Here is a 42,856-nt window from a genome sequence, read left to right on the forward strand (position 1 = left end):
TATGATAGATCGCGATTAACATGGTATGGGCTACTGCAATTAAAGCCCTTTTCCCACCTCTGCGCGCGGCAATTCTTTGATAACGGGAGTAGAGATAACTTTGCTTGTTTCGTATTCCAGCACGAGCACATTCCACCAGCGTTGCTTTCAAATATTTATTTCCTTTCCGTATTCGTGTACTCATCTTTTTTCCGGCGCTTTCCTTACACTCAGGCACAAGCCCCGCCCATGAGCTGAAACGGGATTCATTTTGAAAGTGCTCCATTTCCACACCAGTTTCCGCTAAAATTCGTTCTGCACTTTTTCTTCCAATCCCAGGCATATCATCCAAAGCTTCGATTGCCCAATTTATGGATTCTGTTTTTTTTTAATATCTGCATCTAAATCCATAATTAAAGCGGTCAGGCTTTCAATATGCCCAAGTTGATGTTTCAACATTTTTTGCTGATGTTCTGATATCCGTCCTTGTAGGGATTTCTGCATTTCTGGAATTTTATCTCTGGCTCTTCCTTCAGCAAGTTCACTTAAAACAACCGGATCTGTTTCTCCAGATACAATTGCCTTTAAAATTGTCATACCGCTTTTTCCGCTGATATCGGTAATTACACTGCTCAATTTAACATTGCAGCCTTCTAACACAGCCTGGATTCGATTTAATTCACGAGCACGTTCTTCAATTACCTCCTGGCGGTAACGGGTTATTTCTCGCAGTTCTCTTTGATCCCTATTTGGTATGTAACTTGCTTTTACTAATCCATGGCGTACCAGATCGGCAATCCACTCTGCATCTTTTACATCCGTCTTACGTCCGGGAACTCCTTTGATATGCTGCGCATTCACAACCATGATCGGTATCTGTTCTTCTTCAAATATATTATATACAGGTTTCCAATAAGAGCCCGTACTTTCCATGGCAGCCATCTCACAATCTGTTTCTTTCAGCCACGAAACTAATTGGAGAATATCTTCCGTTATTGTTGAAAACTGACGGATTTCTTTTTTTCTGACACTCGTAAAAATACAGGCTACCATCATATTTTTATGAATGTCAATCCCACAACACCGCTTATACAATACTTCCATAAAGCAAACCTCCTTCGCATAAGCCGATGCAGCTCCTTGCTTAATTGTTGGCTGTCCTGCGTCCTCATCAAAACCCGATGGAAACAAAAAGTGGTACACCTAAGGAGCTGAAAATCAGTCTGTCGGACGGGCTTGTAAGCACCAATCCCCTTCCGATCTTATTCGGCACCTTAAGTATACCACTACATAACGTATAGCTAGTATCCAGTTTTCATTTATTGTGGTGAGATTTTCTCATGATTGTCTGTCGGGAAATAGACAGTTCTAAGAGAGGGAGGGTGTGACTCATATAAACACAATTAACAAAATGAAATCAAAAATGTAGTGGGATTTGAGGAATCAAAACGACTTCCAGATGGATCGTTCTTGATTCCTTTTTCTTTACAAATCGGTTACGTTCGCAGTACTGAAATTAGTGTATAATTGTAATAGTAAAAATCACGCACAATAAAGAAATAATCGGGTTTGTGTAAAATGAAAGGAACATTATTATGAAAGCAAGAATACTGGTGATAGAAGATGAAATGGCAATCAATGATCTGCTTTGTATGAATCTGGAAGCTGCTGGCTATGAAACAGTAGGTTATCTGGATGGAAATGATGCAAGTGAAGGCGTCGTACAGGACCATGAATTTCAGTGCGCACTTGTGGATATTATGCTTCCGGGAAAGGATGGTTATACCCTTTTACCGGAATTAAAAAAGTTTGGTATTCCGGTTATATTTCTTACGGCAAAGGCTGATGTTACAAGTAAAGTAAAAGGGTTAAAAGACGGAGCCGAGGACTATATAGTAAAGCCTTTTGAAATGCTGGAGGTAATGGTGCGTTTGGAAAAAGTGTTAGATCGTTATGGAACGGCACCGAAACAGATTCAGATAGACGATGTCATAATTGATACCGTAAGTCACATAGTTACGAAAAATGGAGAAGAAATATATTTAAAACCTATGGAATATAACTGCCTTATGGTGTTCGTAAAAAACCCAAATAAAGCACTTACCAGAAGCCAGATCTTGCAGGAACTGTGGAAGGAGGAATTCTGCGGAGAAACAAGAACTGTGGATGCACACGTTGGACGCATCAGAAAAAAACTAAGCTGGCAAGATAAAATCAAACCATTCCCAGAATTGGTTATCGACTTGAGGTGGATTTATGAAGCTATTTACAAAAATTTTTTTACAGGTAATCTGCATGGTGCTTCTGCTGTCATCTGGAATTTTTTTCTATACAACTTACAGGTGGAAAAATCAGAGCATAGAAAATATCAACAGTTATGAAAATAGCAGGTTTCAAACAAATATTTCTAAGTTTGAAAACATGTTAATGCGGATTAAAAGCAAAACACAGGACTCTGATGATAAAATCTGGGAAAAAATGATTATTTATGCTTTTCGTCAGGTATTCCACGACAGCGCCGTTTTATATCAGGATGGAAAAGAACAATATAATGGGACAAAATATGAGTTTGATCTGCAAAATATCAGAAACCTAACAAAAAACAAACATGATGGATTCGAAAATGACATCTATTGTGATAAACCACTGATCAGCAAAACAAATGGCAACGTATTTTTGCTCTTTTATTCTTCCAGCTACAGTTCTACAGACATGAACTATCAGATCGTCACCTACAAAGATATTACCAGTGTACAAAAACAGAGTCAGACACTGTTTTATCAGGCAGGAGGGTTTACCTTGTTTCTGGTTCTGTTTGTTGGCTTTTTCCTGTTTTTGACTTTGCGGAAAATTATGGAACCGCTCACAAGGCTAAAAGAAGCGGCTGTTTCTGTGGCAAATGGAAATTATGAGATAAAAGTGCCATCAGAGGGAAAGACGGAACTGGCACAGGTTGGGAAAAGCTTTAATCTTATGACAGGTAAAGTAAGGGAGCAGATTGAAAAGCTTTCTTCCGTAAACCAGGCACAGAGACAGCTGCTTGGAAGTTTGGCCCATGAATTAAAGACACCGATGACTGCAATCATAGGATATGCAGATACACTTCTAACGGTACGCCTATCTCCCAAGAGGCAGGAGATAGCGCTTGATTATATTAGAAATGAATGCCGAAGGCTTTCCAGGCTTTCAGTGAAAATGCTGGAACTTACCGGATTATATGAAACAGGTGAAGCAGAATTTGTTCCAGTGGAAGTTCAGATGAATCAATTTCTGGAAGATGTAAAAAAACTTGTTACTTACAGGCTTCAGGAGAAAAAAATTTGTCTTGAAATACATTGTAATCCAGAGGAGCTTAGAAAAACATTTGATCCGGACCTTATGATGAGTGCAGTGACAAATTTTATTGATAATGCAGTCAAGGCTTCCGATGAGAATTCAAAAATCGTACTGGAGGCAACCCAAAATCATTTATCCGTTCAGGATTATGGGAAGGGAATTCCAGAGGAGGATCTGAAAAGAGTAACAGAAGCTTTTTATATGGTCGATAAATCACGTTCCAGAGTAAAGGGAAGTGTTGGGCTTGGTCTTGCGCTATGCCAGAAAATTGCAGATATACATGGATTTCAGCTGGAAATTACAAGCCATCTGGGAAAAGGAACAATCGTATCTGTTTTATGGTAAATAATTGGAATTTACAGAACAGTTACAACTTGCGGAAGATTTGGTGCAATGAAAGATGCTATACTTGTGGACATAAACAGGAAGGAGAATTTATTCAACATGAGAAAAAACATAAATAAAATTGTAGGATTAACACTTTGTATAGGAATGCTCACAGGATGTGCCCAGACCCCGGAATCTTCCCTTGTAAAACCAAAAGGGAGCAAGGTAGAAAATGCTTATACAGAAACTGAAGGCGTAGATATGGTGAACGAGGACTCTTCTGAAAATACAAAGGATAAGAACACAGCGGTAAGAACAACTATTCGAGACCTGCTCAATGCTCCGGAAACCTATAAAAGTCAGACTACAGATGACAGTGCAAAACTTGTAGTGAACACGGATGCCACTGTAGAAATACCGGATGTAGAAAAGATATCCGCAATTTCTGTCACGCCTGCAGAAGTTACACAGGATCTTCTTGACCGTATTACAGATGCCTTTTTCTCAGAGGCAAAGCTGTATACATCGGATAGCTATTATACCCAGACAAAGGATGAAATCAAAAAAACGTTGGATGAACTAAAAGAAGATGTAGCAAACGGAAATCTGGATCCCTATAATTGGGGTACGGATGAAGATGGTAACCTTTACTATAATATTTATGATGATATTGAATACTGGGAAGAGCAGTATCAATCAGCCCCGGAGACGAAGACCCTGGCAGAAGGAAGACCTGTTGCAGGCTCCCAGGAGACAGAAAATGGTACTGCGGAAAATGAATTCTCCGGTGTTGCACAGATGCCGGATGGATCAGAATATTTTTACATGACATCTTCCTACGGATCCGATACCTTATCTGTCAAAATCAGAAAATTGGCAAAATCTGGCGGGGAAAAGCTGCCTGTGGACACGACCTGGTCTGATTATACTTCTTCCAGTGAAGGGGAAAAACCTACTGAGGAGTCCATTGGGATTTCATTAGATGAAGCAAAAAAAATGGTACAGGAAAAAGTAGATAAAATGGGGATTACAGATCTGCAGTTTTCAGACTGGAGTTATGCATTGTGCAATAATCTTGAAAAGGATAATAGTTTAAGTAATCTTGGAAGCGGATATGCGATTTATTACACACGTACTATAAACGGTGTTCCGATTACTCGGACAATGGCAGATGGCGGTGCTTTGGAAGATATGGACAGCACTATGGAAACCTGGTCTTATGAAAGTCTTTATTTCTTTGTCGATAAAGATGGAATTGAAAGCATGTATTATTCAAACCCTTATACCATAGGAGAGACAAAAACAGAAAATTTAAACCTTCTTCCATTTTCTGAGATTATGAAAACATATGAAAAAATGATGGTAGTGACCAATGCAGATAATATGGAATATGAAAAATCAAGAGTTTATGATGTTGACCGGATTGTTCTGGGCTATGCAAGAATTTATGAACCATCCACAGATCCGCATACAGGTCTTCTGGTTCCCGTTTGGGATTTCTTTGGAAGCAGAAAAGTGGAAGGTGACTATGATGGGAATAGTTACTCGGACATCACAGACTATCCAAACTGGAGCTTCCTTACCATTAACGCCGTGGATGGCAGTATTATAGACAGGGATCTGGGCTACTGATATGAAGCAGGTACTTGGAATTGTACATTACAATTTCTTTGGCTATTTTCGAAATCCCAAAGTCATTTTTACCTTCCTTCTGGAATTTGTACTTAGCTTTCTTCTCACTGGAAGAATCATGGTTGTTATGGAAAACTATGATACACCGGTACAGGCTGTAGAGCCATTTCTTTGGACCTTTGGGGATGGAACAGCAGTACTGCTCAGTTCTCTTCTGTTGCTTCTGCTGTTCTCAGACCTGCCAAAGATGACACCAGTTACTCCATATCAGTTAATTCGAACAACAAAGAAAAAATGGCTTTTGGGACAGTTTATTTATATTATTTTTGTGACTGCTCTTTATACAGTATTGATGCTGCTATTTACATCTGTACTGTGTATGAAGGACAGTTATCCGGGCAACCTGTGGAGCGAGACTGCTGCCATGCTCGGATATTCTGAACTGGGGAAAAACTTGCAGGTCCCCTCTACAGTAAGAGTCATGGAGAGTATCTCTCCGTATGGCTGTATGCTGCAGGTTTTTCTCCTGTTATTCTGCTATTCCCTGACACTTGGTTTTGTGATCCTTGTTGGAAATCTTTATAAAGGAAAAACAAAAGGCATGGTGTTTGGACTACTTTATAGTGTATTTGGATTTTTACTGGAACCCAGTGTGGTAGCCGCAATTTTGCATAAGGAAAAATATGAAATGTATCAGGTGAATGTACTGATCTGCTGGATCAGTCCTTTGAACCAGGCTGTATATGGAAAACATAACTTTGGCTATGATCCATTACTTCCGACCATCTGGCAGTCCTGTATGTTCTTCGCAGGTATTTTATTTGTTCTTATGGTTCTGGCACTTCGCAGGATGAAAAAATATCCCTTTGAATTTCTGGGAGAAAAAACATAATCAAAAGGGGAAATATCTATGCGGGTAGAAACAAAACGTATGCTTCTTGGCAGGAGTTTCCTGGCGGCATGGCTGATTGCCTGCTTTTCTATCGCAGCAGGTCAGACTTATCCAAGTTTGAAAAAAGCATTAACATGTGGAACTTTTATCAGCCTGCTGGATGGTTCATTGAAAAGTCAGATGGTATCTTTTGCCATCCCTGTAGCTGCGGTACTGCCGTGGAGTGATTCTTTTTTACAGGAGTATAAAAGTGGATTTTTAAAAGCTGCATTTCCCAGGACAAACCGCAGGCTATATGTGGAAGGAAAAGTCTTTTCTGTTATGACATCTGGATTTTTAGTCTGGATATTTGCTATAAGCACCATACTTCTTGTTAATTTTGTTATATTTTATCCTATGGAAATAAAAGGCAGCTTTCCAAAGGAACAGTTTCTGGAGCTGCTTATGAAAGCTCTTAGGATGGGACTGATCGGAAGTATTCTAAGCACTTTTGGTGGAATCTGTGGTACCTTATGGAATTCAGCTTATATGGCATATGGGATTCCTTTTGTCAGCTATTATTTTGGAATTATACTTCATGACCGCTATTTCAAAGACCAGATCTGGTTTTACCCAGTGGAATGGATTCTGGCAGATGGAAACTGGGGAACGGATAAAGCGGGATTGTGGTTATTTCTGCTATTATTTTTATTGGTGTTAATGGGAATTTTTGGAGGTGTTTTAAATGGAAAAGTGGAAGAAATCTGAATTTCAAAATACCTGTGTGAAAATAGAACACGTAACCAAAAGGTTCGGGGAAGATCTGGTATTAAAAGAAGTAAATCTTACCTTAAAGGTGGGACAGGTTTACGGCGTTGTAGGAAATAATGGCTCTGGCAAAACAGTACTTATGAAATGTATCTGCGGATTCCTTCCTGTTACCACAGGCACCATCCGTGTTTTCGGAAAAGAAATTGGTCGTGATGTAGATTTTCCAGAAAGCCTTGGTGTCATCATTGAGACGCCTGGATTTCTTACCCAGTATACCGGTGTAAAGAACCTGGAAATACTGGCAGATATGAAAAGAATGATTTCAAAGGCAGATATCCGCCTGATCCTAAAAAAAGTAGGACTGGATCCGGATATGAAAAAGCCGGTTGGAAAGTACTCTCTTGGAATGCGGCAACGCCTTGGGATTGCACAGGCCATTATGGAAGATCCTCGCTTCCTGATTCTGGATGAACCATTTAACGGTCTGGATAAACACGGCGTGGCAGAGATCAGGGAACTTTTGCTTGATTTAAAGGCAGCTGGAAAAACCATTTTATTGGCAAGCCATAATGATGAGGATATCCGGATTTTATGTGATCACGTATATGAGATGGATGGCGGAGTTTTAAGAGAAAGGACAGCCTGAAAATGGGAAAAAAATTTGTGAAAACCACATTCGCAATATTAAGTTTCATGATGCTTCTGCCGACATCTGTTTTTGCAGAAGATGCAGGGAATATGGAAGCTGCTTTTGTGGGAGAGTCTGTTTTGGAAGCAGATCAATCAGCTTCTTATAGTGATGCAGACAGTACATTGCCTTTTGAAGAGGAAAAAAACAATCCTACAGATGAGAAGATTCCGGAAACTGAGGAACAGACTCCTGAAAAAACGGATTCGGAAAATCAAAATTCTGACCTGGATGGATTTATATCAGGAGACGCTTCTGCTGAGGACGAAAAGAAGACAATCCATGTCATAATAGAAAATGGAAATACTGATACAGATAACGGAACACAGATCACAGATCCTGTTATAGATAGTGGGGATTATTCTGCTGGAGAGTATAGTGGAGGCGGTTCTTCTGCCAGCTCGTCTGGTGAGAAAATACTACATAAACCGCAGGTTCTTTTAGAGGATAACAATCTTTCCGGACAAAATCTAAAAGCAGGCTCTGTCACAGAAATGTCACTGACATTCCGGAATAAAAGCCGTAGCCAGAATGTATTTGGTCTAAAGATTTCTATTTCTGCGGATACAAAGGGAATTGAATTTGAGAGAAACTCTTTTTATGTTCAGAGACTGACTCCAGGAGAAGCAATTACCCTGAAGCAAAAGGTCACTATAGCAGAGGACTGTACTCCAGGTCAGGCAACAGTTTCTTTTTCTCTGGATTACGAAGATTCAAAAGCGTCGGGAGCGACAGGTACAGAAACGCTGTCCTTTCAGATCACTCAGCCGGCGCGTGCAAAACTGGAAGCTTCTGATATTCCTTCCGTTTTATATACCATGGATACGGTAGAAATTCCGGTGAAAGCAATGAATCTTGGAAGGGATAAGATATATAATGCAAGTGTCCGGCTGGAAGCAGACGGATTGAACCCAAAAGAGTCCGCTTTTTTAGGAACATTAGAAGCTGGAACCGCAGTACAGGGAAGTCTCCGTGTGTATGTAAAAGGAAAATCAGAAGAAGATGACGGTTCTTTTCCTGGCAGGATTACCGGAAAACTGATTCTTACTTATGAGGATGCAGCCGGCAATTCCTATGAGGAAAGTACAGAGTTTGAGTCTGAGATTAAAGAAGCTAAAATCCAGTCTTTAAAAATAGAGGATGACCAGGAAGAAACAAACAGCTGGTGGTATTCCGTTATTGCAGTTATTGCAGTACTGCTTGTTTCTGTGATTCTACTTCTTTTGGGTAAGCTTCATAAGAAAAACATACTTCTGGAAGAAACCAGAAAGGTGGATGCCCATTGAAAAAGAATAGAATAGATAGTTTTACCTGTTTTGTAGGTTTTCTTCTGATATTGGCATTATTTTTCTCTATAAAGCTTTTTGCAGGAATACAGGATGGGAAAAAACAATACTTGGCACTGGTTTCCCTTGGAGACCTTACTTATGATGATGATTTTTTGAAAAAGGCAAAAAAAATAGAAGGGATAAAAGAGATATGGCCCGTTGTGGAAATTCCAGTAACCATCAAGATTGAAGATTATACGGAAACAGCCACCTTTTTAGGAATCGATCTGAATGCGTTTGGAGAAAATCCAGAGCAGAATGATTTAGGAAATACACCGGTGTTGTTGCTTGGAAGTAAAGCATTGCAAAACATGAAAGACTCAAATAATCATTCCATTTCAAAAAAACAACAGGAAAAATTCCTGCAAATGGGAGAAAATCTAACCATTTCTTATGCACTTGCTGGAAATACAAAAGAGCTTTCTGGCGCGGCAGATCATCTGGTATCCTTGACTGGGCACGAAGAAAATGAACAGCAAACTGTTTATCTTCCATGTAAAGTAACTGCCGTAACGGAAAATGAAGATATCTATATTCCTTTATCACAGGCGCAGGAGCTTTGCAGTGAGATGGGTGAGCCGCTTAAAATTACAAAAATTTATTTGAAAGTGAATGGAAAAATGAATCTGGAGAAGGCAAAAAAATTATTTGAATAAGGTATTCTTGCAAAATTAATTTGTATCAATCTCTGGTATTCATTTGACTAACTATTGTATTTTGTGCATGTTTTATGTAATTTTATCCATGTACTTATTTAAAAGAAAAGTATATACTTTATTCTTGTAAATAAAAGTATTTTATTCCCCTAAGGCTTGCTCCATTGTCTGCATGACAGGCAATGGAGGCCTTCTTCCAACGTATTAATCATAATAAATTGGTATTTTTGTAAATTGTACCATATAATGGAAAACTGTTAGATTGTGATCTTTTAGATACAATTTAGCAGTTTTTTATATGATGGAAATCCAATACAAAAAACCACTTTTTCATGCTATACTTCATTTATGAATTATAGCAAGATCAACACCAATAAAAAGGTCTGGGCAGTCTTGCTTAATTTGATATTGTAGGGAAGTCAAATGCAATGCGGTACTTCCGTATTTGCCACTCTGAAAACCTTTGAGCCCTCGCTCCGTCATATAATTAAACAATTCGCCTTGCTGTATTTTCTGCAAAGTTCGTTGTAGGTAATACGATTTTTTTATTCAAAAACAATACCCACTCTTGTTTCCGTTTTGGGAAAGAATGTAATTTATAGTAAATGAATAGAAATTGCGATCGTTTTTTGGTACAATATATTGATTAGTAGTGAAATAGCTGGCGGGATTTATGCGTAAAAGTGAAACTTTTATCCTGCCTTAGCCGAAGATATCCCAGACTTTGTTCGGGAAAAGGGTGTGAATATATGGTAAAAATTATTTCAGACAGTACCTGCGACCTTTCACAGGAATTATTGCGAAAATATGAGATTGACATTCTTCCGCTTCATATTCTTCTGGGTGATAAAGAATATGAAGATGGAAAAAACATTACTCCGGATCAGATCTATGCCTGGTCTGATGCAAACAAGACAACACCTAAAACTTCTGCACCTGCCCTGGCAGATGCCATGGAGCTTTTTCGCCCCTATGCAGAGGCTGGAAGGGAAATTGTCTGCTTTTCTATTTCAGCAGGTATGTCCACTTCTGGAAATGTGATGCGCCTTGCTGCTGAAGAACTGGGGGCTTCTGACCGAATAAAAGTAATCGATTCTGCAAACCTTTCTACCGGTATCGGCCTTCTTGTAGTAGAAGCTGCAATTATGGCAAAGAATAACCGGACAGCTTCCCAGATTGTTTCTGAGATAGAGAAGTTAAAACCAAATGTGAGAGCAAGCTTTGTGGTAGATACCCTTACTTATTTATACCGAGGCGGACGCTGCAATGCAGTAGCGGCTATGGCCGGAGGTGTTTTAAAACTGCATCCCAGGATTGTAGTGGAAGATGGTGCAATGAATGCATCTAAGAAATACCGTGGAAAAATTGCTTCTGTTGTCATGAACTATGTAAAAGATATGGAAAAAGATTTAAAAAAAGCGAGACCTGAACGCGTATTTATAACACATTCTGGCTGTGAACAGGAAACTGTAGAAAAAGTGAGGGCTTATCTGAAAGAACTTGACATTTTTGATGAGATACTGGAAACCAGGGCTGGCGGTGTTGTATCAAGTCATTGCGGACCTGGTATGCTAGGTGTTTTGTATATTGCAAAATAAAGAATGCATTGCGATATCTGCCATATGCTTCATTACTATAAACCCGCAGTAACACGAATATATTTCGTATTTACAGAAGCACTGGAAGAAAATGGTATTCTGACTCAGAAATAATAAAAAACAGGACAGCAAAGGAGAACAAGCCTATGTCAACATTAACAATCATTATATCACTCATTATTTTAGCAGTTTACATTTTCTTATTGGTTGCAAAGCAAAGTAATCCAAAAACAAATGGAATGCTGATGGTTGTACAGGGAGCTTTATGGACTGTGATCGCAGTAAGCAACTGGGCTGAGAATACGGTTGTAAACCGGAGTGGTTACATTATAGTAATTGTTTTATCGTTTATCTGTGGAATCCGGGAGCTTATTAAGCAGCAGTAAAAAATGAGAATGGCTAAAACTGTTCCTTTAGGTGGAGATGTTAAAAATGATTCATGATTTAATGTACATTGAACTTAAAACGGGATATTCAGATGATGGTCCGGCATGGATCGGATATGTGAAAACTTCAAAGAGTAAGAAAACAATCTATTTTAATAACCATGCCTTTCAAAAATATAATGGCAATTATTCCAATTATATAGATATTGAGAATGGCGACGAATATTGGATTTCCGGGTTGAAGAAGAAAGAGAGTAATCGTCATTGGGATGGGCATGGAAAAATCATGATCGACCGCAGAGCTGTTAAGGAATATCTTTCTCTAATTGGGGAAAAATCGCTACCGTTAAATTTATTTGAAGTGACTGATATTGAAGATAAATTCCCGATTGAAAGGGTAAATCGGATGTTGAACCCAAAGATTGATAATTTTCAATGTCCATAAAGCAGCTTTTGATGTTGAAAGTATCTTTGAATATCGTAGACATACAATGTCTGGTTGAAAATTCGTGGATTCTCATTTTATGTCGTGGTAATTTTGTTACATATTGGTAAACTGTAAGTGGAAGAGAGGTAGAGACATGGACACAAAAAAGATCGGAGCTTTTTTAAAGCAATGTCGTAAGGAAAAAAATCTGACACAAGAGCAGCTTGCTGAGAAATTCAGAGTGTCTGCAAGAACAGTTTCCAGATGGGAAACAGGAGTTTCCCATAGTTAAAGATACCACACCAAATATGATGAACCCACGCTTATACACTACCAGCTATAATAAACCGCAAGGACAGCAATTTGATACTGCTGTCCTTTTTTTTATAAAATTGCAGTACACAGAAAAAAGCTGTAAAATGATAAATATATTTGTCCTTGTAACAATTCTCGGACATTTGCCTGTTATACTATTTGCAAAAAGAAAAGGAAGTGAGGATATGAAGCAGATTTTAATTGTCGAGGACGACAGTTTTTTGAATAAGATGTTGGCCTATAACCTGACCGCAGACGGCTACGGCGTGACTTCTGCCCTAAATGCCAGAACCGCAGCCGACGCCATCCGCCAGCGGGAATTTGATCTGGTGCTGCTGGACATCAACCTGCCGGACGGGAATGGGTTTGAGCTGTGCAAGCTGATAAAGCCCCAGTACCCGGACACCATCGTAATTTTCCTGACCGCCAACGATCAGGAGAGTGACCAGATACGGGGCTATGAGGTGGGCGCGGTGGACTACATCACAAAGCCCTTTGTGATCGGGGCCTTGCAGCGGAAAATCAAAGCCATGTTCGCCATGCTGGAACATCACAAACCGGCCAAGGACATTTACGACGACGGGCGGCTGTTTCTGGACTTCTCGGAGCAGACGGCTTCCTTAAACGGCAAGCCCCTGACCCTATCCCTGATGGAATATAAAATGCTGAATCTGTTCCGTAAAAATCCCCGGCAAGTGCTGACCCGTGGGCAGCTTTTGGAAAAGCTGTGGGATATAGACGAAAGGTTTGTAGACGAACACACCCTGACAACCTCCATTAGCCGAATTCGCAGCAAGATCGAATCCGACGGCGGCGCGCCCTACATCAAGACCGTTTACGGCATGGGTTATCAATGGACGGGAGGCGAGGCAAAATGAAGTTTCAAAACCTATCGGTAAAGCGGCTGTTTAGCCGGGTGGCAATAGGACTTGTCCTTTCCATGTCCGGGATCACCATAGCCCTGTTTCTTGTTACAAAACAGACGGCGGTGCTGCTGACTGGCGGGGCGCTGCTACTGTGCGCCCTTGTGGGGATTTTTGTACTGACGCAGGCGTTTGGAAAGCGGCTGTCGCAGTTTACCGCTAACCTGTGCCAGACTTTAGACCATATGATCGCCGGAAATGAAGCACCCCAGCGGCCAGAGGACAGCGAAACCCAGCTTGCCAGAATCGGACACCGGTTGGCAAGGCTTTACCAGATCATGCAGGAGAACCGCCGCCGGGTGGACGAGGAACGGCAGGAGTTGCAGACCCTTGTATCGGATATTTCCCATCAAGTGAAAACGCCGGTAAGCAATCTGAAAATGGCGACGGACACCCTGCTGGAAAAGCCTATGACCGAGGCGGAGCGCACCGACTTTATCCGGGGAATCCGCAGCCAGACGGATAAGCTGGACTTTCTCTTTCAGGCCCTTGTGAAAACCTCCCGTCTGGAAACAGGCGTGATCCAGTTGGACAAGAAACCGGGTCGCCTCTTTGATACCGTGGCGCAGGCCATGAGTGGGATCGTGTATGCAGCGGAGAAAAAGGAAATCGCCGTGTCTGTGGACTGCCCGGAGGATTTGACCGTTTCCCATGACAGCAAGTGGACATCCGAAGCCCTCTTTAACCTGCTGGACAATGCGGTGAAGTACACCCCGGCGGGAGGGAAAATCGCTGTGTCGGTGGTGCTGTGGGAAATGTATGTGGAGATCAAAGTGACCGACACCGGCAAGGGCATTTCCGAAAGCAATCAGGCTGCCATCTTCCGGCGCTTCTATCGTGAGGAAGAAGTACACGAACAGCAGGGCGTGGGCATTGGCCTGTATCTGGCCCGCGAGATCGTAACGCGACAGGGCGGCTATATCAAAGTGGTTTCGGAGCCGGGCAAGGGTTCGGAATTTTCCATTATGCTGCCTACAAAATAGAACGCGGCGGACGGCCATTCCCGGCTGCCCGCCGTAAATTTTTTTGAAATGTCCGAGCGTTGTAACATTTCACCCCGATTTTCAATGAAATTTTTTGGCCGCTGTAACATTTCGCGGACATTTGGGTTTTATAATACCTTTATCAACAGGCAAGAAGCCTTGAAAGGAGTTTTGAATATGAGCGTTTTACAGACTATTGACCTGAAAAAGTATTATGGCACAAAGCCGAACATTACCCGTGCCCTTGACGGTGTGAACTTCTCCGTGGAGGACGGCGAGTTTGTGGCTGTTGTGGGAACATCTGGCAGCGGCAAATCCACCTTACTTCACATGATGGGAGGGCTGGACACACCTACTTCCGGCAATGTGATTGTCCGGGACAAAGAACTGTCAAAAATGAACGATGAACAGCTTACCATCTTCCGCCGCCGTAACATCGGCTTTATCTTCCAGAACTATAACCTTGTTCCGATCCTGAATGTGTATGAGAACATCGTCCTGCCGGTGGAACTGGACGGGGACACGGTAGATAAAAAGTTTTTGAATGAGATTGTTCATCTGCTGGGGCTGGAAGATAAACTGAAAAATATGCCAAATAATCTATCCGGCGGTCAGCAACAGCGAGTAGCGATTGCTCGTGCCTTGATTACCAAACCGGCTATCGTGTTGGCCGACGAACCGACCGGCAACCTTGACAGCAAGACCAGTGCAGAGGTGCTGGGGCTAATCAAGCGCACCAGTGCAGAGTTCCGACAAACCGTAGTGATGATTACACACAACAACGACATTGCCCGCCTTGCAGATCGGATTATCCGCATTGAGGACGGCAAGATTGTGGAATAAGGAGGTGGCAGACTATGACATGGCCTTTTGAGAATGATACAAGTGCCATTGTAAAAAAATTGGCAGGTAGGAGTATGCAAGCGGATAAGAGAAACAAGGCATTTCTGCTTTTGACAATCGCCATCTCTGTCTGTATGGTTTTTTCGATTCTCCTAATATCAACAGGTACACAAGAGAAATTCAAGAACACACAGAGGAATAAAGCGCAGATTGGCATTTTGGGAGTTACGGACGAACAAACGGCTCAGCTGCATCAAAACGAAAATATTACATGGGTTGGCGAATATTCCGCTCTAGGTGTGTTTTATGTTGAAAATAAAACAATCACTGTTGCTTATGGAAATGAAGATTATTTTTTACATCAGGAAGAAAAAACTTTTCAGGGAAGTGTGCCGCAGAAAGCGGATGAGATTATGCTCCCCCAGAACTACCTTGATTTTTTAGGAAAATCCTATCAGACTGGCGATACAATTTCTATTGACCTGACTGGAACAGGACAGAAAGCAGAATATACAATTTCAGGTGTTTTGAATAATACGAAAGAAAGCAACGGATATTTTATTTATGTTAGTAAAGAGCTTGCCCAAGATTTGGCAAAAGATTCTTTTCAGGTTACAGCATATACGCGGTTGAACACAGACGCCATAAGTTCCACGGCTATTCTTGATTTGCCGGCAAAGCAATACAAAATACAGGCATTGTCGAGGAACAGGTAATGCTTACAGAATATTCTGCTGTTATGTCGGGTGTGATAACATCGGGTATTCCGATTCCAGTACCACTACTGGCGGCGTTGACGGCTATTTTGGCGGCAACGATTGTCTATGGTGTTTTTTACACAAAGATTGTAAAAAATGTTCAGATGTTTGGGCAACTGCGGACAGTTGGCATGACAAAAAGACAGATTAAACGGATGGCAAGTAAAGAGGGACGTTTATATGCCTTAGCTGGTATTCCTTTTGGGCTTGTCATTGGTGTACTGATTGGATTTATTGGCTGTCCTGATGGATTCCGGCTAAAAACAACAGTTATTTATGCTGTACTGATTGCTGCAGTAGCCTTTGTAACAGTGAATATTGCCATTTTTAAGCCTGTCCGAGTAGCAATGAATACTTCCCCGGTAGAGGGTGCTAAATACCTTGCGTATGCTGGAAAGGCAAAAAGCAGCTCAAAACTGCATCGGAAACTTACGCCGTTTAATCTGGCGAAAATAAATATACAAAGAAACAAACAAAAAGCAGTTCTGACGCTTTTAATGCTTGGAGTAAGCGGGGCTCTTTTACTGGTTACTTCTACGGTTGCTGGTTCTATTGATCCGGCAAAACAGGCAAGTTTCAAATATTATCCTGCCGGTAACATTATTATACAAATAAGAAATACAGTGGGCAGCTCTTTCGATAACGAAGCGGAGCCATACGGAAGCGCAAAATTGCAACTGGAAGAAAATCCACTTGAAGATCAGGCATTGATGCAGGAATTAGAAAAGGTAGATGGGATAGAAAAGATTACCACATTTGACAGCGTTTATATGACAGCTACTTTTTCGGGCGAAAGTGGTTCTATCACGAGCATTTCAGACTTCTTTCCAACCTTAAATCGGGAACAGACAGAAGAAAAGCAGGCGGTGTTATCCTCTGGAACAGCAGATTACAACGATATGGTTGAGAAAAATGGAATATTGGTTGCAGAAGATATAGCACAAGTTGGCGATACTTTGAAGATTGAGGGCAGAGCTTTTGATGGTAGAACCTTTGATGTGGAAGCCGTTGTTGTAGGCACATACAATAGGTCTGATTTAATGGAGGATAGCCCGGTTGTTCCCGGAAGCCCCTACTTCATTATGACTTATGACACAGCAAAGAAACTGACAGGGATAACGGAACAGACGGGGATTCTGGCGGTTAAAAATTCAGAGGGACGTTTTGATGAAGTTTTGACCGCAGTTCAGAAGATTGCGGATAAAAATGAAAAAATAGAAGTAAATACGATTGAACAAACGATTAAAAATATTCAGTATCGATACAGTGCATCTATAAATGCTCTATATATGACTTCTGCTATTCTGTTCGTCTTTGGAAGTATCAGCCTTATGAATATGCTTATGGTTGATTTTCAGAATAGAAAGCGTGAATTCGGTTTGCTTGAAGCTGTTGGAACAACACGGCAACAGTTGAAAGCAATGCTGGATAGGGAGATGGGAATTTACCTCGGAGGTTCGTTGGTAATAGCTCTTGTATTTGGAAGCATTTTAAGTGTAATTGTTTGTAGACGATTGGATGCGGTAAACCATTGCATTACGTTGGTATTGCCGTGGCTGTTTCTACTGGCGTTAGTCGTTGTTTTAGCAGTTATATATTTGATTTTCACTGCATACGCAAAATCCGAGTTGAAGAAAACAAGCATCTTGTCTGCCATAAGGGAGGAATGATCTTTTGTATAGACATCACTTAAAAGGTAGTTAATTTCAAAATAATATCACTCTGTTGATACAGCCAGTCCGTAAATTCTTTCGGGCTGGCTGTTCCTGTTTTTACAGCCTTTTTTCTCTGTAATGCTTCTTTCTTAAAGTCGGCAAAGGCAGCCTGTATTTTTTCCAGACGGTCAGCCGGAAAGCCTGCGGTATTTTTTACCCGGTTTATTTTGTTGCGCCAGTTCTGGCATTCATTTTTATAAAGCAGGTCATAGTTATTTTCTCTTGCCCTCTCGTCAAATTCCCGCTTGTTTTGAAGCGCCTGTGCTTTGCGGCACTTATCGCTGCACAGCTCATACCGCTGGCTCTTTGCCAGAAAATATTTCCCACAGACCTTGCACTGTCGGAAGCAAAGCCCCCAGTCATTCAGCCTGTTCAGATAATAGGTAATCAACGGGTAGAGGGACGCATAGGCAGACACACATTCTTCTGTGCGCCGGTTGTCCGGGAACCAGAGGTCAAGCCGGGTATCTTCTGACGGTGCGCCTTTGAAATAAAGGCTGCCAGCTTGAAAATGTTTCGGTTTTCCTGTCTCCCTGTCAAAGCTCATGGCTTCGTTATGGAATACCCCGGTCAGGCTGCTCATTTTATCCATGAAGCGGTCACAGGCAGCGTTACGGTCACGGGGTTCTCTGGCAAGCAGATAGCTGTTCCAAATACGGAACGCCACATACATTTTCAGAGGGTCATTGCTAAGATATTTTCCCCAGAGAAATTCGCTTGCCGCCTGCTCCAGCTCCGGCTGTTTCCATCGGTTGGAGTGGAGGGCTTGCCGCAGTGGAGAAAGCCCGTATAAGTTCCAATCTCTGTCCGTGTCACGCTCAAAGTTTATCAAAAAAGTTCCCAGTGGGCGTGTCATATCACAAAGCACCTCTGTGTTTTGGCTCCCGTTCAGACGGAAGCGAATCTGCTGTTCTTCCCCAATCAAAATCCGCTCTTTCATTTTCTTCCTGTCCAGCGTCAGGACAAACAAAATCCTCTCAAAACATGGCTCATGCCGTATAAACTGATTCTCCATCCCTATCCCTTGCCTTTTCTTATGGTAATTATATAATTCAGTTATATCCGTTACACTCATGGTATCGCAGAAGTATTGTTTTGTCAAGGATAGTCCGCTATGATGATTGCAGTTGGTAATTTCGTACCATACAGTACCTTGACAAGTGAATGACCGTCCAAAAGGGATATGACCGGCAGGAGAAGTGACGCATCCAGCGCACCAATGCAGGGAAACACCGCAGGAATGGGGCAGGAAAACGGCTTTTGGGGAGAACGGCAGCAGGAAGCATTTTAACCTATTTGATTTATGGGAGGAACAGAATGAGCAATAAAAAGAGATTGAACAGCTACGAGGATTTACCGCTGGTTCTGGATGTGGCGGACATCCAGCAGATTATGGGAATTTCAAGAGCGAGCGCCTATGAGCTGGTACACACCCCCGGCTTTCCGGCGTTCCGCAGTGGCAGGCTTATCAAGGTCAGCAAAACTGCTTTCTTTGAATGGATGGCAAAAGGCTCCGAAACCGTACCGAGAAGCGACAAAAAAGCGTGAGGTATTATCCCCTGACTGCAATACTGCCGCACTTTCCAAAGGGGCATACAGAGGGAAAAAACCTTAAAAATGATACCGAAACGCTACACTAAAACAGCCTATCTGCGTACATCAGATAGAAACGGAGAAAGGAGCCGGTTATGGCAAGAATGAGCAACAAGCGACGGCTGGAATGGTCTTTCTTCTTAAATGACCGCAGCCGTATCACTTACAACGAACTGTGCCGGAAATGCCAGCACGAATGCAAACAGAGCTTCCGGGCGGTTGTGGTTGACTGCCCGAAGTATCTTTCCAAGCGTTCCAAGAAAAAGGACAAAACTGCCGGAAACGGCAAAATCCCTTAGGAACTAAGGGCGCACTTCTATACATAGTCTAAAGACCATGTATCGTGCGTCCTGTGGAGCTTACCTCTGTCGCTGATAAAATCAGCAATCCGAGGTCTGCGTTCGCTTCGCTCCGACAAGGTGGCTACACCCCCTTGCGCCGCTAAGGCGGCTATCCCCTGTGTACCCTCCGAAAAGAGAAATCCGCTCTGCGGTTTTCCCTTTTCATCGGTTTTTATAGAAGCACTGACACACGGACTGTCTGCGGATGGTCTTTCTTTATCTTATAAGTAAAGGATGTGAGAACATGGAAAAATCTTTGGAACAGTTGAAACAGGAATATGAAAAAACCACTGTCCTGCTGGAACGGGAAAAACGGAAAATGCAGCGTTTGAAAAACCGGCAGACGTATCTGGAAAGTGGTTCCCGAAAACAGAGGACGCACCGGTTGATTACCCGTGGGGCAGCCGTTGAGAGCATTGCGCCACAGACAAAGGAGCTGACCGAAACGGAATTTTATTCCCTCATGGAAAGCATTTTGAATCTGCCGCAGGCGGAGCATTTCATCCGGTCTGCCGCAGAGAACCACGCCTGTATTTCCGGGCAGGAGAAAGGCGGTGACTAAGGATAACACTTTATCATTTTTCAATCGCACAGATAAAGCGCAGCGCCGGTCAGAGCGCCATTGCCAGCGCAGCCTACCGAGCCGGGGAGCGTCTTTACAGTAGCTACTATGGAGAAGTCAGCGATTACACCAAAAAGGGCGGCGTGATCGCTTCGGAAATCATGCTGCCACCCCATGCGCCGGAAATATATCTTGACCGGGCGACCCTCTGGAATGCTGTGGAGAACTGCGAGAAACATCCAAAAGCACAGCTTGCCTATTCCTTTGATATTGCCATGCAGAATGAATTGACGCTGGAAGAAAACATGGAGCTGGCGAGGAAGTTCGTGCAGGAGCAGTTTGTGGCAAAAGGCATGATTGCCGATCTTGCTTTTCACAGTCCGGAGAAAGAGGACGGCGGTATCCCAAACCCGCATTTCCATGTGATGACAACAATGCGCCCTTTGAACCCGGATGGCACATGGGGACAAAAACAGCGGCGGGAATATCTTCTTGATGAAGATGGAAACCGAATCCGGGATAAAAATGGCGATTATATGTTTAATGCTGTCCACACAACAGACTGGCACGAGCCGGAAACACTGGAACACTGGCGGGAGCAGTGGGCGGCTGCCGTTAATACAAAATTTGAGGAAAAAGGACTGGATGTGCGTATCGACCACCGTTCCTATGTGCGGCAGGGGCTTGACCTGATACCTACTGTCCACGAGGGAGCTAATGTCCGGCAGATGGAAGCAAAGGGCATCCGCACCGAGAAAGGGGAACTGAACCGCTGGATTAAAGCCACCAACCGGCTCATGCAGGATGTGAGGAAGAAGATCAAAGCCCTGTTTGTCTGGATGGCAGAGGTAAAAGAAGAACTTTCCAAACCACAGACACCGAACCTTGCCGACCTGCTGATCGCTTATTACAACCAGCGCAACGCAGGGGCATGGAGCAATAAAGCCAGAACCGGAAACTTAAAGCAGTTTGCCGAAGCCGTCAATTATCTGACGGAAAACAAGCTGCTCACATTAGAGGATTTGCAGGAGCGTCTTTCCTCTGTCAGTGAAGAATTTGAAGCATTAAGCGGCTCCATGAAAAAGAAATCTGCCAGGATAAAGGAATTGCAGGAATTGATACGGGAGGGCGAGAATTACCAGCGGCTAAAACCTGTCCATACGGAATTGAACAATATCAAGTTTAAGAAACAGAGGGAGAAATTTGAAACATCCCACGATGCGGAGTTACGGCTGTTTTATGCCGCCCGCCGTATTCTGAAAGAAAAACTGGACGGAAAACCCATTGCCCTGAAAGCATGGAAACAGGAATACGCACAGTTAAAAACAGAGTATGCCGAACTGTCTCCGCAGCACAAGCCACTCCGGGAGGAAGTCATACGGCTGCGGCAGGTGCAGAACGCCGTAGATACCGCACTGCGCCGGAGGGAGCAGCCACAGGAAGTACAGAGAAAGAAACATGAGATGGAGCTATGATATAACCGGCAGCTTTACCGCTACCGGTCTTTTTACGGAGGGAGCATTTGAATGTATTTGAAGCGGTGAAACAGTCTGTTACCACACGGCAGGCTGCTTCATTCTATGGAATCCGGGTGGGGAGAAACGGCATGGTCTGCTGTCCATTCCACAATGACCGCACGCCCAGCATGAAAGTGGACAGCCGCTTTTACTGCTTCGGCTGCAGGGCTTCCGGGGATGTGATCGACTTTGCCGCTTTGCTGCATGGATTGGGGAAACGGGAAGCTGCGGTCAGGCTTGCGGAGGACTTCGGCGTTTCCTATGAGAAATCCGGCAATGCGCCGCCAGATAGGAAGCGTCACAACAGGTCACAGCCCCGGCAAAAATCAGCGGAGCAGAGATTTCAGGAAACGGAACGGTATTGTTTCCGGGTGCTATGCGATTATCAGCGCCTGCTGGAGCATTGGAAAACAGCATACGCCCCACAGCCGCAGGATGCCATCTGGCATCCTCTTTTTGTGGAAGCGTTGCAGAGGATAAGCTACACAGAATACCTTTTGGATATTTTGTTATACGGAGAAATAGAAGAAAAAGCGGCATTGATCGCCGCACAGGGAAAGGAGGTGCTGCGGCTTGAACAGCGAATTTCAGAGCTTGCCGCCGGAAACGCAGGAAGCGGTCAAAAGGACGATGGACACAATGGAACCGGCGCAGACACCGGAAGAAATCCGGGAGACGTTAGAGGGGACGCAGAAAGGCGGCGTGAAGAACAGCATCCGAAACTGCCTGACGGTGTTCCAGCGTGACCCGCTGTTTCGTGGGGCGCTGCGTCTGAACCTTTTGACGGAGCAGATTGACATTGTGAAGCCGCTGGGCTGGGAGCGCACCAGTACCACGCTGACCGACATGGACATGAACTACCTGCTTTTGTATCTGGAAGAAAATTACGGGCTTATCAGCGAGAAAAAGGTGCAGAGCGCCATCAAGATTGTTGCCAACGAAAACCGCTACCATCCGGTCAGGGATTACCTGAACAACCTGCAATGGGACGGCACAGAGCGCATTCGTTATGCCCTGCATCACTTTCTGGGAGCCGATACGGACGAATACACTTATGAAGCCTTGAAACTGTTCCTGATGGGAGCCATCCGGCGGGTATTCAGACCGGGGAGCAAGTTTGAGGTCATGCTCTGTCTGGTTGGTGGTCAGGGAGCCGGGAAATCTACCTTTTTCCGGCTGCTGGCAGGCAGGGACGAATGGTTTTCAGACGATTTGAAGAAGCTGGACGATGAAAATGTGTACCGCAAGCTTCAAGGGCATTGGATTATCGAGATGTCGGAGATGATCGCCACAGCCAACGCCAAGAGTATTGAGGAAATCAAGTCATTCTTAAGCCGCCAGAAAGAAACCTACAAAGTGCCGTATGAGACAGCTTGATAGAAGTATTTTTTCTTTGTCCGGCGGTGAAAAGCAAAAAATCGCCTGCGGATCGGCAGCGGCAATTGACCCGGATATTTATGTGCTTGATGAGCCATCATCCAACCTTGACGCATACGCTATCGCTGATTTCCGACAGCTACTCTTTACTTTGAAATCGCAGGGAAAGACCATCATCATCTCTGAACATCGGCTGTATTATCTGTCCGGCCTCTTTGACCGTGTCTTGTACCTAAAAGATGGAGAAATCGAAGGTGATTATACAGCAGAGGAATTTTGCGGCCTGTCGGCAAGACTGCGCGATGATATGGGATTGCGCCCTCTTGATCTTGCGGGGCTTTCAGAAGTTGAAGGCACGCCGCAGAGAATGAATGAGGCGGTTTGGACGATAAAGAATGTGTCCTTTGCCTATAAGCATGAGCCGGAAACCTTGCATATAACGGAAACCTCTTTCCCATCCGGCAGCGCCACGGCCATCATCGGACATAATGGTGCGGGAAAATCCACCTTTGCCCGGTGCCTCTGCGGGTTGGAAAAGCACTTCAAAGGAACGGTGCAGGATCAGAGCAAGAACTATTCCAGAAAAGAACGATTGAAACTCTGTTATATGGTCATGCAGGATGTAAACCACCAGCTCTTTACCGAAAGTGTTCTGGATGAAATTCTGCTCAGTATGAGAACCGAGAATAAGCAGAGGGCAAGAGAAATCTTAAAGGAGATGGACTTGCTTTCCTTTGAGGACTGCCACCCGATGGGACTGTCCGGTGGTCAAAAGCAGCGTGTGGCGGTTGCCTCTGCGATTGCTTCGGAGCGCCCTTTGATTTTATTCGATGAACCGACCAGCGGTCTTGACCTGTTTCACATGAGGCAGGTTGCCAATGTTGTTAATCAGGTGGCGAATACTGGAAGAACTGCGCTTGTGGTAACGCATGACCCGGAATTTATTCTACGCTGCTGCAATTATGTCCTTCACTTAGAAAACGGGCAAATTCAGGAAAGTTATTCCATAGAGGACAGCGATGGCCGAAAACGCCTGCTAAAGTTTTTTCTGAGTGATATGAAGAAGGAGGTGTCCACAGAATGAAGGAGGAAAAGAAAGAGTCGCCCATAAGCGTCTTATGGGGATGGGGCAAAGCTTATCATGGAAAATTCATCGGCAGTATTATCCTTGCGGTATTAGGCGTGGCCTGCCAGATGGTGCCCTATTTCTGCGTAGCGCATATTGTCACAATGATGTTGTCTGGGGAACAGAATTATTCCTGCTATGTGACCGCTGGTATTATTGCACTGTGCGGATACTTTGGGAAGGTGCTGTTTTCCTGTCTTTCTACAACGATTTCCCACACAGCGACCTATTACACGCTGCGCGATCTGCGGGAAAATATCACCGCAAAGCTGGCCCGCGTCCCGATGGGGACGATTTTAGATACTCTGTCCGGCCAGTATAAAACAACGATTGTTGACCGGGTAGAAGGTATGGAGCCAACCTTCGCACACCTGATCCCGGAAATGACGGCAAATGTGCTGGTACCGCTTGTTATCGCCGTGTACCTGTTCCTTTTGGACTGGCGCATGGCGCTTCTGTCACTTGTTACGCTGGTGGTGGGCCTTGCTGTCATGTCTGCCGGCATGAAGAATTATCCCGTCAAATGGGAAGGCGCGGTTAAGGCAGGCAAGCAAATGGCAAATGTCATTGTAGAGTACATTGGTGGGATTGAGGTAGTCAAAGCGTTTAGTCAATCCGCCGGTTCCTACAAAAAATATTCTGACGCAGTAAACTATAACGCCAACTACTATGTGGACTGGATGAGAGAAAACCAGAAAACCATGAGCGCCTACAACGCCATTTTGCCATCGGTGTTGATTTGTGTGCTGCCCTGCGGCTTCGCGTTCTGGATCTCCGGCAGCCTGGAACTTTCCACTTTCCTGTCTATCGTAATTTTCTCGCTGGGACTGATTGGGCCGATTGTTGCAGCCTTTACCTTTACGGACGATTTGGCCGTATTAGGGACAAATGTGGAAGAAATCAGCCAGCTTTTGAACGCTGAAGAACTGAACCATAAGGATACGCCGGTCAAGCTGGAAGATACCGGCATTTCTCTTAGGTCTGTGTCTTTTTCCTATGACGGGACAACAGAGGTTTTGCATGGTGTGAGCCTGACCATCCGGCCCGGCACCATGACCGCCCTTGTGGGGCCGTCTGGCTCCGGCAAATCGACGGTGGCAAAGCTGATTGCCGGATATTGGGATGTTACATCCGGCAGCATTACCCTCGGCGGTCATGAGCTGAAGGATATACCGCTGTCTGAAATTGCAGATCAGATTTCCTATGTATCTCAGGACAACTACCTGTTTAACCGCAGTATCCGGGAAAATATCCGCATGGGAAGACCCAGCGCCACAGACGCGGAGGTGGAACAGGCCGCCGAACAAAGTGGTTGCGACGCCTTTATCCGCGGGCTGGACAATGGCTATGATACGGTTGTCGGCAGCACCGGTTCCCACCTTTCCGGTGGGGAGCGCCAGCGTATTGCCATCGCCCGTGCCATGCTGAAAAATGCGCCGGTTGTCATTTTGGACGAGGCAACTAGCAGCGTTGACCCGGAGAATGAGGACGAATTGCAGCGAGCTATCGAGGCACTGACTCATGATAAGACCAGCACTCATGAAATCGCCAGGTATCTGAAGATTACCGAAAAGGCAGTTTACAGGTGCATGGACAGGCTGAAAGAAAAAGTGAAGAAGATCTTCGAGTAATTCATGATAATCACAAAGCAGGGTGTGAGAACAAACTCCGCCCTGCTTATTATTTATTTAGAAAAAATAAAGCTGTTATCAAAACCAGTATTTAAAAATTTTATCAGTAATAAAGTGCAGAATGATGTTTGGATTGCAGTTTTTATGCAACTATTTCTTGTTGCTATTGACAAAACCTTTTTCAGAGATTAAAATTATAACAGTGTTATATAGCACTGTTATATAGGAGGTGTGCAAAATAAACGGAAATGGAATGACTTTAGAAAATATCCACCGGGCAGCGAAAGCGGAATTTTTAGAAAAAGGATATAAAGACGCTTCCCTGCGGAATATTGTGAAATCCGTGGGAATGACTACCGGAGCCTTTTACGGATATTACAAAAGTAAAGAAGAACTTTTTGAAGCCATCGTTGGTGAGCATTATGAATATATTCGCAACCGTTTTATAAAGGCACAGCAGGAGTTTGCTGAACTTCCAGCTGCCAGACAGCCGGAAGTCATGAGTGATATTTCGGGATCTGCATGTACGATATTCTTCATTATGCGTATGAGCATTTAGAGGAATGTAAACTGATCCTTGTCTGTTCGGAAGGAACAAAATTTGCCGGGCTAATTGATGAAATGGTGGAGATTGAAGTGGAAGGGACTCATGCCTATCAGGAGGTTTTAAGGAAGCTTGGAAGGCCCTCTCCCCATATCGATCCTTCGCTGGAGCATATTCTGATCACCGGCATGTTTCATACTTTTTTTGAATTGATCATTCATGAAATGCCGCTAAAAGATGCCGAAACTACGTTAGAGAAATGCGCGCCTTTTATACAGCAGGATGGATGAAAATTATGGGGCAGTAATGCCTTATAATTTTTGTTCGATAGTTAGCAACAACTAACCTAAATTTGGATATTGTAAGAACATGGACGTGTTCTCTTTATCATAGACACAAAGAAAAGGAGGAATTTTTTTGAAAAAAAAATCTAATTTATCACGCCTGCTGGGAATTGCAGGCAGCCATAAGTACCTGACCTATGCTTCCTGGGTGCTTTCTGCCATCAGTGCCCTGATTGCTCTGGTACCATTCTATTACATCTGGAAAATGATCAAGGAAGTATTGGAGGTGGCACCGAATTTTGCCCAGGCACAGGACCTGACCAGTAATGGCTGGATGGCAGTATTGTTTGCGGTTATAGCGGTGCTTGTCTACATAGCCGGGCTGATGTGTTCCCATTTGGGAGCATTTCGTATCGCCACAAACCTGCGTATCCAGACCATGGAGCATATTGTTAAGCTTCCTCTTGGATTTGCCGAGAGTTTTGGCAGCGGAAAACTGCGCAAAATCGTCAACGAATCCAGTGCAGCCACCGAAACCTATCTCGCTCATCAGCTTCCCGACAGAGCCAATGCCATTGCAACCCCCTGCGGTCTTTTGGTGCTGTTGTTCGTGTTTGACTGGAGACTGGGACTATTGAGCCTTGTTCCGGTTGTGCTGGGGTTTCTGATCATGATGGCAATGACCGGAAAGCAGATGCAGGAAAAGATGAAAGAATACCAGAATGCGCTGGATGATATGTCCAATGAAGCGGTAGAGTATGTCCGCGGGATTCCGGTGGTAAAAACCTTTGGCCAGACGATCTTTTCCTTTAAGAAGTTTAAAGACTCCATTGACCGGTATAAAGTATGGGTGATTGCTTATACCAAGCAGCTTCGGACACCGATGATGTTCTATACAGCTGCAATTAACGGAGTTTTTGCCACACTGATCGCCGGAGGACTGTTGCTGACACAAGAGGGTGTGACTTCCAGTTTCTTACTGGATCTCATTTTCTATATTATCATTACACCGGTTATTTCTGTTACACTGACACGCATCATGTTCCAAAGTGAAAATGCCATGATCGTAGATGACGCTTTACAGAGAATTGACAGCGTTTTGCATTTGAAGCCTCTGGAGGAAACCAGACATCCTATGCATCCGCAAAATGCTTCCGTGGAACTGAAATCGATTCATTTCAGCTATGATGGAGAAAAAGAAGTATTAAAAGATATTTCACTCACCATTCCTGCAGGACAGACGGTAGCTTTTGTAGGCCCATCCGGCGGTGGAAAAACAACCCTTGCCAACCTGATTTCCCGATTCTTTGATCCACAGAGCGGAATGGTAAAAATCGGTGGTGTAAATGTGAAAGACATCCCGAAAGAGGAACTCATGAACACAGTGTCTTTCGTATTTCAGAATAGCCGTCTGATCAAGGCTTCCATTCTGGAAAATGTGCGTATGGGGAAACCGGAAGCTACCCGTGAGGAAGTTCTGGCTGCCCTTCATCACGCCCAATGCGATGATATTCTGGAAAAACTCCCACAGGGTGTGGATACGGTCATCGGTACAAAAGGTGTCTATCTTTCCGGCGGCGAGCAGCAGCGAATTGCCCTTGCCCGTGTAATGCTGAAAAATGCACCGATCATCATTCTGGATGAAGCCACTGCCTTTGCTGACCCGGATAACGAAAGCCGCGTACAGGCTGCTTTTTCAAGACTTTCCGAGGGAAAGACGGTGATTATGATTGCCCACAGGCTTTCTACCGTAACAAATGTGGATCAGATCTTTGTCATTTGCGACGGACAGGTTGCCGAGCGCGGGAACAGCCGTGAATTGCTTGCAAAAGACGGCATTTTCAGCCGTATGTGGAAAAATTACCAGACTTCCGTGCAATGGAAGGTAACAAAGGAGGTGCAGTGATATGATCAAAAAACTGCAGAAAAAATATGCCCTGTCTGAACAGGGAGCAAAAGACCTGATCAAAGGCTGCCTGGCCTGTGTCCTTCAGAATCTGTCTTTTATGTTCCCGGTGGGACTTTTATATTACCTGGTCAGCGATCTGATGAATGGGGGTGTTCCCGGTGGGAAAATTCCATTTTATGTGGCAGGCTGCGTGGTGTGTATCGGCCTGATACTGCTGACCACTTTCTTTCAATACAATGCCACCTATTTTGCCACTTACAAAGAAAGCGGCATCCGCCGTATTACTCTGGCAGAGCATCTGCGCAAAATCCCCCTTTCTTTTTTCGGGAAAAAGGATTTAGCCGATCTTACCAGTACCATTATGGCGGACTGCACCTTCCTGGAGCAGAGTTTTTCACATTTTATCCCTGAGCTTGCAGGTTCAATCATTTCTACGATCCTGATTTCCATCGGTCTGCTCTTTACGGACTGGAGAATGGCGCTGGCTGCCTTATGGGTTCTGCCGGTTGCCTTTGCGATTGTGGGATTTTCCACAAAGATTCAGGAAAATCTGAATCAGAAAGCCATGGATGTAAAGATGGCCTGCGCAGACGGGATACAGGAGTGTATTGAAACAGTTCGTGACCTGAAAGCAAATAATGCGGAGCAGGCATATTTAAAAGGTCTGGAAAAGAAGATCCGTGCCGTAGAGCATCGTTCCATCCTCAATGAATTCGGCCTTGCTGTTTTTGTGGTTTCCGCATCGCTGGTGCTGAAGCTTGGTATTGCAACGGTTGCGCTGGTGGGAGCTGTTCTGCTCATGCAAGGGAGCCTCTCCGTGCTTACATTCTTTATGTTCCTTCTGGTAGTATCCCGTTTATATGACCCTCTGCAGGGCGCACTCCAGAATCTTGCGGCAGTCATCAGTACACGAACCAACATTGCCCGTATGAATGAAATTCTCGATCATCCCATCCAGCAGGGCAGTGATAGGCTTTCCAATCAGGGGTATGATATTGTCTTTGACCATGTCGGGTTTGCCTATAATACCGGAGAAACTGTATTGAAAGATGTCTCCTTTACGGCAAAGCAGGGAGAGGTTACGGCTCTGGTGGGCCCGTCCGGCGGCGGAAAAACAACCGTATCCCGGCTGGCAGCAAGGTTCTGGGATATTAACAGAGGAAAGATTACCGTGGGAGGCATGGATGTATCCCGAATAGACCCGGAAACACTGCTTTCTCTGTATTCCATCGTATTCCAGGATGTCACGCTGTTTGACAATACGATTCTGGAAAATATCCGAATCGGAAACAAAGACGCCACAGATGAACAGGTCATTGCGGCTGCGAAACTTGCCAATGTAGATGAATTTGCAGAAAAATTACCAGATGGATGGCATACCAATATCGGAGAAAATGGCTGTGAACTTTCCGGCGGAGAGCGCCAGCGCATCTCTATTGCCCGTGCATTTCTGAAAAATGCGCCGATCATTCTTTTGGATGAAGCTACTGCTTCCCTGGATGTGGAGAATGAAACTCTGATACAGATAGCCCTTTCCCGTCTGATCGCAGATAAAACCGTTCTGGTTATCGCCCACAGGATGCGTACCGTAGCCGGAGCAGATAGGATCGTTGTCCTTTCTGATGGTACAGTGGCAGAAGAAGGATCACCAAAGGATCTGGAAGAAAAGAATGGTGTATATGCCCATATGGTAAAACTGCAGACAGAAAGCCAGAACTGGAAACTTGCGTGAAGAAGGAAAAGGAGGTAGTGCAATGAAAAGGAACCAATGGAAGCAGGAGAATATCCGCCTTGGCACCCACGGGGAAGACTATGGAAGCTGGATGTCCAATCCTGTCTTTTACATCATTGGCGGAATCGAAGTTTTGGCCGCTGTGCTGGCTGTCCTCTCTTTTTATGTATTACATGTCGCTGTTCTTGGTGTTCTGTTTACTGTTATCACAATCGCACTTTTGGTTTTACTGATCTGGATCACATGGATCAGGCGGCAGTATGCCTTTGGTGGTGGCGAAATCATGGAACAGGTTCATCGAGTCGTTCTCTCTCATCTGGACTATGACGGTGAGGGGAAGATTCTGGAAGTAGGCTGCGGTTCGGGAGCACTGACAATCCGTGCGGCTCTGACATGGCCGAAAGCACAAGTGATCGGTGTTGATTACTGGGGTGCTGTGTACAATTACAGCAAGGCACTCTGCGAGAAAAATGCTGCCAGTGAGGGCGTGGCTTCCCGCTGTGTATTTCAGCACGGTGATGCGAAGCAGCTGGATTTTCCTGATGAGAGCTTTGATGTAGTTATCAGCAACTATGTCTATCACAATGTTATGGGTGCTGATATGCAGAAACTGCTGCTGGAAAGCCTGCGGGTATTGAAAAAAGGCGGCGTCTTTGCACTCAACGATGATATGAAACCAAAGATGTACGGTGACATGGAAGGTTTTGCGCAGAAACTGCGGGATATGGGGTATGAGGAAGTACAACTCGTTGACACTGCACAGGAAGCTTTTGGCTCCCACCGTTGGGCTGCCATGATGATGCTGGGGTCTTCCCGGCTGCTTGTCGGCAGAAAGTAATGTATCAAAACAGGAGGTTTGGCTATGTCCAAGTTAGGAGTCGTGGAGGATACCCTGTTTGTCCCTATGCTGGGAAGAATTTATGCTGCTGAGCATTGCCCACAAATTTTATATGATAAAAAAGCATTGGAATTGAAAAAGAAGCTGCCTTCAGACTTGATTAAACAGAATATGCAGAACCAGTATACCCTTTTGGCCTCTGCTTCCCGGTCTGCTAATATGGATCAGATTATTCGGACTTTTCTGGAACGCAGACCGGACGGTGTGATTGTCCAGTTGGGCTGTGGTCTGGAGACAACCTATCACCGATGTGATAACGGAAAGACACACTGGTATGCCGTGGATCTGCCTCATGTAATCGAATACCGGCGGGGACTTCTTCCCGAACCAGAGAGGGAATTATATATTTCCGGGGATGCCTTTGCAAAGGATTGGATCAAAAAAGTTCGCAATGATGTATTTGATGCTCCTATTCTCGTTACTGCAGGCGGGTTATTTCATTATTTTGAGGCACATAAGGTCATTGCCCTTCTGCGTATGATTGGGCAATTTGGAAATATGGAAGTTGTTTTTGATACGGTGAACAAAAGAGGAATGACCATGATGAAGAAAAAATATATGAAACAGGTCGGCCATGCCGATGCACAAATGTTCTTTTATGTGGATTCAGCGGAAGAACTGGCAGCAAAGATCGGGGGTAATGTGAAGGTGATTGCGGAGGAACCATACTATCGTTACATCCCTAAAAATGGCTTAAAGCTATCCACAAAGGTCAGTATGACAGTTTCTGATCAATTCAAGATGGTAAAGATGATACATCTAAAACTATAGTGGATTGGTCACTTCCCTGACTGGTATGAATCAAGATAACTGTGGTGTGTCCGAATTTTTTGCCCATTGCTTTGCAATGAGTTTGCTATACAAATCGGAATTGTGCGCCCAGACAAGGGCGAATAGTCTAACAGGTGGAAAGCCTGTCTGGTAAGGTCTAACCAACCACCAGTAGCGAGTCTTGGGTGGCTGTCAGTAATGGCAGTTGCTAAGCGTAGACAGCGAGGAAATAGAGAGTGTGATTGAGCCTCGAAATTTTGACATCCAGAAGGCTGACGCTTTAATTCCAGCGGAAAGCAACATAAACCGAATCGTTATGGTAAGAAGTGGTTTACTTCTGCGGGGTCAAAGAGCACTTTATGTTTCACATAGTGACTATTCAGTCAACTGGGGAGAGCCTATTGTTTCTTGCTACTGCAAGTATGACAAACAACTGCAAAACAGAAGAATGTCAAAAGAACAATAGGCAGTCGGATAGCTTCATAGTACCGTAGAAATTGGGTAATGCCAACGGAGGAAAGGGAGCTACATAATAATGGTCTTTCTGAGGACACATCAACCGTACTCAGGGACGGAGGTATTGATGGAAACAAAATTAGAAAGAATAGCAGAAATATCGGCGCATTCGCCAAGACCAGAGTTCACATCGTTGTATCATTTAATCAATAAAGAAATGCTTTTGCAATGCCACAAAGAATTAGATGGTAGCAAAGCGGTTGGTATTGATGAAATTACTAAGAAAGAGTACGAGAGAAATCTGGAACAAAACATAGATGACCTGGTGGAAAGATTGAAAAGAAAATCCTACAAGCCACAGCCATCAATAAGGGTATATATTCCCAAAAGCAATGGAAAACTTCGACCATTAGGAATTGCGTGCTATGAGGACAAAATGGTTCAGTTAGCACTAAAGAAGATATTGGAAGCTATTTATGAACCGAGATTTCTGAACTGCATGTATGGGTTCAGACCTAACCGAGGATGTCATGATGCAATAAAAGAATTATACAAGAGATTAAACAACACTAAAATCTGTTATATCGTGGATGCTGATATAAAAGGCTTCTTTGACCACATGAAACATGAATGGATTATCAAGTTCCTCTATCTCTATATCAAAGACCCTAACATTATAGGTCTCGTCAAGAAGTACCTTAAGGTAGGAGTGATAGATGGAGGAGAACTGATGATGAATGAAGAAGGGTCGGCGCAGGGAAATATAATAAGTCCAATCCTTGCAAATATATACATGCACAATGTATTAACACTTTGGTATAAGTTTATTATTACCAAGGAATGCAAGGGAGACAATTTCTTGATTGTTTATGCGGATGACTTCGTTGCGGGATTCCAGTATAAATGGGAAGCTGAAAACTACTATAAGCTGTTAAAAGAACGAATGGAAAAGTTTGGTTTGCAGTTAGAGGAAAGTAAAAGCAGACTATTGCAAAGTGGTGCTTATATTGCGAGGGCGAAACAAAAGAGCGGTGAGTCTACCAGATTAGAGACATTTGATTTCTTAGGATTCACATTCTACTGTGGACGTTCACGCAAAGGCATGCCGTACATAATGCCAAAGACAAGTTCTAAGAAATTCAGACAGAAAATCCGAGACATTAAAGTATGGATATATGCGAATAGAGACCAATCGTTGAAGAAACTAATGGGAATGCTTAATCTGAAGTTAGTCGGTCACTATAGGTACTATGGCATAAGTTTTAATGGCAGAATGATTTCAAACTACAAACAACAAGTGAGAGAACTTCTGTTTAAGGTGCTGAATAGACGAAGTGACAGAAAGAGTTATACAAGAGAAGGATTCATTGAAATGCTGAAATATTATCCATTGGTAATGCCAAAGATTTATGTCAGCTTGTTTTGAAACTGTAAATATTATTATGAAGAGCCGTATGCGGGAAAGCCGCACGTACGGTTCTGTGAGGGGCTTACATTGCGAGGTGTAAGTCTACTCGACTACAGGAAGTGTGACAAGAAAGCCAAAACGGTATACTGGGAAAAAAAGATTAAGAAAAGAATAAAGAGCTGGTTTTAATTGTAAAATTTATGGGGAACTAACATCAGCTTATTGACATTAATTTAAAAATAAGTATAATAATAGTTGAGTAATTGTTCAACTATTATTATTTGGAGGTGAATATATGTCAAAAACGTCTTATATTTGTAATTGCGATGTAATTCATGAGGATATTGTGAATGATGTGAAATTCAAGATGCAGCCAAAAGATGATTATATCCAGTTGGCTTCTTTGTTTAAGCTATTTGGAGATGGAACTAGAGTACAAATCTTACACGCTCTAGAACAGAGTGAGATGTGTGTATGTGATCTTGCAGTGCTACTGGGGGTAACAAAATCTGCAATTTCGCATCAGTTAAAGGCATTACGCCTAGCGAATCTGGTAAAATTCCGTAAAGAAGCACAGATAGTTTACTACTCGCTGGCAGATGATCATGTGAAAGAGATTATTGACAAGGGATTTGAGCATCTTTGGCAGAAATAATATTTTTTAATATTATAGTTGAGTAATTGAACAATTAAACAAATTATAAGGAGATTATCATGAAACGCATATTTCTATTAAAAGGGTTGGACTGTCCAAATTGTTCCGCAAAAATTGAAAAAGAAATCGGAGAGTTGGATGGAGTGCAATCCTCAGTGGTAAATCTGATGAAGCAGACGCTTACAATCAATGTTACTCAGACAGCCGCAGATACGATAGCCAGTCAGATTGAAACGATTGTTCATAGTCATGAGCCCGATGTGGAAGTTCAGGAAGAAACCGTTATGAATGTTACAAAGAGTTATTCGTTAAAAGGATTGGATTGTCCGAATTGTTCTGCAAAAATTGAAAAAGAAGTCGGAGAATTGGATGGAGTACAATCCTCAGTTGTAAATTTGATGAAGCAGACGCTGACAATCAATGTTGCTCCAGCTGCCGCAAATACAATAGCCAGTCAGATTGAAACGATTGTCCACAGCCATGAGCCGAGTGTGGAGGTTCAGGAAGAAACAATTATCCCCGTTACAAAGAGTTATTTGTTAAAGGGCTTGGACTGTCCGAACTGCTCCGCAAAAATTGAAAAAGAAGTCGGAGAATTGGATGGAGTACAATCCTCAGTTGTAAATTTGATGAAGCAGACGCTGACAATCAATGTTGCTCCAGTTGCCGCAAATACAATAGCCAGTCAGATTGAAACGATTGTCCACAGCCATGAGCCAGATGTAGAAGTTTCCGAAATTGCACAGGAATACTATATACCTGCAAAAAAACAGGATACCAATACATCCTATAACAATGAGGACAAGAAGTTGACGATTCGTTTAGCGATTGGCGCAGCAATCTATGGTATTGGTATGGCATTGACAGTTTTTGCGAAAGTGCCACTGCCTGTCGAGTTAGTTTTTCTCATTGTCTCCTATATTATTCTTGGCGGGGATGTTGTATGGCAAGCTGTGAGGAATATTTCAAAGGGACGTGTGTTTGATGAACATTTCCTGATGAGCGTTTCTACGATTGGTGCTTTTGTCATTGGTGAATATCCGGAAGCAGTTGCTGTTATGCTGTTCTATCAAGTTGGTGAATTTTTCCAGTCATTGGCTGTTGAGCGTTCCAAAAAATCTATATCAGATTTAATGGATATACGTCCGGATTGTGCTACAGTCAGAAGGAACGGAGAATTGATTACCATATCTCCTGAAAGTGTTGCCATTGGTGAGATTATTATTGTAAAGCCTGGTGAAAAAATCCCATTAGACGGTATGGTATTGGATGGAGATTCTATGCTGGATACGAGGGCTTTAACTGGAGAATCGGTTCCGAGAAGCGTTCATAAAGGAGACGAAGCACTTTCCGGTTGTATGAATCAGACGGGTGTTTTAACGATTAAGACAACGAAAGCATTTGGTGAATCTACTGCTTCAAAGATTATTGATCTTGTGGAGAATGCGTCCAGTAGAAAAGCACCAACAGAAAATTTCATTACTACATTTGCACGTTATTACACTCCTGTTGTTGTAATCTTAGCAGCTATTCTGGCAATTCTGCCACCGATCCTTCTTGGTGGAGGTTGGACAGAGTGGATTCGCAGAGGATTTGTTTTCCTTGTGGTATCTTGCCCATGTGCATTGGTCATTTCAATCCCGCTGACTTTCTTCGGAGGTATTGGTGCGGCATCTAAACGAGGTGTTCTTGTAAAAGGAAGTAATTATTTAGAGGCGCTTAATAATGTCAGCATTATTGTGTTCGATAAAACTGGAACACTTACAAAGGGTGTTTTCAATGTGACTGATATTCTGCCTGCAAATGGATTTTCAAAAGAACAGGTTCTGGAGTATGCGGTCCAGGCAGAGAGCTTTTCTAACCATCCTATTGCAAAATCCATTCTCTCTGCTTATGGAAAAGAAATTGACCAATCAGTTATCTCTGATTACAAGGAAATTTCCGGATATGGAATCAGTGCCATGGCAGGAAAGAAGAAAGTTTATGCTGGCAATACGAAACTTATGGATTCAGAGCATGTGGAGTACACAGCCTGTGAAAAAGTTGGTACAAAGGTTTATGTAGCAGTAGATGGTCAATATGCCGGATGCATTTTGATAACAGATGAAGTAAAGCCGGACAGCAAAAAAGCAATTTCTGATTTGAAACATATCGGTGTGGAAAAAACAGTCATGCTTACTGGTGATGATGAAAAAATCGGAAAGGCTGTTGCGGAAGAATTGCAGTTGGATGAATATTATGCACAACTGTTTCCTGATCAAAAAGTGGAAAAGGTTGAGCTTTTGGACAGTAAAAAGAGACAGGGAAGCAAATTAGCTTTTGTTGGTGATGGTATCAATGACGCTCCTGTCCTTGCTCGTGCGGATGTTGGTATCGCAATGGGTGGTCTTGGTTCAGATGCGGCCATTGAAGCTGCGGATGTGGTTCTGATGACAGATGAACCATCTAAGCTGGTGGATGCGATTGATGTGGCAAAAGCGACAAAGCAAATTGTCATGCAGAATATAGTGATTGCCCTTGGAATTAAGAGTGTGTTCCTGATTCTTGGCGCTCTTGGTATTGCGGGAATGTGGGAAGCTGTATTTGGTGATGTAGGCGTTACCATAATTGCTGTTTTGAACGCAATGAGAATTTTGAAAAAATAGGAAATGAGGTGGGAATGTGAAACGAAAACTGATTCTGTTAGTTGTTACGATTGTTTTTCTTGTAGGTTTTGGTGTCATATTACATTCACCGCCTTCTATGATTGATGCAGTCACAGGAGCAACACCGAAGTCAAAAAAGGCGGCTCAAGCCTCCGCACAGTTGGAAGGCTCTTATGTTCTCGGTATTAATATGATGTCAGATGGTCTCGACAACGAGAACACTCGGAATAAATTAAAAGAATTGGCACTGGACGATTCGGAAACAAATGAAACAGATCTCATGAAAACGGACATTAGTTTTCGGTTATATGTATCTGAGACGGATTATCCGCTTGTCAGTTATGCTAAGAAACTCTGTGACAGGTTGAAACAGGCCGGTTTTTTCGTAGATCTGAAAGAGTACAGTAACACAATGATGCTATCAAGAGTGGTAAGTGGAAAGTATGATGTATTCCTGGCATCGGATGATTTTATTGACGTTACAACGCTAACACAGATGGACTATATGATTATGGACAGCGAAGAAATGAGGTGAGCGGGAATTTATGAGAAAATGGAATACGATTTTGTCTGTTTTAATGCTTCTCATTTTTATGATTCATGGAATCATGGGCAGCTTTATGCTGAACGGAGTTGGAAGTAGTGCAGGGAAACTTCTTGCATGGGTTGGTGTTGGTATTCTTGTTGTGCATACGGTGATTGGTGTCATCCTGACAGTTCAGAGTTTACAGACAGCGAAGCAATCAGGAAAAATGTATCTGAAACAAAACGTCATATTTTGGGCGAGACGAGCCAGTGGGATGGCAATAATGATTCTGCTGTTATTCCATATTGGCTTGTTTGGAAAGGTGCAGAATGGGACATATATTTTGTTCCCTTTTACAACGGTAAAGATGGTAACTCAGCTTTTGTTCGTAGCGGCAATCTTTGTCCATATTTTTATCAATATCCGCCCATTGCTCGTATCACTGGGAATCATCAGTTATAAAGAACGAAGGAGTGATATTTATTTGATCCTTTCGGTGCTTCTTCTTTTTATAGCGGGAGCGGTTATTTTATATTATATTGGGTGGCAATATCTATGAGTAAGACAATTGTTATTATAGGTGCTGGACTGGCAGGACTTTCAGCGGCTTTGCAGGCAGCGGAAAATGGATGCAATGTAAAACTGGTTTCCTCCCTTCCGTCAGAGCGGGCACAGTCTGTTATGGCGGAGGGCGGTATCAACGCAGCTTTGAATACAAAAGATGAAAACGACAGTCCCGAAGAACATTTTACAGATACAATAAAGGCAGCATGTGGTCTGGCAGATCCAAATGCAGTTTGGGGAATGACACAGGCAGCACCGGAGCTGGTGCACTGGCTGCTAAAACTTGGAGTTAAATTTAACATGAGTGGCTATGATGATGTGGATCTGCGGAATTTTGGCGGGCAGAAAAAGAAACGGACTGCTTTTGCACAGAGCGATACCGGGAAGCAGATCATGACAGCTATGATAGACGCTGTTCGCAGGAAAGAAGCATCTGGTATGGTAGAACGGTTCAGCCATCATTCTTTCCTAACACTTCGTCTGTGTGGCAATATTTGTTGTGGCTGCGTAATCAGGGATGAATACAGTCAGGAGACTGTGGAATTACCGGGGAATGCGGTTATTGTTGCCACCGGTGGTATGCACGGATTGTTTGGAAATACAACGGGTTCGCTGAGCAATACAGGAGAAGTCACCGCAGAATTGTTCCGGCTTGGTGTTCCTCTGGCAAATGGCGAGATGATCCAGTACCATCCGACAACTGTGAAATGTGGTGGAAAACGCATGCTCATCAGCGAGGCGGCCAGAGGGGAAGGTGGCAGGTTGTTTTCCATGAAAGATGGAAACAATGGTATTTCATGGAGGAAAAATACCCGGAGCTTGGAAATCTGATGCCACGAGATATTACCGCCAGAGAAATATGGAAGGTCAGCCATGGATCCGAGGTATTTCTTGATATGACGGAAATATCGAAGGAGGTCATTTCAAATAAGCTGTCTGGCTTAGCAGATGACTGCATGACATATCTGCATAAGGATATCCGGAAGGAACCGGTGCCTGTTTTGCCAGGAATCCACTACTTCATGGGTGGTATTCTTGTGGATGAACAGCACAGAACGTCGATTCAGAATCTTTATGCTGCCGGGGAATGCTGTGCCCAATATCATGGTGCAAACCGTCTGGGTGGTAATTCCCTGTTGGGCGCATTGTACGGAGGACGTGTTGCGGCAAAATCAGCATGCGAACAGGCAGATGTAGTAGATCTATCTTGTGCGACACAGATAGATTTTCCACCAGCGTCTCAAATTTCAGAAATAAAGCAATTAAACAAAGTGATGCAGGAGACTATGGGCGTTGTCAGAAATGAGAATACGTTGTTAAATGGGATTCAAACGGTACAAGCGCTGACAGGAAATCTTCCATTGCTTGGCATGGCAGTTCTAAAGAGTGCTCTTGCAAGAAAAGAAAGCCGTGGTGCACACTGGCGGGAGGATTATCCGAAGAGCAATGACGATGATTACCTTAAAACAACGGTAGCCAGATTTGATGGAAAGCAGATACAGATTTCCTTTGTACCTGTTCCAGAAAGGCGGTGATTCACTTGGTATATAAAATAAGAATCAGGCGGCAGGAGAGTCAGAAATCAGACAGTTATTGGCAGGAATTTGAGTATGACGGAAGCAAAAACAGCTCTGTTGCCACTGTTCTAAAGGAATTGAACAGTAGAACCCCTTTGAAAGATAACTCAGGAAATATAGTTACTCCCATCAGCTGGGAATGTAGCTGTATGGTGCGAAAATGTGGGGCTTGCGCCATGCTGATTAACGAACGTCCGAGGTTGGCATGCTCTACATTTCTACATACGTTAAAAGGTTCTACAATCATCTTGGAACCTTTAAGCAAATTTCCGCTTGTAAGAGATTTGATCGTTGACCGGTCAAATCTGTTTGAAAATTTGAAAAAACTGAACCTTTGGCTTGAAAGTGAAGCTTATATGAGTTCGTGGACACATGAACCGAGATACCAGTCGGCACGCTGTCTGATGTGTGGCTGTTGCCTTGAAGTGTGTCCTAACTTCTCTGCAAATGGGACTTTCGCAGGCACTGTTGCTGCAGTCAACGCATTTCGGATTCTGAATGAAGAACAGGAAAGCACTCATTTGAATGAGATTTCTGCTGAATATAAGAAGAGATTTTTTGAAGGATGCGGGAAGTCGTTATCTTGTCATGATATTTGTCCGATTGGTCTGCCTGTGGAAGAACTGCTTGTAAGGTCGAATGCAGCGGCTGTTTGGGGCAAATAAAATGGATGATAAAAGCTATAATGAATGTATGAAGAGAATCAAAAACTTGATTCTCTTTTTTAAAATGCATACATTGACAAATATCTATGTATATATTATATTGAACATAGACAATGATCAATGTGATGTGTCAATATGAATGCAATGGATGTGGCTTTGATATGCAAGGCTTTGGGCGATGCGAACCGGCTGGAAATTGTACAGATGCTGTCGGATGGAGAAAAGTGCGGGTGTAAACTTTTGGAAAGATTTGAAATTACCCAGCCAACTTTATCCCATCATATGAAGATACTGGTAGGATGCGGCCTTGTGAATGATCGTAAGGAAGGAAAATGGCATCACTATTCTTTGAATTGTGAGACATTGATGAATTACAAACACTTTATAGAATCCCTTACTTGCCTTGGATGCGGTGACGGGGATTGTTGTAAATAATTTAAGGAGAGCAGATATCATGAAAAAAGAATCAAATTCAGGAATTAGTTTTTTCCAGCGTTACCTGACTGTAACCTGCCAAACATCAATCTGGGGCAGTTGCAGATAATTCTCGCAGCAACGGGCTTACTTTCTGTATTAGCAACGGTTAGCTGTATGTTGTTCCTGTCTGCAAAATGTAAAGACACATTGACAGTTTTGCTGATCTCTATCGTAGTTCTTCTCATGCCGCTTTTTGCTTATGTGGCGATGGGAGCAACATGGCTCTCTACCATACTTCCATCTGCCGGAATTGGTATGCAGAACAATTTCCTTTCTCAGCTTGCAAATTTCAATTATCTGAATATCGGTGGAATGAGTTTCTGGACACCGCATGTTATTTTGATTTCGGCAGGAATTGAATTATTTGTGTTTACATTCTTGGCGATTCATTCCTATTGCAGACATCAGGTAGCATAAAAGAAGTTCAAAATAGAATGAATTGATTATCTGCCGCATGACGGCAAAAGAAAAACCAGACAATTTAGAACGGCGACTTTGATTTTCAGAGCCGCCGTTTCTTTGCGTTTATACAAACCTATAATGAATTTTCCGGAAATATTGTAGCTAATAGTTATTTAAACTGTTGTATTTGTTTAAAAATTAAAAAATATCTAATGAGTCTTCCGCATCTACCCACATCTGCAAATTTCCATCAAGATATAATCTTGCATATTCAAGAGGATCATCAATGGCGAGTGCGTTTAATGCACAGTCTGATCCTGATGTGGTTTTTAAGTCCTTTTCAGCTTCCCAACAGTCAATGCGGAGCATATAGCCAACAGAGGTATAAACATCAATACTGTTGCGCTTGGGATTGTATTCTGCAAATATTGTTCTCATCGTATCAAATCTCCTTATCGTTAAATCAATCATTTGTTGCAAAAATCAGAAGCATTTCAATCAGTTCACCATGTCACTTTTATTTTGTGTTATACTGTTTTATAGGATTTTCTTGCCCTTGTATTTGCCCTTATCAGAGTTCGTAAACACTGGTGGGACAATATAACACAAGGGAAACAATAAGGGAAAGCTCACCAGTGATAAATTCAGTGTTTTCAAGGGTTTGCGGAGAATTTAATAACAAAATATAACAGTTATTAAATCTCTTAAAACAGGTGAAATCTCAATCGGAATTGCTAAACGCAGATCCTTTCAAGATGGTTCCTCAGAATCACAAGCGAGTATTCCAAACGTATTTCAAAGCGAAGTTATAGATTAAAACTTTGAGTAAGGTGAAAGAACAGCAATATGATGAATGAGTTGTTCGAAGTTCTCCTTGCTCCAAAAACGGGGATGAACGAATCCATGCATAACTCTGTTTCGCCCGTTTTCATCGTTGTTTACTTTTACATATTTGAAATATTTCTTTGTTTCTTCCAGAACCTTGACATATTCCTGATTATTTTGATTTTCTGCTATTGCCAAAGAAATCAACTTCATGCCAACATTGACCTTAACTGGTTGCCCATTACGATCGAATAAAGGAAGTCCATAGTCGGAGGTTGTAGTTCTAATCAGTTCTTCCAAATAGGAATACGCAAAGGGCGTAAGTACGGAGAAGGAATCAGGGAATTTCTCGTATATTCTTTGCACTTCTCCCCAATCAGGAGCCCAGTTCCAAAAATGTGCGTAATCTATTATTTGATTGAAATCTTCTTGCAGTGCCATAGAATGACCTCCTTCTTATATTGAAATGTATAATTTTATTGTAGCACGATTGGCTGTGGATTCAATATCACTTATGAGATAGCTGTGTTTTTCATGGATACAGCTTTTTCATGGGCTACAGTAGGATTATACAATACATTTACAAGAAGTATGAATATTGCAAAGGGAAGAGGTATAGATTTTAATTTTGCTGATGGCATGATCTGTGACTGGAAAAATGAAAGGGAATATAGGTTGTTGGGGTATATCTCACACATGAGTGAAAACATAGCGGATGGTTACCTACAATGATTTCATTAAGGATATGACCATCATAAGCAAAAAAGTACAGAGACGTATAACTGTATAATATACTTCTCTGCACTTTTTAGCTTATGAGATATATTTATTTTTC

43 protein-coding genes and 3 pseudogenes are annotated in these 42,856 nt (G+C 43.1%); 41 read left to right on the top strand and 5 right to left on the bottom strand.

Features of this window, described 5'->3' with window-relative positions; genetic code table 11:
* Window positions 1–322 (bottom strand): transposase (locus tag DW904_RS17070; RefSeq protein ID WP_243110473.1); only part of this gene is annotated, 322 nt, incomplete at its 3' end.
* Window positions 323–348: 26 nt separating this feature from the next.
* Window positions 349–1,083, bottom strand: coding sequence for an IS110 family transposase (locus DW904_RS17075; protein WP_118583017.1), 735 nt, complete (start codon window positions 1,081–1,083; stop codon window positions 349–351).
* Window positions 1,084–1,574: 491 nt separating this feature from the next.
* Between DW904_RS17075 and DW904_RS17080 the strand changes: the two genes are divergently transcribed.
* The 17 genes from DW904_RS17080 to DW904_RS17155 all read left to right on the top strand — a co-directional run bounded on the left by DW904_RS17080 (window position 1,575) and on the right by DW904_RS17155 (window position 17,491).
* On the top strand, window positions 1,575–2,360 hold the full coding sequence (locus DW904_RS17080) for a response regulator transcription factor (RefSeq protein ID WP_347562191.1): 786 nt from the start codon (window positions 1,575–1,577) through the stop codon (window positions 2,358–2,360).
* Window positions 2,361–2,406: 46 nt separating this feature from the next.
* The gene (locus DW904_RS17085) at window positions 2,407–3,660 is read left to right on the top strand and encodes a HAMP domain-containing sensor histidine kinase (protein WP_243110474.1); all 1,254 of its coding nucleotides are present in this window, start codon (window positions 2,407–2,409) and stop codon (window positions 3,658–3,660) included.
* A 99-nt stretch (window positions 3,661–3,759) separates the two neighbouring features.
* On the top strand, window positions 3,760–5,274 hold the full coding sequence (locus DW904_RS17090; protein WP_118583023.1) for a DUF6034 family protein: 1,515 nt from the start codon (window positions 3,760–3,762) through the stop codon (window positions 5,272–5,274).
* Window position 5,275: 1 nt separating this feature from the next.
* Window positions 5,276–6,166, top strand: coding sequence for a hypothetical protein (locus tag DW904_RS17095; protein ID WP_118583026.1), 891 nt, complete (start codon window positions 5,276–5,278; stop codon window positions 6,164–6,166).
* Between the two features lie 18 nt (window positions 6,167–6,184).
* On the top strand, window positions 6,185–6,913 hold the full coding sequence (locus DW904_RS17100; RefSeq protein WP_226815837.1) for an ABC transporter permease: 729 nt from the start codon (window positions 6,185–6,187) through the stop codon (window positions 6,911–6,913).
* On the top strand, window positions 6,891–7,562 hold the full coding sequence (locus DW904_RS17105) for an ATP-binding cassette domain-containing protein (RefSeq protein ID WP_117854462.1): 672 nt from the start codon (window positions 6,891–6,893) through the stop codon (window positions 7,560–7,562). Before DW904_RS17100 ends, DW904_RS17105 begins: the two co-directional genes overlap by 23 nt.
* Before the next feature lie 2 nt (window positions 7,563–7,564).
* The gene (locus tag DW904_RS17110; RefSeq protein WP_118583029.1) at window positions 7,565–8,890 is read left to right on the top strand and encodes a hypothetical protein; all 1,326 of its coding nucleotides are present in this window, start codon (window positions 7,565–7,567) and stop codon (window positions 8,888–8,890) included.
* A complete protein-coding gene (locus tag DW904_RS17115) occupies window positions 8,887–9,588 on the top strand; it encodes a hypothetical protein (protein WP_226841042.1) in 702 nt (233 codons plus the stop codon). The genes DW904_RS17110 and DW904_RS17115 overlap by 4 nt, the downstream gene beginning before the upstream one ends.
* A 749-nt stretch (window positions 9,589–10,337) precedes the next feature.
* On the top strand, window positions 10,338–11,186 hold the full coding sequence (locus DW904_RS17120) for a DegV family protein (protein ID WP_118583032.1): 849 nt from the start codon (window positions 10,338–10,340) through the stop codon (window positions 11,184–11,186).
* Between the two features lie 146 nt (window positions 11,187–11,332).
* Complete coding sequence (locus tag DW904_RS17125) at window positions 11,333–11,572, top strand: hypothetical protein (protein ID WP_118583035.1); 240 nt, start codon at window positions 11,333–11,335, stop codon at window positions 11,570–11,572.
* 46 nt (window positions 11,573–11,618) lie between these two features.
* Window positions 11,619–12,017: a mannose-1-phosphate guanylyltransferase gene (locus tag DW904_RS17130; RefSeq protein WP_117854472.1), complete on the top strand. Its 399-nt coding sequence runs from the start codon at window positions 11,619–11,621 to the stop codon at window positions 12,015–12,017.
* 136 nt (window positions 12,018–12,153) lie between these two features.
* Window positions 12,154–12,291, top strand: a complete 138-nt coding sequence (locus DW904_RS17135; RefSeq protein ID WP_226838131.1) for a helix-turn-helix transcriptional regulator — start codon at window positions 12,154–12,156, stop codon at window positions 12,289–12,291.
* 208 nt (window positions 12,292–12,499) lie between these two features.
* Entirely contained in the window at window positions 12,500–13,192 is a 693-nt protein-coding gene (locus DW904_RS17140) for a response regulator transcription factor (RefSeq protein ID WP_064786815.1), read from the top strand.
* Window positions 13,189–14,220 (top strand): HAMP domain-containing sensor histidine kinase, encoded by a 1,032-nt coding sequence (locus tag DW904_RS17145; protein WP_116704912.1) that lies wholly within the window; start codon window positions 13,189–13,191, stop codon window positions 14,218–14,220. Before DW904_RS17140 ends, DW904_RS17145 begins: the two co-directional genes overlap by 4 nt.
* Before the next feature lie 177 nt (window positions 14,221–14,397).
* A complete protein-coding gene (locus DW904_RS17150) occupies window positions 14,398–15,063 on the top strand; it encodes an ABC transporter ATP-binding protein (RefSeq protein ID WP_117738863.1) in 666 nt (221 codons plus the stop codon).
* A 14-nt stretch (window positions 15,064–15,077) separates the two neighbouring features.
* The gene (locus DW904_RS24180) at window positions 15,078–15,779 is read left to right on the top strand and encodes an ABC transporter permease (RefSeq protein WP_243110470.1); all 702 of its coding nucleotides are present in this window, start codon (window positions 15,078–15,080) and stop codon (window positions 15,777–15,779) included.
* Window positions 15,779–17,491, top strand: a complete 1,713-nt coding sequence (locus DW904_RS17155) for an ABC transporter permease (protein ID WP_243110471.1) — start codon at window positions 15,779–15,781, stop codon at window positions 17,489–17,491. Before DW904_RS24180 ends, DW904_RS17155 begins: the two co-directional genes overlap by 1 nt.
* Before the next feature lie 19 nt (window positions 17,492–17,510).
* Here the strand turns inward: DW904_RS17155 and DW904_RS17160 are convergent, their stop codons facing one another.
* Window positions 17,511–18,551, bottom strand: coding sequence for a DUF6076 domain-containing protein (locus DW904_RS17160; protein ID WP_117457311.1), 1,041 nt, complete (start codon window positions 18,549–18,551; stop codon window positions 17,511–17,513).
* A 302-nt stretch (window positions 18,552–18,853) separates the two neighbouring features.
* Here DW904_RS17160 and DW904_RS17165 point away from each other — a divergent pair, with 302 nt between their 5' ends.
* The 23 genes and pseudogenes from DW904_RS17165 (at window position 18,854) to DW904_RS17280 (ending at window position 41,211) form a co-directional block, all read left to right on the top strand.
* Window positions 18,854–19,084: a helix-turn-helix domain-containing protein gene (locus tag DW904_RS17165; protein ID WP_064786802.1), complete on the top strand. Its 231-nt coding sequence runs from the start codon at window positions 18,854–18,856 to the stop codon at window positions 19,082–19,084.
* Between the two features lie 140 nt (window positions 19,085–19,224).
* The gene (locus DW904_RS17170) at window positions 19,225–19,428 is read left to right on the top strand and encodes a hypothetical protein (RefSeq protein WP_004614949.1); all 204 of its coding nucleotides are present in this window, start codon (window positions 19,225–19,227) and stop codon (window positions 19,426–19,428) included.
* Window positions 19,429–19,714: 286 nt separating this feature from the next.
* Window positions 19,715–20,032 (top strand): DUF3847 domain-containing protein, encoded by a 318-nt coding sequence (locus tag DW904_RS17175; protein WP_202187759.1) that lies wholly within the window; start codon window positions 19,715–19,717, stop codon window positions 20,030–20,032.
* 2 nt (window positions 20,033–20,034) lie between these two features.
* Window positions 20,035–21,507, top strand: a complete 1,473-nt coding sequence (mobQ, locus tag DW904_RS17180) for a MobQ family relaxase (protein ID WP_082923119.1) — start codon at window positions 20,035–20,037, stop codon at window positions 21,505–21,507.
* Between the two features lie 47 nt (window positions 21,508–21,554).
* Complete coding sequence (locus DW904_RS17185; protein WP_118583041.1) at window positions 21,555–22,295, top strand: CHC2 zinc finger domain-containing protein; 741 nt, start codon at window positions 21,555–21,557, stop codon at window positions 22,293–22,295.
* Window positions 22,180–22,920: pseudogene (locus DW904_RS17190) on the top strand (VapE domain-containing protein); the annotation flags it as partial. The gene DW904_RS17185 and the pseudogene DW904_RS17190, both read left to right, overlap by 116 nt.
* Window positions 22,921–23,293: 373 nt before the next feature.
* Window positions 23,294–24,010: an ATP-binding cassette domain-containing protein gene (locus tag DW904_RS17195; RefSeq protein WP_243110475.1), complete on the top strand. Its 717-nt coding sequence runs from the start codon at window positions 23,294–23,296 to the stop codon at window positions 24,008–24,010.
* Window positions 24,007–25,560 (top strand): annotated as a pseudogene (locus DW904_RS17200) (ABC transporter ATP-binding protein); the annotation flags it as partial. The gene DW904_RS17195 and the pseudogene DW904_RS17200, both read left to right, overlap by 4 nt.
* A gap of 376 nt (window positions 25,561–25,936) precedes the next feature.
* A pseudogene (locus tag DW904_RS17210) lies at window positions 25,937–26,534 on the top strand (TetR/AcrR family transcriptional regulator).
* A 110-nt stretch (window positions 26,535–26,644) separates the two neighbouring features.
* A complete protein-coding gene (locus DW904_RS17215; protein WP_118583047.1) occupies window positions 26,645–28,417 on the top strand; it encodes an ABC transporter ATP-binding protein in 1,773 nt (590 codons plus the stop codon).
* 1 nt (window position 28,418) lies between these two features.
* On the top strand, window positions 28,419–30,152 hold the full coding sequence (locus DW904_RS17220) for an ABC transporter ATP-binding protein (protein WP_118583050.1): 1,734 nt from the start codon (window positions 28,419–28,421) through the stop codon (window positions 30,150–30,152).
* Between the two features lie 22 nt (window positions 30,153–30,174).
* Window positions 30,175–30,990, top strand: a complete 816-nt coding sequence (locus DW904_RS17225) for a class I SAM-dependent methyltransferase (RefSeq protein ID WP_118583053.1) — start codon at window positions 30,175–30,177, stop codon at window positions 30,988–30,990.
* A 24-nt stretch (window positions 30,991–31,014) separates the two neighbouring features.
* Complete coding sequence (locus tag DW904_RS17230) at window positions 31,015–31,821, top strand: class I SAM-dependent methyltransferase (protein ID WP_118583056.1); 807 nt, start codon at window positions 31,015–31,017, stop codon at window positions 31,819–31,821.
* Window positions 31,822–32,404: 583 nt separating this feature from the next.
* On the top strand, window positions 32,405–33,703 hold the full coding sequence (gene ltrA / locus DW904_RS17240) for a group II intron reverse transcriptase/maturase (protein WP_118583062.1): 1,299 nt from the start codon (window positions 32,405–32,407) through the stop codon (window positions 33,701–33,703).
* 277 nt (window positions 33,704–33,980) lie between these two features.
* Window positions 33,981–34,340, top strand: a complete 360-nt coding sequence (locus DW904_RS17245; RefSeq protein ID WP_118583065.1) for a metalloregulator ArsR/SmtB family transcription factor — start codon at window positions 33,981–33,983, stop codon at window positions 34,338–34,340.
* Between the two features lie 59 nt (window positions 34,341–34,399).
* Window positions 34,400–36,985, top strand: a complete 2,586-nt coding sequence (locus tag DW904_RS17250; RefSeq protein ID WP_118583068.1) for a heavy metal translocating P-type ATPase — start codon at window positions 34,400–34,402, stop codon at window positions 36,983–36,985.
* 16 nt (window positions 36,986–37,001) lie between these two features.
* Window positions 37,002–37,520: a hypothetical protein gene (locus DW904_RS17255; protein WP_055062590.1), complete on the top strand. Its 519-nt coding sequence runs from the start codon at window positions 37,002–37,004 to the stop codon at window positions 37,518–37,520.
* A gap of 10 nt (window positions 37,521–37,530) precedes the next feature.
* Complete coding sequence (locus DW904_RS17260) at window positions 37,531–38,070, top strand: pilus assembly protein PilX (RefSeq protein ID WP_117855365.1); 540 nt, start codon at window positions 37,531–37,533, stop codon at window positions 38,068–38,070.
* Window positions 38,067–38,906: an FAD-dependent oxidoreductase gene (locus DW904_RS25885; RefSeq protein WP_347562192.1), complete on the top strand. Its 840-nt coding sequence runs from the start codon at window positions 38,067–38,069 to the stop codon at window positions 38,904–38,906. The genes DW904_RS17260 and DW904_RS25885 overlap by 4 nt, the downstream gene beginning before the upstream one ends.
* Complete coding sequence (locus tag DW904_RS25890; protein ID WP_347562193.1) at window positions 38,873–39,610, top strand: FAD-binding protein; 738 nt, start codon at window positions 38,873–38,875, stop codon at window positions 39,608–39,610. Before DW904_RS25885 ends, DW904_RS25890 begins: the two co-directional genes overlap by 34 nt.
* Before the next feature lie 5 nt (window positions 39,611–39,615).
* Window positions 39,616–40,317 (top strand): 2Fe-2S iron-sulfur cluster-binding protein, encoded by a 702-nt coding sequence (locus DW904_RS17270; RefSeq protein WP_055156580.1) that lies wholly within the window; start codon window positions 39,616–39,618, stop codon window positions 40,315–40,317.
* A gap of 135 nt (window positions 40,318–40,452) precedes the next feature.
* Window positions 40,453–40,752, top strand: coding sequence for a metalloregulator ArsR/SmtB family transcription factor (locus DW904_RS17275; RefSeq protein ID WP_005330972.1), 300 nt, complete (start codon window positions 40,453–40,455; stop codon window positions 40,750–40,752).
* Window positions 40,753–40,851: 99 nt separating this feature from the next.
* Window positions 40,852–41,211 carry a hypothetical protein gene (locus tag DW904_RS17280; protein ID WP_118583071.1) on the top strand — a complete coding sequence of 120 codons (360 nt, stop codon included), beginning with the start codon at window positions 40,852–40,854 and terminating at the stop codon, window positions 41,209–41,211.
* A gap of 183 nt (window positions 41,212–41,394) precedes the next feature.
* Here the strand turns inward: DW904_RS17280 and DW904_RS17285 are convergent, their stop codons facing one another.
* Together DW904_RS17285 and DW904_RS17290 are read right to left on the bottom strand one after the other, a co-directional pair.
* Entirely contained in the window at window positions 41,395–41,634 is a 240-nt protein-coding gene (locus tag DW904_RS17285) for a DUF6061 family protein (protein WP_107001876.1), read from the bottom strand.
* Between the two features lie 375 nt (window positions 41,635–42,009).
* Entirely contained in the window at window positions 42,010–42,462 is a 453-nt protein-coding gene (locus DW904_RS17290) for a hypothetical protein (RefSeq protein WP_118583074.1), read from the bottom strand.
* 93 nt (window positions 42,463–42,555) lie between these two features.
* Between DW904_RS17290 and DW904_RS17295 the strand changes: the two genes are divergently transcribed.
* A complete protein-coding gene (locus DW904_RS17295) occupies window positions 42,556–42,753 on the top strand; it encodes a hypothetical protein (RefSeq protein WP_147343030.1) in 198 nt (65 codons plus the stop codon).
* Window positions 42,754–42,856 lie beyond the last annotated feature (103 nt).

This window comes from Ruminococcus sp. AM42-11 (assembly GCF_003480145.1).
GTDB classification, from domain to species: domain Bacteria; phylum Bacillota; class Clostridia; order Lachnospirales; family Lachnospiraceae; genus Blautia_A; species Blautia_A faecis.

What these genes read in the sequence shown, in the direction of transcription:
- DW904_RS17150 (WP_117738863.1), top strand. Translation starts at nt 14,398, where the DNA reads ATGAGCGTTTTACAGACTATTGACCTGAAAAAGTATTATGGCACAAAG.
- ltrA (WP_118583062.1), top strand. Translation starts at nt 32,405, where the DNA reads ATGGAAACAAAATTAGAAAGAATAGCAGAAATATCGGCGCATTCGCCA.
- DW904_RS17090 (WP_118583023.1), top strand. Translation starts at nt 3,760, where the DNA reads ATGAGAAAAAACATAAATAAAATTGTAGGATTAACACTTTGTATAGGA.
- DW904_RS17220 (WP_118583050.1), top strand. Translation starts at nt 28,419, where the DNA reads ATGATCAAAAAACTGCAGAAAAAATATGCCCTGTCTGAACAGGGAGCA.
- DW904_RS17135 (WP_226838131.1), top strand. Translation starts at nt 12,154, where the DNA reads ATGGACACAAAAAAGATCGGAGCTTTTTTAAAGCAATGTCGTAAGGAA.
- DW904_RS17225 (WP_118583053.1), top strand. Translation starts at nt 30,175, where the DNA reads ATGAAAAGGAACCAATGGAAGCAGGAGAATATCCGCCTTGGCACCCAC.
- DW904_RS17100 (WP_226815837.1), top strand. Translation starts at nt 6,185, where the DNA reads ATGCGGGTAGAAACAAAACGTATGCTTCTTGGCAGGAGTTTCCTGGCG.
- DW904_RS17155 (WP_243110471.1), top strand. Translation starts at nt 15,779, where the DNA reads ATGCTTACAGAATATTCTGCTGTTATGTCGGGTGTGATAACATCGGGT.
- DW904_RS17105 (WP_117854462.1), top strand. Translation starts at nt 6,891, where the DNA reads ATGGAAAAGTGGAAGAAATCTGAATTTCAAAATACCTGTGTGAAAATA.
- DW904_RS17195 (WP_243110475.1), top strand. Translation starts at nt 23,294, where the DNA reads ATGAATGAGGCGGTTTGGACGATAAAGAATGTGTCCTTTGCCTATAAG.
- DW904_RS17130 (WP_117854472.1), top strand. Translation starts at nt 11,619, where the DNA reads ATGATTCATGATTTAATGTACATTGAACTTAAAACGGGATATTCAGAT.
- DW904_RS17175 (WP_202187759.1), top strand. Translation starts at nt 19,715, where the DNA reads ATGGAAAAATCTTTGGAACAGTTGAAACAGGAATATGAAAAAACCACT.
- DW904_RS17295 (WP_147343030.1), top strand. Translation starts at nt 42,556, where the DNA reads ATGGATACAGCTTTTTCATGGGCTACAGTAGGATTATACAATACATTT.
- DW904_RS17120 (WP_118583032.1), top strand. Translation starts at nt 10,338, where the DNA reads ATGGTAAAAATTATTTCAGACAGTACCTGCGACCTTTCACAGGAATTA.
- DW904_RS25885 (WP_347562192.1), top strand. Translation starts at nt 38,067, where the DNA reads ATGAGTAAGACAATTGTTATTATAGGTGCTGGACTGGCAGGACTTTCA.
- DW904_RS24180 (WP_243110470.1), top strand. Translation starts at nt 15,078, where the DNA reads ATGACATGGCCTTTTGAGAATGATACAAGTGCCATTGTAAAAAAATTG.
- DW904_RS17145 (WP_116704912.1), top strand. Translation starts at nt 13,189, where the DNA reads ATGAAGTTTCAAAACCTATCGGTAAAGCGGCTGTTTAGCCGGGTGGCA.
- DW904_RS17095 (WP_118583026.1), top strand. Translation starts at nt 5,276, where the DNA reads ATGAAGCAGGTACTTGGAATTGTACATTACAATTTCTTTGGCTATTTT.
- DW904_RS17165 (WP_064786802.1), top strand. Translation starts at nt 18,854, where the DNA reads ATGAGCAATAAAAAGAGATTGAACAGCTACGAGGATTTACCGCTGGTT.
- DW904_RS17080 (WP_347562191.1), top strand. Translation starts at nt 1,575, where the DNA reads ATGAAAGCAAGAATACTGGTGATAGAAGATGAAATGGCAATCAATGAT.
- DW904_RS17170 (WP_004614949.1), top strand. Translation starts at nt 19,225, where the DNA reads ATGGCAAGAATGAGCAACAAGCGACGGCTGGAATGGTCTTTCTTCTTA.
- DW904_RS17275 (WP_005330972.1), top strand. Translation starts at nt 40,453, where the DNA reads ATGAATGCAATGGATGTGGCTTTGATATGCAAGGCTTTGGGCGATGCG.
- DW904_RS17290 (WP_118583074.1), bottom strand. Translation starts at nt 42,462, where the DNA reads ATGGCACTGCAAGAAGATTTCAATCAAATAATAGATTACGCACATTTT.
- DW904_RS17245 (WP_118583065.1), top strand. Translation starts at nt 33,981, where the DNA reads ATGTCAAAAACGTCTTATATTTGTAATTGCGATGTAATTCATGAGGAT.
- DW904_RS17125 (WP_118583035.1), top strand. Translation starts at nt 11,333, where the DNA reads ATGTCAACATTAACAATCATTATATCACTCATTATTTTAGCAGTTTAC.
- DW904_RS17230 (WP_118583056.1), top strand. Translation starts at nt 31,015, where the DNA reads ATGTCCAAGTTAGGAGTCGTGGAGGATACCCTGTTTGTCCCTATGCTG.
- DW904_RS17075 (WP_118583017.1), bottom strand. Translation starts at nt 1,083, where the DNA reads ATGGAAGTATTGTATAAGCGGTGTTGTGGGATTGACATTCATAAAAAT.
- DW904_RS17085 (WP_243110474.1), top strand. Translation starts at nt 2,407, where the DNA reads ATGCGGATTAAAAGCAAAACACAGGACTCTGATGATAAAATCTGGGAA.
- DW904_RS17160 (WP_117457311.1), bottom strand. Translation starts at nt 18,551, where the DNA reads ATGGAGAATCAGTTTATACGGCATGAGCCATGTTTTGAGAGGATTTTG.
- DW904_RS17285 (WP_107001876.1), bottom strand. Translation starts at nt 41,634, where the DNA reads ATGAGAACAATATTTGCAGAATACAATCCCAAGCGCAACAGTATTGAT.
- DW904_RS17110 (WP_118583029.1), top strand. Translation starts at nt 7,565, where the DNA reads ATGGGAAAAAAATTTGTGAAAACCACATTCGCAATATTAAGTTTCATG.
- DW904_RS17250 (WP_118583068.1), top strand. Translation starts at nt 34,400, where the DNA reads ATGAAACGCATATTTCTATTAAAAGGGTTGGACTGTCCAAATTGTTCC.
- DW904_RS17140 (WP_064786815.1), top strand. Translation starts at nt 12,500, where the DNA reads ATGAAGCAGATTTTAATTGTCGAGGACGACAGTTTTTTGAATAAGATG.
- DW904_RS25890 (WP_347562193.1), top strand. Translation starts at nt 38,873, where the DNA reads ATGGAGGAAAAATACCCGGAGCTTGGAAATCTGATGCCACGAGATATT.
- DW904_RS17260 (WP_117855365.1), top strand. Translation starts at nt 37,531, where the DNA reads ATGAGAAAATGGAATACGATTTTGTCTGTTTTAATGCTTCTCATTTTT.